This is a genomic window from Carboxylicivirga sediminis, assembly GCF_018156225.1.
GTDB classification, from domain to species: domain Bacteria; phylum Bacteroidota; class Bacteroidia; order Bacteroidales; family Marinilabiliaceae; genus Carboxylicivirga; species Carboxylicivirga sediminis.
Genome location: NZ_JAGTAR010000008.1, coordinates 57,672 through 115,342 on the forward strand (window position 1 = coordinate 57,672; position 57,671 = coordinate 115,342).

Sequence of the window (57,671 nt, forward strand, 5' to 3'; positions counted from 1 at the left end):
CAGGTAAAGCTTTGCAAGTCTTTTTAATTGTGTAATCCTCTCTGGTAGTGACGCCAAATTATTAATTCTGGCATCCAGGTATTCGAGTTTTGTCAATTTGCCGATGTCATCAGGTAACTGTTCAAGTTGGTTTTCTCTGATGTCGAGGTAATGCAGGTGTTTCAAGTCAAAAATTTCAGAAGGTACCTTACCGTTCAATCTAGCTTTGAAGATACTAAGGTGAGTTACCTGCTCATGTTCATTGAGCACATAACCTTTGGTAATCCAGCTAACTTTTTTAATTAGTTTTAACGGCCGATGGAGTTGCTGGTTAAGGCGTTCTATGATGTTGAGATCTGACATGTATTCTGATAGTTTGTGGTCTAATATACTAAAGGCACATCACGCTTTAAAGTCTACATGCCATTATTTAATGGCTGCAATTTTAATCAATTGCTTATTAAACTCCACCTGATCACCAACAATACATCCTTTCATGGCCTGGCCTATTGGCGAAGCCAATGAAAGGGCATAATAGGTGGTAGTGTCGCAAATAATTTTGCCCATAGCTACCGATATGAAGTAATTTCCGCTATTGGTGTAAACTAAGCTTCCAAATTCAACTGTTTCAGGTATTTTGTCCAGATTGATTTGTTTCAGCTCATTTTTAATGCGCAGCTGCTGGCCAAGTTGATTTTGTTGTTTAGTTAGCTCTATTTGCATCATTTCGCGGCCTGTCTCAAACTTGTCACCTGCACTACTTTTAGTGTCGTTTTTCATGGCCTCTGAAAGGTCAGCAATGGTGGCATTAAGCGTTTGTATTTTACTGTCAACTTGTTGTAGTAATTTCTCTAATATAGATAGTTTGATGGGCTTATCTTTTTTCATGGTCAATCTTTTTAAGAACTAGTGATAGTTGCTGACTATCGGCATAGAGTTCATCGGCTCCGGCTTCGAGCAGTACTTGGTCATTAAGTTTACCTGTATTGACAGCAATGGTGTATAAACCGGCAGCTTTGGCAGATTCAACACCCATAGGAGCATTTTCAACCACAATGCATTCGTTTTTATCATAACCACTGCGCTCCCAAGCTTTAAGGTATGGTTCAGGGTGTGGCTTGCCCTGTTCAACATCTGCTCCGCTTATTATGCATGCAGCATCAATTGCAAAATCTGTATTAAGCTTACTAACCAGGGCTGGTTGGCGCGAACCTGTAACGACAAATATTTTAATGCCGCAGCTTTTTAGTTGGTGTATTAATTCTTGCATGTGCGGGAAGATGGTTGCAGCAGGTCTTTTATTCATTAGTTCTGTTTTGAGCTGATAGGCTGCTTCTTCCTCTTCTTTGGATGGTTGTCTGTTAAGGTATTTCTGAAAAGCAATGCGGATGGTTGAATACCCGGTTCGACCTTCATTCATATAGGCTTCTTCAGGTTGGAAATCAATTCCAAACTCTTTCAGGCTATTAATCCAGGTGTATTCGTGGTTAGGCATTGAATCGTATAGTACCCCATCCATGTCGAAAAATATGGCTCTAATTGCAGATGCTTCCATGATTGTATTTTTAGCAGGCGCTAAAATACATATCTTCTTTCAAATGCTTCAAATTAGATAGGATGGTTCGTTTTTCTTTTATTTAAGTAAAAGAAGTGTTAAAAATACCTAAATATAGGTGTATGTACCTAGGTTGACAACTACCTATAGTATATCTTGCAAATCCAACTGTATGAATATGGAAGACTTGCGATTAAATATTCAGATTGAAAATTTAATTAAAAGCAGTGTTGAACTTAATCAGGCACTAATTAAACTACTGCGAGAAATTGATGCCATGAATAAAAAAGGTAGAGTGCCTGATGAAGAAAAATTATCTGAAATTCGGAAGGTTATTCTGTAGCCAATTATTTTCTTTATTTCTGCTAGGCAAATCTGGCTATATGGTCAGTTGAGTCATGTCACTGCTCTCTTTTAGTTTGCTGACCTACGATAAAATATGACGCTTAGTTTAGTATATTTTAGTTAATTTGCGTCATATTTTGCAGATATGACCATTAATATAGACTCGGAATTAAAAGAGAAACTACCCGCCTTAGTGCTTGGCGGTATTATTGTTGAGGTTAATGTTACCGAATCGGACGAATTGCAGAAAGTGCTTGCAGGTGAGATACTAAAGCTTGAAAAACATCACACAGCAGAGTCAATTCGTGAATTGCCTACCGTTAAAGCCAATAAAAATGCTTATCGTGCATTAGGTAAAGATCCTAACCGTTATCGGGTGGCTGCCGAAGCTCTATTGCGCAGGGTGGCCAATGGGAAAGGATTATACCATATCAATAATGTGGTTGATATACTTAATCTAATATCAGTTAAAACCGGATATTCTATCTGTGGCTATGACTATGACACCATCGTTGGTGATGTGGTGATGGGTATTGGCAGACAGGATGAGCCATATCAGGGAATCGGCAGGGGAGATGTTAATATTGAGCGTTTGCCGGTTTTCAGAGATGAGCAAGGTGCTTTCGGTAATCCTACCAGTGATTCTATGCGTACTATGGTGACCTGTAATACTAAACGCTTTCTGATGTTGATTATTGGTTTTGATGGTCAGGAACCGCTTAATAGTGCTTTGAGCGAGACAGTGCATTTACTGCAATTACATGCTCAAGGTAATGAGTTGGAACGGTTTTTTGTACAGTAGAGTAATATCAAAAATAATAAATTTAAATGTGGGGAATAATGCGATGTGGCATATTCCCAATTGATTGAAGTAGCAAGGAATGATTAAAGTTTGTGCGATTGCATCGGGGAGTAACGGCAATTGTTATTACATAGGAACAGAAAAGGAAGCAATACTGGTAGATGCAGGTATTTCGCGCCGTCAGATCATGAAGCGTATGAAAGAATTGCGCTTGGATATTTCCAGGGTGAAGAGTGTGTTTATATCACACGAGCATTCGGATCATATCAGGGGTTTAAGGGTGTTGTGCGATACGCACGGGATTGATGCCTACCTGACTCGTGACACATTGCATAGGGCACATCGTAACTATCATCCGAAAACTGCCCACGTTTTCGACGCTGGTGACATAATCAAGGTTGGAGGATTTAAGGTACATACCTTTGCTAAACAACATGATGCAATTGATCCGGTAAGTTTTCGGGTTGAAGTTGATGGATTAAGTGTAGGTGTGATGACTGATATTGGTGCAGTTTGTAATAATTTGAAGCTCCATCTGGAACAGTGTCATATTGCTTTCCTGGAAAGTAACTATGATGAGCACCTGCTTGAAGAGGGACCATATCCTTACCATCTAAAGCAGCGCGTTAAGTCTGATAAAGGGCATTTAAGTAACAGGCAAGCCGTTGAATTAGTCGAGCAGCTTGAAAAAACGGAATTAAATACCATATTTCTGTCGCATATATCTGCGGATAACAATCGCGTGGAGATTGCTTTGAAAGCCTTTGAACATTTAAGCAAAAAGTACCGTATTTTACCAACAAATCGTTATGCACCTTCGGAGTTAGTGACTGTGGGTGAAGAACAGTTGGCATTGTTTGGTTAGTATTAGCAATGTTGAGCTATCAAATTGCTTTGGGGACTTAGGATTTTGAGCTTCGAATAAAACATCTTAAAAATCATCAGATAAATAGTTAAACATACATTATGAGTTCAATCATCAACGCAGACCAGCATTTTTTAGTATTAGCAATGGTGACAGGAGCGGCAGCTTTTGGTATCTGGTCAGAGCATAAAAAGTGGTTTGGTAAGGTATCAGGTATTTTAGTGACTATGATTTCCATGTCTTTGCTCGCTATGCTTGGAGTCGTGCCGGTTGGTTCAGGTACGGGCGTGTCAGTGCCTGTATACGATATGGTGTTTGATTATTTTATTCCCATATCCATACCGTTACTATTATTGAGTTCAAATATTGTGAAAATCATCAAGGAGAGCGGTAAATTACTGTTGGCTTTTATTGTTGGAGCTATTGGAGTTGTTATTGGATGTTTCATAGCTTTCTACATTATTGATTTGGGTGATGATGCAGGCAATACCGCCGGAGTTATTGCAGCTACCTTAGTAGGTGGCAGTATCAACTTTGTTGCAACAGGCGAAACGCTTAATTTTAGCACTAATCCGTACTTTTCAGCAACCATTGCAGTGGATAATTTTGCAGCTAACTTATATGTGCTGTTTCTTTTTCTGGTGCCGGCACTGGCTTTCTTAAAGCGATTTTGGGCGCCTGTAAAAGAGGATGTTTCTGTGAAGGAATCAGTCGGTGTCAATCAATCGCCTATTACGATGGAAAGAATAGGTGTGACACTATTTTTGGCAGTTTTAATTGCAGCTGGCGGAGGTTTGTTAGCGCCATACTTGCAGCAGTTATTGGGCACCGAACTTAATCTTGGTATACTGGTTATTACCTTATTGTCGTTGTTGGTGGCTAACCTGTTTCCTAAAAAGCTACTGCACCTCGAGCATACGGCCTTTAGCATTGGTTTGTGGATGATGTATGCCTTTTTGGCTGTCATTGGAGCCTCTACCAATATTTATGAGGTGCTAAAGGTGGGGCCGTCACTGTTGCTTTTTTATCTCATAATTATGGTCTTTCATTTTCTGTTTTTAATGGTGACAGCACGTGTGTTAAAGCTCAATGTTTATGAGGTAATCGTATCTTCGGCTGCTAATATAATGGGGCCTTCGGTGGCAGCACCCATGGCAGCTTCATTGGGACAAAAAAAGATGGTAACACCTGCCATATTGGTGGGTATCCTTGGGTATGTTATTGGCACTTTTATTGGGGTGAGTATAGCTTTAACATTGGCATGACAATAGCCGAAATCTATATATAATTGTTATCGTCAAATTATATATTGTTCCTATTTTCTCGTTGAATTCAGTATATTTGGCTTGGCTCTTATTAAGGGATTTGTTACATCCCTGTAATAGCTCTGAGAACCGATAAACTTAAAATATTTTACAATGAAGAAAAATGTCATGGCTTCAATAGCAGCTATTGTGCTAATGCAATTGAGCGTTTCTTGTCAGAAGCCAATTCCGACCGATTTATCTAAAATTAATCTTATTCCTGCACCAGTTCATTTAAATGCCACTGGTAGTTCGTTTCAATTAAACGAAAGCACTAATATTTATGTAACAGAAGGGAATGAAGCTTTAAGGAGAGTGGCTCAAGTATTAGCAGGTGAAGTGGAGAGTGTGACTGGCTTAAAGTTACACGTGTCTGAAGTTCCTGAGTTACCAGTGAAGGGGATTAGCCTAACCGTTGGAAGTGCAAATAAAGAATTGGGTAGTGAGGGTTATAAGCTATCTGTTAATGAACGACTAGTTGCACTAACAGCTAATGAGGTGGAAGGTGTATTCAGAGGTGTGCAATCACTGGTGCAGATGCTTGGTGTTAATGGCAAAATGCAGGAGCATTGGTTGATTCCATCAGGTGATATTACTGACTATCCACAATATGCTTACCGCGGAATGATGCTGGATGTCGCTCGTCATTTCTTTTCGGTAGATGATGTTAAGCGGGTGATTGATCTGGCAGCTATCTACAAGTTGAATGTTTTACATCTTCACTTAACAGATGATCAGGGGTGGAGAATAGAAATTAAATCGTGGCCAAAGCTCACAACTATAGGAGGAAGTACTGAAGTAGGTGGTGGCGAAGGCGGCTTTTATACACAGGAAGACTATAAAGAGATTGTTCGCTATGCCAGTCAACGTTACATTACAATTGTGCCTGAGATAGATATGCCGGGCCATACAAATGCAGCAGTTGTGGCTTATCCTGAACTAAATGGAAATGGTATGAAGGCTGAATTATATACCGGAACTGAGGTAGGCTTTAGTACTCTGGCAACGCAGAAAGAAGTGACGTATCAGTTTGTGGATGATGTGATTCGTGAATTAGCAGCTATTACAGATGGACCTTACATTCATATTGGTGGAGATGAGTCACACGTAACCAAAGAGAAAGACTATGTATACTTCATTAACCGGGCTAAAGATATTGTGAAGAAGTACAATAAAACAATGATTGGTTGGGATGAAATTGCCCATGCCAATGTGGATGATACTGATATTGTACAATACTGGGCAAAAGATGCGAATGCTAAACTGGGTGTAAAAAAAGGAGCTAAAGTATTAATGTCTCCATCGAAGCGTACTTATCTGGATATGAAGTATGATTCAACTTCACATATTGGTTTAGATTGGGCTGCACTGATTGAAGTGGAACAGTCGTATAACTGGACCTTGGAAACGCTGGTTGATGGTATTGGTAAGGAAAATATATTGGGTATTGAATCGCCTTTGTGGACTGAGACGGTGGAGACAATGGATGACATCGAATACCTTGTTTTTCCACGTTTAATTGGCCATGCCGAGATTGGGTGGTCGCCGGTTAACCATCTTAACTGGGAGAACTACAAACAGCGTCTGGCTGAGCATGGAAATTTCCTGCATAATCTAGAAGTTAATTTTTATCAATCGTCGCAAGTTACTTGGGAGATTGAGTAAAGCATTTATTAATCTAAAAATAGTTAAAGCCTGTAGCGATTGTTACAGGCTTTTCTAATGTGGTTACATTTTAACACTTTTTATATCCTTTTATCAGTTTAAGGTATAACTTTTCATAATACCTGCCGTTAAATTTGCTTAATAGGGAATATCAAGCTGTCAGCTGAGTAAAATCCGATAAAACAAACACAATTTCAAACTCCTGGTATATTTACATCGCTAAAATCAAAGTAAAAATAGGTATTTGAATACTTTAAATTCATATAATTGTTTTTACCAAGAAGATTTTGATGTTTTCGTTTGTTACTTGTGAAAATAATGAGTTTTAAGGATTGTTAATTCAGCTAATGCTTATTGTAATCAATAAGGGGAAATTAATATGAGTGATTTAACAATTGAATTTATTAAAACAGGTATCACTATACCGGTTGCAATATTAATCCTTCGATTGATTTTTAAGAAATCGATCATGTTCAAATTCAGTATGCTAACGGTTTCATTTACCATATTTGTGGTTTTTATGAAAACGATTGAGTTCTATGAAGCATCCTTTTGGCAATATATTGTTACACCGCTTAATGTTTTAGTAGGTATTGTCCTGTTTGTGTATATCAACAAAATGCTTCGAAAGCCACTAGATAAGGCCATTGGTGAGCTTGGTAAACTATCAGATGGGCAATTGGTGTTGGATATTGAAGAGGTAGATTCAAAAAATGAGTTAGGAATGCTCAATAACTCGCTTAAGAAATTATCAGAGAAGCTTCGAGTAGTGCTGCAGGATATAGCCAGCGGAGCTGAAGTCGTTTTACAGGCGAGTCATAAACTGAACGGTACAGCTGAAGAATTGTCCTCTGGCTCGGCCGAGCAGGCGTCGTCCCTCGAAGAAGTATCGACCACCATTGAAGAGTTTGCCGGTAATGTGGCTAGCAATACCGATAATGCCACGCAAACCTCTGCGATTGCTCAACAATCATCATTGAGCGTTGCCAATGTGTCGGAAATGTCAGATAAAAGCTACTCAGCTGTTAGTGCTATTTCAGAAAAAGTGATGGTTATTAACGAGATTGCGATTCAAACAAATATACTGGCCTTAAACGCAGCTGTTGAGGCAGCACGTGCTGGTGATATGGGTAAAGGCTTTGCAGTAGTGGCTGGCGAGGTACGTAAGCTGGCAGAGAATAGTAAAAAGGCAGCAGATGAGATTGTTGTAATGGCTGAATCAACACGGGAGCAAACACAATTAGCCAATAACTTACTTACTGATATGAAACCTCAGATTGAGAAAACCTCTGGTTTGGTAGGGGAGATTGCGGCTGCCAGTTATGAGCAGAACAATGGTGTTGAACAGGTAAATGGCGCTATACAACAGCTAAATGCCACAACACAGCAGAATGCAGCAGCTGCAGAAGAATTAGCCGCTAACTCAGAGGAGCTAACGGGGCAAGCAGAAAGCCTTAAGCAGGCTATTGCTTTCTTTAAGCTTTAAGCTATTAAACAGAGCAAAGTTTAATTGCATTGGTCAACTATTTTCATTCTTTTACGCTGAAAAACGAGAAATGGACCTTTCCATATTTCTTTACCTCTGTGAAGTATGGGTGGTCTTCAAATGATTTTTTGTCTGAATGCTCCAGAATAAAAACGCCATCGTCCTTTAATAGCTTGTTTTCAAAAAAACGATCGGGTATTTCATCAAAGTTTTTCAGGTCAAAAGGCGGATCGGCAAACACTAAGTCATAAGTCATACTGTCTTTCTGTATATACTTAAAAACATCGGCTTTAATCACCTTAATGGCATCCGATAGCTCAAATTCTTTAAGCATTGACTTGATAAAGCTAAAATGCTTGTAATTAAGCTCTACAGTGGTAATGTTGCTGCAGCCTCTTGATGCAAATTCGTAGGAGATACTTCCTGTGCCACCAAATAAGTCTAATACACTTAAATCCTCAAAATCAATACGGTTATTAAGTACATTAAACAGGCTTTCACGAGCTATGTCTGTTGTTGGACGTGCCGAAAAGCTTTTAGGTGGAGAGAAACGTCTGCCTTTAAGAGTTCCACTGATTATACGCATATAGCCAGGTTAAATAGGTTGTGGAATAGTAATTTGTCACTTTCTTTGATGCGCATGCCATGACTAAATTTAAAGTGTGGTGTTGGGGCCGTCGTTTTTGCCTGTCTCAGATAATTTTTAAGCTCTTTGTACAAAGGATTTTGCTTATCGCTTAATCCATGCACTATAACGTTTGTTTTATCAGCTTCCAGCTTTAACTGCTCAAATGTAAATAGTACAAAATACAGAAAATCGTTGATGTTACTATAAGCATATGAGTTACATAAAGCCATTTTACGATCTCTGATGACCAATACATCAAAAAACTTATCATGTATACCTATATGCATGACAGTTTCCTGCTTTCTTTGCTGGCTGGCAATAAGGCAGGCCTCAATAAATGGCGAATAGTGCTGGTAAAACTCGATGCTTTCAAACTGGGTTTTAACCAGGTGATACATAAACTGTGGAATGCTGAACAGGTTCCATGCATCGGCCATTTTAATTTTTTGTGCAACTAACTCAATGGGGGCTTCTTCTTTTGAATGATTGAGTGAATAAAGCTCAGCGTGCCTACCCGAATCATACAAAGCTGTTGGAACAAGTGTTGCTTTTGCCGACTCATATAGGAAAAATACTTTTTTGTAGGGGAGTTGCAATAGCTCTTCCTTCAATAGTACTTCTTGCGTTTTGATATTGTCCTTGCTGGTGTCAACAAAAGGTATATTGGCAAAAGCAATATAAGTATTGGTTACAGGGTCAAGTACACAAAAAGAAAGTCCACCCGATGATGATCGGATGGACAAAAAATATGATGTTGTAATACTTGCGTCAAAAGACGGATCTACAACGTATGTCTTGGTCATATAATTATTCCCAGTTACCAGCGTTATTGTTAGCAGCTTCTAATGAACCCACTTTAAGACCAGGATATCTTTCCAATTTTTCTGTCTTATCGTTCAGGTTAATAACTTCCTGAGCTTCAAGGCCAGCCAGGTAAATGTTGTTGTGTACCTTCGCCTCAAATACCTGTACTTTAACACCAGAACCAGTTTCTACTACACCAGCGCCCATTTCATACATTTTTCCACCTTCAACAAATGGAATGTACTTTAATGAATCAACAGGGTATCCAGCTGGGAATAGAGAGTCTTTTACACTTACACGAATCGTATCACGGCTGATAATACCCAGCGCTAATGCTTTAATTTCTGTCATACCTGCTTCACGCATACTATCAGTTAAACTACCTTCTTTTTTAACCAATGGAAGCGAGTCGTTCAGGATGAAGTTAATCAATGTATCAAAGCTACCTGTATATTTATTATAAACAGATTTATAAGCTACTTGTGCATCTCTAGTTAAAATCAGTTTTTCAACATTAGCATTTTTTCTAATCTCATGCTGCTCTTGAAAACGGATTGGCTTATTGATACTTTCAACACAGTAGTAACCTAGCGCGATAATTGCAATAGTAAGAACAATCTGAATAACTGTTTTCATTATCTTCGGATTTTTGTTTTAGTTTGAAGTCACAAATTTAAAAAAAAAATCATATTACGGTTTTTAAATAGCTTTTATCTACATTAAAAATGCTAAATAAACATATATCAACCTTAATTACGCATCAATTTGCCTTCGAGCCCACCAGTTCACAAGAACAACTAATCAATGGATTAGGTCATTTTCTAACGGAAGAGGTGGCTTCTTCCGTCTGTTTGATTAAAGGTTATGCCGGTACGGGTAAAACTTCTTTGATGAAAGCATTTACTGATGTTTTAGTGGATTTGAAGATGCCTTTTCAATTGATGGCACCAACCGGCCGTGCTGCTAAAGTACTAAGCAGTTATACAGGCAAACCGGCTTATACGATTCATAAACTTATCTATCGGCGGCAATCATCCACTGATGACTTTTCAGCCTTTCACTTAAATTATAATAAAGCTCGTGAAGCGGTATTTATAGTTGATGAAGCATCGATGATATCAAATAATAGTCTTGAGTATACTATGTTTGGCAGTGGACGCCTTCTTGAGGATTTACTGAATTTCGTATTCAGTAATGAACGGTGTAAATTGGTAATAATTGGTGATGTGGCACAGCTTCCGCCAGTAGGCTTTGAGGAGAGTCCGGCCCTAGATAAACTTTATCTGGAAAGTTTAGGAATGCAGGTACAGGAATATTTTTTAAAAGAGGTGGTTAGGCAGCAACAGGATAGCGGCATATTATATAATGCTACCAAACTGCGCTTTATGTTGGATGAGGGTGTGTTTGAACCTACATTCCCTGCCTTGGAAGTCAAGGGGTATGATGATTTTAAACGACTAAGTGGTGAGGAGCTGATAGATGAACTAAACTGGTGCCAGGAGAATTATGGTTTGGACGAAACCCTGGTGGTCTGTCGCTCTAATAAAAGAGCTAACCTGTTTAATAAGGGAATAAGAGGCAGTATTTTGTATCGGGAAGAAGAATTGACAGTTACCGATCACCTGTTGATAATGAAGAATAACTACTTCTGGCTGAAAGACAGTAAGGAGGCTGATTTTATAGCCAATGGTGATATTGCTGAGGTGGTTCGTATCAACGGTTATGAAGAATTGTATGACCGCCGCTTTGCTAACGTTACCCTCCGATTAACCGACTACGAACACCTGGAGGTAGATGTGAAAATTATATTGGATGCTTTACATACTGATACAGCTGGTTTCTCTAAAGAAGAGCAGGAAGCTTTTTTCTATAATGTGATGGAAGATTACGAAGCAGAAAAGTCTCAGCGCAAAAAGTATGGAAAAATTAAGGAAAATCCGTATTACAACGCTTTGCAGGTTAAGTATGCCTATGCCATGACTTGCCATAAGTCGCAAGGCGGGCAATGGAAAGCTGTTTTTATCGACCAGGGATATATTCCTGAGGAGCAAATGGGCACCGGTTATTTTCGTTGGCTATACACTGCTATCACACGCGCTACTGAAAAGGTGTACCTCGTTAATTTCAAAGATGAGTTTTTTGAGGAGTAGGTAACCCTTTCCCTTCAAAAAGATGATAGGGAAAGGGCTTTGAACATTATTGGATGATAATTTTTTTAACGGCAGCTTTCTTGTTGTCAGAAACTTCCAGTAAGTAAATGCCTTCGCTTAATACAGGGAAATTAATTCGTTGTGAACTAGAATTGAAAAAGCGTTTTTCAGAGTACACAACCTGACCTGATATGTTGTATAACTGTATGTTAATGTAGCGGCTATTTAGTTGTTCGCTTGTTATTATAACGTAATCACTCACTGGGTTGGGATAGATGCTAAATTCAATTTTATCTTTTTTAAGTCCAAAAATATCGTTGCTAATAGAGCTAATGTTTAAGCGAGCGATACCACTATCACTTGAGCCAAGCTATATGTTAGACGAAGAAGTTGCTTTTAATTGGTTGCTTCCTGAAGGACTCAGAAGCTCATCGGCGTATACAGCTTTTATTTTATTGGTAGGCAGTCCCTCATTGGTCGTATAGTGGTAAAATTGGCTGTAATCGAAATAGCTCACTCCTTCGCCAATATTCCAGTCATATATAATCCATATTCCTTCTTTATCGGCGGTTAGATTTTGTATATAATCCTGTTTTAGATCAGGCGCGCAGCTCAATGCCACAGAGCTTAAATGGTAGGTGGTGAAAATCATCAAAAGCAAACTGTTGGTGTACCTGCGTGCCATGGTGCAGGTCGATGCGGCAAGGTATGGTGATTTTGACTGGCTGGTGCAGGAGATCATCAAGTCTAATAACAACACCGTAAAGTAGCGCCGGAAGAGTCACGTAAATAGAGAGGTGTAGTCTTAATGTTTCTCAGGATCGCATCCTTCTTGGAAGGTGTAAAACAAAGATGTGATCCCTTTTGTCAAGTTACAGAACTATAAACTGAAAAAAACATCTCAAGACTTATTGTTTTTTGCGATAGCAATGAAACAAATATTAATACTAATGCTGATGTTGTCACTGGTACTAACATCATGAAATAAAGACGATGAAAAAGAGACAACAGTTGATGTTAATAATATTGGTGTCTGGGATCGCTATAAAGAGTATAAGGGCGTTGATGGTAACAGGTCTGAAGTGGCAGTGTTTAATGATGGTGGCACCGGTTCTCAAGTATATGAGGAGAATTTTAATGGTGAATATACTTAATGCAAAAGAGAGTTTACCTGCGTAATAAATGTTAGAAACATTACGCTTAAATTGTCAGCTGTTGATGGTGAACCTATTTTCTCAGAGTTAATTATCGATGAGGTGTATTTTACTTTTGAGGATGAAATGGTATTCAGTCATTTGAGTGATGAGTCGGAAACTTATAAGCGCAAGTAGTCTATTAAGAAAGACGAAAGAAAAGGCTGTCTGCACAATGCGGACAGCCTTTTCTGTATTATAGTTTTTGTTTTTGCTTCGTTGGGTTAATGTTATTAATAATTGATACCCATTTATTGCCTGTTTGCAATTCATCCTCAAGTTGGAGCGCGTTTTCGGCCGCATAAAGAGGACAAGTGTAATTGGTATCACCTGCTCCGGTCGAGAAGCATAGCTCCAGCCTGTCGGTCACTGTTTCGCTTGTTTTGTCGAACTTAACAGTGTGACTGCTGCTTTGTAGCCAGCATTTTTTTACCTCATTCAAAGGTATGAAGTAGGTGATAAATGTATTGTTTTTAGCTGCTTTTTTTACAAATAACACATGCTTTTTCGATAAGGCCAGGCCAATGGCAAATTGAGGCTGGATATCGTGTTCTGATAGTTCACTCCCTGTTTGGGTGGCTAGTTGTTTTAATGTTGAAAGCAGAGCTTTGGTTTCTTTTTTATTGGATACGCTTAATATTACAACAGGTATAACAAAAGCACTAAGCATAACAATGCCAATGATGGTTGTTGATAAATCCATTTCGTTTAGTTTTATACGAATTAGTAATGTCAGGGATTGAGCCCGTTTTACGGCTATTTTGCTGTTTATTTCTCCATTACGGTAATGGTTGGAGTGTATCGAAATGCTCCGAAGACGGAAACGAATTACCAGAAGTAGTGAAACGGATAGAGTAGGATAGACGTACACACCTTAATACCAATTGCAAAATGCCTGTGTAAAAGATATACGTACTGCTTCGTTACGTTAAGGTTATTATTGGAGAGTGCAGCGCTTAAGCGCTTATTGGTTTCTTTTGCCGATGAGGAGTGACATCCGCGAACAGAAAAGGCATGACTGTATTCTGTTTTTGGTGTAATGCCATGCTGATTTAGTTTTAACTGTTCAAAAACAATGCGGTTTTCATCGGGCTGCGAATGACTGGAAGCCTGTATATTGCCAATGCTCACAAAACAAAATACCCAGCTAAAGACCATTAATATAGCCGTGTTTACTAGGTTTTTATGTGAGAAGATCCACTTCATATCATGCTTTTATTTGTAAGCGCAACGTAGTTTCTTTTTATATTCGTTAGCCTCCCTGGCTACTTTTTTTGTGCGGTTTTTCTTTTGGTTTTACGGTGCATAGCACGTCATCCCTAACGATTTTTCTAAGATTTAAGATATAAGACGCAAGATTACCCCGCTATCGCACATGTCCTCACGTGTGATGTGCTTTTAAGGATTGCAGCTTAAATACAAGATGCAATCCTTAAAATATCCACTCGAAACCCTAAACTTTCAACTCTTCAACTTTTAACTCTAAACCCTTGGATAAAAAAAGCTGCCAACCTCACGTTGGCAGCCTTTCTGGTATATTGATGGTATTGTATTAAATGCCTAAATCCTTTGCGATATTATCGATGATAGCATCGGCCTTTTCATTTGCAGCATAAAATTCATCTTTGCTATTCATTGGCACTCTTACTTCAAAGTAGAATTTTATTTTTGGTTCGGTACCCGATGGGCGAACAGACACCTTATAGCCGTTCTCAGTAAAGAATTGTAGCACATTTGATGTGGCAGGCAGATCAATGGCCTCATGTTTGTTTTCATTGATGTGGAAAGCGTCCAGCTTAGAGTAGTCCTTAATCAGGCTTACTTTATCTCCGGCCAGTGTTTGTGGTGGGGTGCTGCGGAAGTCAGCCATCAGTTGTTTAATTTCATCAGCACCTGATTTTCCTTCGCGCACAATGTATATCATCTTTTCTTTCGAAAAGCCATACTCCATGTAGATATCCTGTAATACATCGTATAGTGATTTGCCGTTATCCTTTGCCCAGGCAGCTATTTCAGCAGTGATGGTAATGGCTGCTACAGCATCCTTATCACGTACATAATCGCCAGGTAAAAATCCATAAGATTCTTCACCTCCGCAGATGTATTTTTTCTCGCCTTCCAGCTCACGAATCACTTTGGCAATCCATTTAAAGCCAGTGTATACATCAAAAAAATCAACATCGTTTTTAACGGCAATATCTTTGATTAGTTCAGATGTAACAATGGTTTTAACTATGTACTCCTTACCGGTTAACATGCCGTTTTCTTTCCATTTTTTCAGGATATACCAGGTAAGCAGCGTGGCTGTTTGGTTACCATTTACCAATACAAATTCACCCTTCTCATTTCTTACTGCAATACCTAAACGATCTGAATCAGGGTCTGAGGCCATTACAATATCAGCGTCGGTTTCAATGGCTTTGTTAAGAGCCATTTCAAGGGCCGCAGGCTCTTCGGGGTTAGGTGAAATAACTGTTGGAAATTCGCCACTTACCACATCCTGCTCAGGTACATTTATCACATTCTCAAAGCCACACTTGCGCAATGCTGCAGGTATCATCTTTACACCTGTTCCGTGTATTGGTGAGTATACAATTTTAAGGTCTTTGTTGCGATTAATTAGTTCCTGATCCAGCACCAGCCTTTTAACCTGGTCCAGGTATTGGTTATCCATTTCTTCGCCCAGTACCTCAATCAAATCTTTGTTACCTTCAAACTTAATGTCATCTACCGAGGCAATTTTGTTTACTTCATCAATTACATTGGTGTCGTGTGGAGCTGTTAATTGTGCTCCATCATTCCAGTATGCTTTATAACCGTTATATGCTTTAGGGTTATGTGAAGCTGTGATAATTACACCACTCTGGCAGCCTAACTGACGAATTGCGTAGGAAATTTCGGGTGTTGGTCGTAAATCTTCAAATAAATAGGCCTTGATACCATTGGCGCTAAAAATATCGGCTACCACTTCTGAAAACAGGCGGCTATTGTTACGGCAGTCGTAACCGATAACTACGCTAATTTGCTCAAGATCACTAAAATTCTTTAGCAGATAGTTGGCCAATCCTTGAGTGGCGGCACCTACTGTATAGATGTTCATGCGGTTAGAACCGGCGCCCATGATACCGCGCAGACCGCCCGTACCGAATTCAAGGTCTTTATAAAATGAATCGATTAATTCTGTTTTATCTTCTTTCTCCATCATGGCTGTGATGGCTGCTTTGGTGTCTGCATCGTAATTACCGCTAAGCCAGCTTTGGGCTTTCTCAACTACGGTATTTAAAACATCCTGATTTTGCATTTTTTATAAATTGTGGTGTGTTAGATAATCACTTTATGCGTTAAGTTGGTTCAAACATTTATTAAGACTGTCCTTCCAGTAGGGGATATTCAACTGGTAGATATCTTTTATTTTGGTTTTATTCAATACACTATAGTGTGGCCTTGGTGCCGGTGTTGGATAGTCTTTCGATTCTATCGGACTGATTTCGCAAGTTATACCCAATTGTTGGTGAATGGCAAGTGTAAAATCATACCAACTGGCAACACCTTCGTTGCTATAGTGGTAAATGCCAGGCTGAAAAGCGATGCTTTCTTCAAGATCGCAGCGGATAATGTGCAATATGGTATCGGCCAAATCACCGGCATAGGTAGGCGTACCAATCTGATCGAATATAACATTCAACTCATCACGTTCTTGCCCCAAGCGTATCATCGTTTTAACAAAATTGTTGCCATAGGTTGAATAAAGCCACGATGTTCTTAAAACAATTGAATCAGGATTGTATTGAATCAGGTTTTGTTCGCCATCAAGCTTGGTTTTGCCATATACAGAAGCCGGACAGGTATCGTCATCTTCGGTATATGGTTTATAATTGGTGCCGTTAAATACATAATCGGTTGATACGTGAAGCACCTTTGCTTTAATACTAGCACTTGCTTGCCCAATAATTTTAAGTGCATCGGCATTAATGGCCTGGGCTAGTTCTGTTTCAGATTCAGCCTTGTCAACAGCCGTGTATGCAGTGCAGTTAATAATGTATTTGTATGGTTGTTTTCGAATCGTATCTGTCAGCTTTGTACTATCAGTCACATCAAGCGTTTCGAGTGATGTAAACGTGAACTGGCTGTCTTTAACAGATGCACATCTGTTTTGTATTTCTTGCCCCAATTGGCCTTCGGAACCAATGACCAGAATTTGTATCATAAGGTTTAAATGCTGTAAACAAAGTTGTGTTCTGCTTCTTTAAAAGAAGGTAAAATGCTGTCTTTAGAGGAAATAATGGCTTTCTCAGCGGGTATTTTCCAATCTATCTTCAGGTTGGCATCATTGTAAGCGATGCCTCGTTCTGCTTCCTGGCTAAAGTAGTTATCACATTTATAAACAACCACTGCGCTTTCGCTTAAAACAGAAAAGCCATGTGCGAAGCCCTGAGGAATAAAGAACTGAAGTTTATTTTCATCTGATAATTCAATAGCGAAGTGCTGACCAAATGTTGGTGAATTTTTTCGCAAATCAACAGCCACATCCAGTATAGTGCCTTCTATTACAGAAACTAGTTTTGATTGGGAATAGGGAGCTAATTGGTAATGCAGACCTCTTATAACTCCGTAACTCGATTTTGAGATGTTGTCTTGTATGAATTGAGCATTAATACCGGCTTCTTTATACCTTTTTTCGGAAAAGGATTCTAAGAAATAGCCACGCGGATCACTGTATACTTCAGGCTTGATTATAATAAGGTTGGGGATTTCCGTATTAATAATTTCCATATAGAATAATTTGGATACAAATATAGGAAGATAATAAGTGTATCTAATGTAGTTTTAACAAATTAAAAGTAAAATGGTGTTAAAAATGATTGTTCATCAAATTTACTCTGCTTATTTGGCAATTTTAATAAGGTATTGTCCGTATTCATTCTTTTTCAGTGGTTCGGCCAGCTTAAGTAGTTGCTCTTTATCGATGAATCCTTTTGTATACGCTATCTCTTCGATACATGCTACCATCAGCCCCTGCCTGTTTTCGATGGTGGAAATAAAATTGGACGCTTGCAACAGGCTATCATGAGTTCCGGTATCAAGCCAGGCGGCTCCTCGTCCCAGCATCTTCAGCTTCAGGCGCTGTTCATTCAAATAAAGACTGTTTAGGTCGGTAATTTCCAACTCACCTCGTTTTGATGGTTTAAGTGACTTGGCTTTTGCTACCACATCGCTCGAATAGAAATACAGGCCAGTTACTGCATAGTTGCTTTTGGGTTCCGCAGGTTTTTCTTCCAGCGAAATAACATTACCCTGTTGATCAAACTCAGCTACACCATATCGTTCCGGGTCATTCACATAATAGCCGAAAATAACTGCTCCATCCTCTGTTTTTGATGCATCAGCCAGCGTGCTGCTAAAATCAAAAGAATAGAAAATGTTATCTCCCAAAACCAATGCAACATTATCATCGCCTATAAATTCCTCACCAATGATAAAGGCTTGAGCCAAGCCGTCTGGTGATGGTTGCTCTGCATAGGATATGTCCAGTCCAAGTGACGATCCATCTTCAAAAAGCTGCTGGTACAAAGGCAAATCCTGCGGCGTACTGATGATTAATATTTCACGTATACCTGCCAGCATCAATACCGACAAGGGATAATAAATCATTGGTTTGTTGTAGACCGGTATGATTTGTTTTGAAATACTTTTAGTAATGGGGTAGAGGCGCGTGCCTGAACCGCCTGCCAGTATAATGCCTTTCCGTTTTTTCATGGTAGTATTTGTTAAGTGGGTTATGCTTGATTTAAGTGTTATTGCTCTTTAATAGATTGTCAAAGTACTCAATGGTTTTTGTTAGTCCTTCCTTTAACTGTATGTTGGGTTCCCAGTTATTCAGCTTCTCTTTAGCCAGACTAATGTCTGGTTGTCTTTGTAATGGGTCATCGGCCGGAAGTGGCAAGTACACTATTTTCGATTGCGAATTGGTCAATTCAATCACGGCATTGGCCAATTCCAGCATGGTAAATTCATTTGGATTACCAATGTTTACCGGGCCAATAAAATCTTCGGTATTCATCATCCGAATCATGCCTTCAACCAAGTCATCTACATACTGAAAGCTGCGGGTTTGCTTGCCATCCCCAAATATTGTAATGTCTTCACCTTTAAGTGCCTGTACAATAAAGTTGGAAACCACTCGGCCGTCATTGGGATTCATACGCGGGCCATAGGTGTTAAAGATGCGGATGATGCGTATATCTACGTTGTTTTGTTCATGGTAGTTAACAAAAAGGCTTTCGGCGCAGCGCTTGCCTTCGTCGTAACACGAGCGGATACCTATTGGATTAACATTGCCCCAATAATCCTCTTTTTGCGGATGCACCAATGGATCACCATACACCTCACTTGTTGAGGCTTGCAACACCCTTGCTTTGATGCGCTTCGCCAGTCCGAGCATATTAATGGCGCCCATTACCGATGTTTTTATGGTTTTGATGGAGTTGTACTGGTAATGAACAGGGGATGCCGGACAAGCCAGGTTGTATATTTGATCTACTTCCACAAAATAGGGGTGAGTTACATCATGGCGTATTAGTTCAAAGTATGGATTGTTCATTAAATGAACAACATTGCTTTTGGCTCCTGTAAAATAGTTATCCATGCAAATAACTTCGTTGCCTTCATTTAACAGCCGCTCACATAAGTGTGAGCCAATAAAACCTGCACCACCGGTTACTAAAATTCTGTTCTTCATTGCTCGTGTCTTTGTACGCTATGCGTGTCTTACTTCTGATAAACTACAAAAGCCTGAAAGAATGCGCTTAACTTCCAGGCTTTGAATTGTTTGTTCAGTATTTTATTCTTTAATTGAAGGGCGTCCAATACTATAGTATGTGTAGCCAAATTCTTTCATTTCTTCTGGTTCGTATATGTTACGTCCATCAAAAACAACCTTGTTATTCATTAGCTTGTCCATTACCTTGTAGTTAGGCACTCTGAATTCAGGCCATTCGGTAATAAGAATGAGGGCATCAGCTTCTATGAGCACATCGTATTGGTCTTTACCATATTCAATGCTATCACCAAGCTCATGTTTAGCTTCTTCCATAGCCACCGGATCGTAAGCCTTTACTTTAGCACCCAGTTCAGTTAAAGCATTTGCAATCACTACTGACGGAGCTTCGCGCATATCATCCGTGTGCGGTTTAAATGAAAGCCCCCACATGGCAAATGTTTTTCCTTTGATGTCAGGGAAATGCTGTTTGATTTTTTTGATGAGTACTTTTTTCTGGTCATCGTTTACATTCTCAACAGCTTCTAAAATGCGAAGATTATAGTTGTTAAGCTGAGCCGTTTTAATGATGGCTTTTACGTCTTTTGGGAAGCATGAGCCTCCATATCCAGCCCCGGCATAAATAAATTTATTGCCAATACGGGTGTCTGAACCAATACCACGACGCACATTAGTTACATCTGCACCAACTATTTCACACAGATTAGCTATGTCATTCATGAAGCTGATCTTGGTGGCGAGCATGGCATTGGCTGCGTACTTCGTCATTTCAGCTGAAGGAATATCCATAAATAATATAGGATGACCATTTAATACAAACGGTTTGTATAGTCGATTCATCAGTTTCTCGGCTTTTTCCGATTCGGTGCCGATAACAATACGGTCTGGTTTAAGGAAGTCTTCAATGGCATTGCCCTCTTTTAAAAATTCAGGATTGGATGCCACGTCAAATTCCAGTTCAGCGCCTCTTTTTTCCAACTCATCCTGTATAGCCGCTTTCACTTTTTTTGCAGTACCAATGGGCACGGTACTTTTGGTAACCACCACCACATAGTGGTTCATATGTCTTCCAATTTGTCGGGCTACTTCCAATACATGGCTCAGATCGGCACTGCCATCTTCTCCCGGAGGCGTACCAACGGCAATAAAAATGGCCTCGGCATGCTCCATGCTTTCTTTAAGGCTGGTTGTGAAATGTAATCTTTCTTTTTCAACGTTTTTCAGAACCATCTGGTCCAGGCCTGGTTCGTAAATTGGAATAATACCATTTTCCAGATTCTTGATTTTTTTCTCATCAATATCAACGCAGGTAACGTTAATGCCGGTATCGGCAAAGCATGTGCCGGTTACTAATCCAACATAACCAGTTCCAACTATTGAAATTTTCATAGGCGATTGTCTAATTTTTATTTAGGGCTCATCAATATATTTCTTGCATATTTTGATGAAAGTACGATTTAATTCAGTTATTACAAAAGTCAAAAGTATAATTTTTATTGATGTTTACATTGATGTATTTTAACCAAGGGGCATGATTTTTATTAGTAACTTCAGATACTGCCGGAATACTCTTGTGGCACTGACTGATTCGTACAAGATGGCTTGACGGATGGCTGTATCTGTCTTATTTTTACAATTCGTATTTTTATTTGACTCAGAAGCTTTTATACAATGAAAAAAGTTTCTACTTTTGCACGGATTTTTTCAATATAATGTCTAACTACTAGATTTTTAACATTTAAACAAAAATGACAGAAGAAAAAGTAAATGCTGAGGAGCAGGAAAAAGCTCCTGAAGTGAATGTAAACGCGAATGTTCCAACAGAAGATTTTGATTGGGATAGTTACGAAGCAGGTGACGTTGTAGGCGCTGGTGCTTCAAAAGAAGAGTTAGCAGAAATGTACGATAAGACATTATCTACTATTTCTGAAAAAGAGGTAATTGAAGGTGAAGTTATTGCTCTTACAAAGCGTGAGGTTGTAATTAACATTGGCTTCAAGTCTGACGGTATCGTTAGCCGTAACGAATTCCGTTATAATCCTGAATTAGCTGTAGGCGATAAAGTTGAAGTTTACGTTGAAAGCCAGGAAGATAAAAAAGGCCAGTTAGTTCTTTCTCACAAAAAGGCACGTGCATTACGTTCTTGGGATAGAGTTAATGAAGCGTTGGATAACGACGAAGTTATCAAGGGTTACATCAAGTGTCGTACTAAAGGTGGTATGATTGTGGATGTATTTGGTATTGAAGCTTTCTTGCCAGGTTCACAAATTGATGTTAAGCCAATTCGCGACTATGATATGTATGTTGGTAAAACAATGGAATTCAAAGTGGTTAAGATTAATCCAGAGTTCAAAAACGTTGTTGTATCACACAAAGCGCTTATTGAGGCTGAGCTTGAGCAGCAGAAGAAAGATATTATTTCTAAGCTGGAAAAAGGTCAGGTATTGGAAGGAACTGTTAAGAACATCACTTCTTACGGTGTATTCATCGACCTTGGTGGCGTAGACGGATTGATTCACATCACAGACCTTTCTTGGGGTCGCGTAAATCATCCGGAAGAAATCGTTCAGTTAGATCAGAAGTTGAACGTTGTAATCCTTGATTTTGATGATGAGAAGAAACGTATTGCGCTTGGATTGAAGCAGCTGACTTCTCACCCATGGGATTCATTGGATGCAGAAATGAAAGTTGGTGACATTGTTAAAGGTAAAGTGGTTGTAATGGCTGACTATGGTGCTTTCGTTGAGATTGCAGCTGGTGTTGAAGGTCTGATTCACGTATCTGAAATGTCATGGTCACAGCACCTGAGAAGCGCACAAGACTTCTTAAAAGTGGGTGACGAAGTAGAAGCTATGGTATTGACATTGGATCGTGACGAGCGTAAAATGTCACTTGGTATCAAGCAGCTGAAAGCTGATCCATGGGAGAAAATTGAAGAGAAATATGCTGTTGGCAGCAAGCATTCTGCTACTGTTCGCAACTTCACTAACTTCGGTGTATTTGTAGAAATCGAAGAAGGAATTGACGGCTTGATTCATATCTCTGACCTTTCTTGGACTAAGAAAATCAAGCACCCTGCAGAATTCACTGCTATTGGTGATTCTATCGAGGTGGTTGTTCTTGAAATCGACAAAGAAAACCGTCGTTTAAGCTTAGGTCACAAGCAACTTGAAGAGAACCCTTGGGATGTGTTCGAAGGTATCTTTACTGTAGATTCAGTGCATGAAGGAACTATTATTGACATTTTCGATAAAGGTGCCGTAATTGCATTGCAGTATGGAGTAGAAGGATTCGCAACTCCTCGTCACTTGGTGAAAGAAGACGGTTCGCAGGCTAAAGTTGATGAAAAACTTGATTTCAAAGTAATTGAGTTCAATAAAGCTGCTAAACGTATTATTCTGTCCCACTCTCGTATCTTCGAAGATGAGAACAAGTCGGAAGAAGTTGCCGCTAAGAAAGCTGCTGCAAAAGCAACTAAAAAAGGCGTGAAGAAGTTGAATGATAACTTAGAAAAGACTACTTTAGGAGATATTTCTGAGTTGGCTGCACTGAAAAATCAGTTGGAAGCTAACGAAGGCAAGTCTGAAGGAGACAAAGAATAAGTTTAAAAACAACGATTTATGGACTTCAAAATTGATAAATTAGACGATTTTACGCTGGTTCAGGTTCTGAAAGAGAAGATGGATACGCATGTAGCGCCCACCTTAAAATCAGAACTGGTGCTACTTTCTGGTAATGGTGAGAAAAACATTTTACTGGATTTAGGTAAGTGTAATTACTGTGATTCGTCCGGTTTAAGTGCAATTTTGGTGGCCAACCGTTTGTGTAAAAATGCTGATGGTGTATTTGTATTGGCAGGTCTGCAGCCGGCTGTTGAGCGTTTAATCTCTGTGTCGCAGTTAGATTCTGTATTAAATATAGCACCGTCTTTAGAGGATGGTATTCAAATGATACGTAAAGCCATTGAAACAATTTAATGGCCTTAACATTAACTATTCTCGGAAGTAATTCTGCATTACCAACATCGGATAGATATCCTACCGCTCAGATACTACGTGTATCTGAGCGTTTTTTTTTGATTGATTGTGGCGAAGGAACTCAAATGCAGTTGCGTCGCAATAAGGTTAATTTTTCAAAGATTAATCACATCTTTCTGTCTCATTTGCATGGCGACCATGTATTTGGGCTCATAGGACTTATTTCAACGTTTGGATTGCTTGGTCGTAGAAAAGCTCTGACCATTCATGCACATGAAGATTTAAAATGCTTGCTTCAGCCTCATCTGGACTATTTTTGCGCTGATTTACCTTATCAGATTCATTTTAATGATTTGCGTTATGATGAGCCTGCTATAATTTATGAGGATAAGAAAGTAACTGTCGAATCATTTCCATTATCGCATAGGGTGCCAACGTGTGGTTTTCTTTTTAAGGAAAAGGCAAAGGAGCCAAATATAAGAAAAGAGGCTATTCTGAAATATCAGTTAACTGTGCCTGAAATTGTAGCGATTAAAGATGGGCATCCATTTATTGGAGAGGACGGTAATGTAGTGCCGGAAGAGAATTTAATAACTCCAGCGCCCGCACCATTGTCTTACGCTTTTTGTTCAGATACCAGGTATTCTAGACGAATTATTCCAGTGATACAAGGGGTCAGTTTGTTATATCACGAAGCTACGTTTTTGCATGAGCTAAAAGACCTGGCTAAACGAACAGGTCATACAACAGCGAAACAAGCGGCTGTTATTGCCCGAGATGCTGATGTAGGGCAACTCATATTAGGGCATTTTTCCAGTCGTTATAAGGATGTTAGCCTCTTTGAAAATGAGGCGAAAGAAGTATTTCTGAATACAGCCCTTGTTTCAGATAATACTGTCATAGAATTATAAGAATCCTCGCGTACTATTCTTTCCGCATTAGTCTACTTCAGGTTAAATTGTAAAAAAATGTAAATTTTATATGCGGCTGTAAACCTTACTGTAGCTGCTTTCGCTTGATATTTTTCACTTCAATGAGTATTGCATGAAAGTAAAATAAAATGCAAACGCTTGCATTATAAAAAATGTCAGTGCATATTTGTGTCAGTTTTTGATAATAATTATCGTTTAACCAAAATTAGATCAAATGAATGAAAATCCAATTAATGGCATAAGTATACGTCTTTGTGTCATGCAAATTGGCAGGCGCTTATTTTTTTTATTGCTGTTTGCTTTGATTTTTTCAACAGTGCAAGTGTTTGCGCAAAATGAGGTGAATATCGCCGGAAATGTGACTGATATTAGTGGAGAAACCTTGCCTGGCGTGAATGTTTCGGTAAAGGGTACTACCAATGGGACTATTACTGATATTGATGGAAACTTTACACTGACAGTATTGGAAAATGATGTCCTTGTTGTAAGTTTTGTCGGGTATAAAACCCAGGAAGTTTCTGTTAATGGACAGGTTAAGTTTGAAATTGTTTTAGAGGAAGATGTAACTGACTTGGATGAGGTTGTGGTAGTTGGTTATGGTGTGCAAAAAAAATCAGATGTTACAGGTGCTATCTCAACGGTTAAGCCCGAAGAGTTAGTCAAGCGTGATGTGGCAACAGTAGATCAGGCACTGCAAGGGCAAATGGCTGGTGTTACTGTTACGCAAGGTTCGGGTACGCCTGGCGAATCACCAAACATTTCTATTAGAGGCTTAGGTTCGCTTAATAATACATCCCCGTTGTATGTGGTTGATGGTATGATGCTTGATGATATCTCACACATCAACGCTAAAGATATTGAATCATTGCAGGTGCTGAAAGATGCTTCAGCATCAGCTATATATGGTTCGAGAGGTGCAAATGGCGTTATTATTTTAACGACAAAAAAAGGTAAGGCCGGACAAGGGAAAGTAAGTTTTAGTGGTTACTATGGTGTTCAGAATTTTGCACATACACCCGAGTTGACAACTGCTAGTGAATGGGGCATGCTCAATAATGAAGCGTTACTTGCATCTGGTCAGGCACCGTTATATAATAACCCAGAGGCTTTAGGTAGGGGAACAGACTGGCTTGATGCCATCTCGAAAAAAAATGCTGCGATTCAGAGTTATGATCTTTCATTTTCCGGTGGTACTGACAAGAGTACCTATTTCATTAGTGGGCAGTATTTTAACCAGGATGGTGTAATCAACAAAACTAATTACGAGAGACTGTCTTTAAGGGTTAATACTGAGCATCAAATTAAAGACTGGTTAAAAGTTGGTGAAAATCTGACTGTTACAAACTCTAGTCAATCTACTGTTTTAGAAGGTGACGAATGGAATAACTTACTGATTACACCTTTGAATATGGAACCTGTAACACCTGTTTATAACGAAGATGGTTCCTATGCTGCTTCTAAAAACCAGGTAAACAATCCTGTTGCTGCTATTGATAATACTTTTAATAAAGACAAGTCATTCCGGGTTCTGGGTAATGTGTATGCAGATGTTACACTGTTAAAAGGTTTAACATTTAAAACCAACTTTGGTGCGAACTTTGCTTTTGATGAGGGTAATGATTATAACCCTGTTTATTACGTATCTAACACGGATAAGAATGATGTAAATACCCTTTTTAAGGGGCATGATAAGGAGACATCTATTTCATGGACAAATACAATGAATTACCATACTACTTTCGGCGAGAATCATGATTTTTCAGCCACTGCCGGTACTGATTATTATGAGCAAAAATTTGAGTGGGATGGTACAACTGTATCTAATCTGCCTACTGACGATGAAAAGTACAGAGTAATTGACAACTCAAGGAATAAAAAAGTAGCTAATTCTTATGGTTCGTTTTTTGAAAACCGTCAAATATCTTATTTAGCCCGTGTTAATTATGCGTATAACGGACGTTACTTATTGACTGCAAATTTCAGAGCTGATGGTTCGTCTAAATTCGGATCCAATGAAAAGTGGGGATATTTCCCTTCGTTCTCTGCAGGTTGGCGCATTGTAGAGGAAGATTTTATGGATGGTGTTGATTGGGTTAGTAACTTGAAATTACGCGCTGGTTGGGGGCAGATAGGTAACCAGGGAGCAATACCCGCATATACACAGTCTACCCTCGCGTCAACCGGGCTAAACTATGTATTCGGAATACCTAAATCAATTATTAGTGGTTCTGCTTTTCAAAGTTTAGGTAACGATGAAGTAAAGTGGGAAACTGTAGAAACCACAAACTTAGGATTGGACTTTGGCTTTTTCAGGGGACGTCTTTCTGGTAGTGTTGAGTATTATATCAAGAATACACGCGATATGTTATTGACGCCTCCGGTACCTGGGCAAACCGGTATTGAAACACCTCCATGGCTCAATGCAGGTGAGATGAAAAATACGGGTGTTGAGCTAGGTCTTAACTGGCAGGATAGGATTGGACAAGTAAGGTATTCGATAGGTGGAAATATTACTACCATTAACAATGAAGTGGTGAGCCTGGGAGATGCCTCGCAAATTGATGATGGTGACTTCAGAAGTTCAGGGAATGTAAATCGTACCGTGGTAGGCCGCCCAGTTTCTAATTTTTATGGCTTAGTAGCTGAAGGACTATTCCAGAATTGGGAGGAGATTAATGTCTATTACCAGAATGCAGCTGACGGCGTGCCTGATAATGTAGCTCCGGGTGATATACGTTATCGTGATGCAGACGGCGATGGTGAATATGATTATGATTTTATCGGAAGTCCTATTCCGGAGCTAACGTATGCATTCAATGGTAGTATCTCTTACCGTGGTTTTGATTTTAACTTTTTATTAAATGGTGTTTACAGCATTGATGTTTATAACGGACCAGGTTACTATCAGTTAAGTTCAAGAGCTTATTGGAATACAGCTAAAGAACGCCTGAACCGCTGGACCGGAGAAGGAAGTACCAATGATCCTCGTAATGCACGCATGGTCAATGATGACTCACACAATACGCGTATCTCCAGTCGTTATATTGAGGATGGTTCCTATCTGAGAATTCAGAATGTGCAGCTGGGATATACATTGCCCGAAAGTGTTGTAGCAAAGTTAAAGCTGGAATCATTGAGGGTATATGTTAGTGGACAAAACCTTTACACATTTACCGAATATACTGGCTATGACCCAGAGGTTGGCGGCTATGGTACGTCTATCGGACTTGATCGGGCTACTTATCCGGTTCCTCGCACAATTACTTTTGGTATGAACCTAAGCTTCTAATTAGGTAGTTAATTAAAACATTAAAGAAATGAAGAAATTAAATATACTTACAATAGCAATAGCACTTATCACATTGCTGGGCTCTTGTTCGCAGGACTTATTAGATACCCCTGCGCCAAATATTTCAGATGCATCATTTTTTACATCTGATGAGGCTGCGTATGATGTACTGGTTGGTGTTTATGATCCTTTATCGCGTTACAACTATTCGCAAATACATGAGTGGATGATTGGTGACGTTGTGTCTGATGATGCCGAAAAAGGTGGTGAAGGACACGGTGACTGGGCTGAGTGTCAGGATCTGAAAAATTTTAGAGCTAACACCGAAAATTCCATTTTACTGGCTCGCTGGCGCGAACCGTATGTAGGAATTAATCGTGCCAATAAGTTGATTGAAGGTATAGATGGAAATGAGAACATTTCGATGGATGTGCAGAAGCGTTATATTGCAGAAGCTAAGTTCTTGAGAGCCTGGTATTATTTTCATTTAGTTAAAGTGTTTGGTGGTGTACCGATTGTTACTAGTGTGTTGCAGCCTTCGGAGTTTACATTACCTCGTAATACTGAAGCTGAGGTGTATGCACAAATCGAAAAGGATCTTAAAGAGGCTGCGCCAGAACTGCCTTTCAAGACTGAGTTTAAAGATCCGGTAACATTAATTGACCAGGAAGCCGGTCGTGCTACACGTGGGGCAGCTGAAGCTATGCTGATAAAGATGTACGTTTTCCAGGAGAAGTGGAGTGAAGCAGCAACTTTGGCTCAAAGCTTTATCGATAATTATGATTGGTATGATCTGGAAGAAAATTATGCAGATGTTTTTACAAAGAAGGGAGAGAATGGTGTTGAGTCAATTTTTGAGATACAACATCTTGGAGTAGAGGGTGATGATGAATGGGGTGACTCTAACGATGGTAATGTAACAGCTATCTATCAAGGCAGTCGCGAGCTGTATAATGGCGATGGAGAAATAGTAAGTGGCTGGGGCTGGGGCTTTAATTTGCCCACTCAAGATTTGTATGATGAGTATGAGGATGGTGATTTGCGTCGCGAAGCTACTATCATAGACGATAAAGATGTGTTGTGGGAAGGATCAGATGATGAAGAAATCATTTGCACCAAGCACATCAATAGTATTGGGTATGACGCGAAAGTGTATCATTCAAAGAAATATTACATTCCGGCAAGTGAGCGCTTGAATATGTCCAATTCATCGAATAACTGGCGTGCAATCCGTTTCGCAGATGTGCTGTTATGGCATGCCGAGGCTAATGCGCACACAGGCGGTGACTGGGAGTATGGTGTTAATCGGGTTAGGGCCAGAGTTGGGCTTGATCCAACAAGCTCTGCCGACGCATTGGAAGCAGTTTATCATGAGCGTCGTGTTGAATTAGCGATGGAAGGGCATCGTTACTGGGATTTAGTGCGTACCGGAAGAGGCAATCTGATGAATGGGTATTCAGACAATAAACGTTTAATGCCGATACCGCAGGCTGAAATTGGATTGAATCCAAATCTTGAGCAGAATCCTTATTAATGAATTTAAAAAGTTATCCGATGAAATATATAAAATACATAGCTACTTTTCTGGTGGCAGCTTTAATGGTCTCATGTTCGCCTGAGGTTGAATTAAGAGATCTTGGTCCCGATCCTAGCGGTGAAATCAAGGTTGATAAAATTGATGGTAATAATTTTAATTACTCTTTTGAAGGTAAAGATGCCTTTTTATTAAACTGGTTCTTTGATAATGGGATTCATTCACAGGAGCAAAAATTAGATGTTTATTTTCCTTTTAAAGGTGAATATGATAACAAATTATTGATTTCAGGTGGTCCTTCCACAGTAGAATTAAATCATAAGTTAGTGGTTGAGAATACCGATCCTGCAATATGTGAAGTTCCTGAATTAAAAATGTTAACAGGGGGTTGTGAAGGTGAAGGAAAAACCTGGGTATTTGCAACCGATCGTCCGGATAGTAATCCTTTTGCGGGTAGTGGTGTTGGTCTGCATTTTTTCATGGTTGATCCGGCTGATTGGACAGTTTTCTGGTGGAATGCCGGAGACCCGGGTTCTGGAGGTTCTGTTGTGTCAGATATTAATGCTGAAATGACGTTTGACTTAAATGGTGGATTCAATTATACCTACATGCATGATGGTGAGGTGAAAACGGGTAGTTTTACTCTTGACCTGGACAAGCAGACACTGTCAATTAATGGCGCTGATTTGGTTGGTGCCTATGGTACGTACCTTGACAATACTAAAGGAGGTAAATATGAATTGAAGAAGCTCTCGGATGATGAGTTGATACTATTTCAGACTCATGGAGAAGGTTTCTGCTGGATTTTTAAGCCTAAGGGGCACGATTATAATTAAGTGTTTATCAGATGGGAGCTGCCTAACCCAGCTCCCACTGCTTTACTTCGCTTAATTTTTGTTACTTTGCACTTTTAATCAATAAAAGCAAAATGTCCCCTAAAGAGAAGAAAGGCGAAATAACCATTAATGATATAGCCAAAGAGCTTAATATTTCACCATCAACAGTTTCGAGAGCCTTAAATGATAATGCTAAAATCAGTGAGGCAACTAAAAACAAAGTTAAAGCGGTAGCAAGAGATTTAGGTTATGAGCTGAATTTGGTGGCGTCAAGTCTTTCAAAGAATAAAACGAATGTAATTGGGGTTATTATTCCACATCTTGGTTCGCAGTTTTTTGCCAAAGCATTGAGTGGTATACAAGAGGTGGCCAGAGATAATGGATATAATGTTATTATTAGTCAAACCAATGAAAGTGTGCAGCAAGAGGTTGAAATGACGCGCGTGATGAATTCGGCCCGAGTGGATGGGTTGGTGTGTTGTTTAACTATGGAAACAGACAATGTTGATCACTTTAATGTTTTCGTCAAAAAAAGTATCCCGGTTGCTATGTTCGATAGGGTTAGTTATGCTGTCCCCGGACCAAAAATTGTTGTTGATAATTATGAAGCTGGATATGTCGCTACTGAGCATTTAATTAATTTAGGATGTAAACGTATTGCTCACCTGGCAGGAGTGGTTTCTTCAAAGGTGTTTGAGGAGAGGTCGGAAGGTTTTAAAGATGCTTTAAAGAAGCATAGTTTACCGTTATTGTCTCAATTTTTGTTGTCAAGCGATTTGACTGAGCAAGATGCACGTGATGCTGTGCGCTTGTGGATGAATTTGCCCCAGAGACCTGATGGTATTGTTGCGGCAAGTGCCTCCTCTGGCTTAATTATAGCCTCGGCAGTTAAGGCTTTGGGAATTAAACTTCCTGAGGAGCTATCCATAATTTCGCTTGGGAATGAGCGTTGTAATGAATTTGTAACACCTTCCTTATCGGCAGTTGATATGCCTGGTTATGAAATGGGTAAGGCCGCAGTAACTCAGTTAATAAAATGTATTAACGATGGTGTATCTGATAGTTCAATCACATTAAAGCCTATTCAGCTGTTAATACGAAATTCATCATTTAAGCATTAGTCAATAAATCTAATGATTAAGAATTTAAATCAGGCTCAATGTTTTTGTGTAAAAAAATGCAAGCGCTTGCATGGATGATAATATTTGTGCATATTTGCTGCAAACCAAAAAACATTATTAAATGAAACTATCTGTATTAAGTAATTGGATGTTATGTCTTTCAGTCATTGTTTTGACAGGATGTACATCAAGTGAAAAAGCGGAATATATGACAGAGTTGAATAGTAACTGGTTCATTCAGTCAGCAGATCAAGTGCCGGTAACTGGTGCAGAGTTAAGTAAAACTGCCTATAATTCCGATAGCTGGGTGAAAGGTGATATACCGGCAACCGTAATGACTATTTTACGTGAGAATGGAGAATACGATGATTTATTCATGGGCGATAATATTGATAGGATTGATGATTCGCGTTTTAAACAGCCATGGTGGTATCGTAAAACATTCGAAGTAAAAAACTTTGATAAGCAGGCAACTTATCAACTTCGTTTTGAAGGATTGAACTATAAAGCAAATATCTGGCTTAATGGGCATCAATTAGGTAAAGCTACTGTTATTGAAGGACCATTTAGCCGATGGACATTTGATGCCAGTGATTATTTAGTGCCTGGTAACAATGTTATGGCTGTTGAAATCATTCCTCCTGTTAAAGGCGATTTAACCATTGGTTTTGTAGACTGGAATCCTGCAGCGCCCGATCAGAATATGGGTTTATGGCGTGGCGTTGAGTTAATAAAAAGTGGTGCAGTATCTATCGAATCACCTTTTGTTAGTACTAAGTTGGACGAAAATCACGTCAATCATGCTGAATTAACGGTGACAGCCCTGGTAACAAATCATTCCGAAAGTCCGCAGAAAGTAACTGTTGAAGCTTTTATTGAAGAGATTGGAAAGGTTGCAAAGCAAATAGAACTGAAGGCAGGAGAGTCAAAAGACATTGCTATTACATCTAAAGATGCATCACTGCTTAAAGTTGAGAATGCAAAGTTGTGGTGGCCCAATAACCTTGGTGAGCCGAACATGTATGCTATGACCGTTAGTGCTAAAATTAATGGTCAGGTATCGCAGGAGATTAGCACGCGTTTTGGAATTCGCCAAATAGAAGAGTACTGGAATGAACAAGGCCATAAAGGTTGGAAAGTGAATGGTAAGCCCTTAACCATTAAAGGTGCCGGATGGGTAGATGACATGTTCTTGGCCGATAGTGAAGCTAAAGTTCGGGCTCAGGTCGAATACGTAAAGCATATGAACCTGAACTGTATTCGTTTAGAAGGTTTTTGGGGACGTGATAAAACGATATATGATGCAGCTGATGAGAATGGTTTGCTGATTATGGTTGGTTGGAGTTGTCATTGGGAATGGGAACCTTATTGCGGTCGTCCCGAAACTGACTTTATGGCCATTACAGGCAAAGAAGAGATTGAGCGTCATGCCTTATCATATCGAGATCAGGTTTTGTACTTACGAAATCATCCCAGTGTATTTCTATGGGTATTTGGAAGTGATAAATTACCAGTACCCGAGCTGGAAGAAAAGTTGAATGATTACATTACCAATGTAGATGATTCGCGACCTATATTGGCAGCATGTAAATACCAGGATTTTGGAACAGACCATTATAATCATAGCGTAGTGAGTGGTTCAACGGGTGTTAAAATGTTAGGCCCATATGGCTATGTTCCGCCTGTTTACTGGTATATAGATACTATTGCCGGAGGTGCTTATGGCTTTAATACCGAAACAGGACCTGGACCACAAGTGCCACCAGTTGAAAGTATTAAGAAGATGATTCCCGCTGACAAGTTATGGCCAATCAACGATACCTGGAATTTTCATTGTGGCAGACACCAGTTCGGTTCATTGGATCGTTACTTAAATTCATTCAACAAGCGCTATGGCGGAGCCACTTCGCTTGAAGAATTTGCTTTCAAGTCGCAGGTGTCCAATTATGAAGCGATTCGACCAATGTTCGAGGCTTTTCAGTCTAATAAATTTGAGGCAACAGGTGTTATTCAGTGGATGCTTAATTCTGCCTGGCCTGAAATGTTCTGGCAGTTATATGACTACTATTTGCTGCCTAATGGAGCGTTTTATGGCACAAAAAAGGCATGTGCTCCGTTAAATGCTGTTTACAATTATAAAGACAAGAATATTTATTGGGTAAATGATTACAATACGACGCTTAGTAATCACAGTATAAGCATCGAAGTGTATGATATAAATTCCAAACTTTTATTTGCTGAGAAGGTAATGGTTGATATGGATGCGCATAACTCAGGGCTGGCTTTTGAAATGCCAGAAATAGAGGGCTTGTCAACAGCCTACTTCATCAATTTGGAGTTGCACAATGAGGCAGGTAAACTAATGACAGATAACTTTTATTGGTTATCCACAAAGGCGGATGAGATGTTGTTTGAAGAAACAACATGGGTTTATACCCCTCCAAAGGATTATGCTAATCTTCAGTTGCTTAATTCGCTTCCTGAGGTTAACGTGAACGCTCAATGGACACAACATAAAGATGCAAACTATACCTACTTTGAATGTCAGCTTGAGAATAGATCAAATCAAATAGCATTCTTTGTCGAAACAGCGGTGCTTGATAAGGCTACCAATGAAGTAATTGTTCCTGTATTTTGGGATGACAACTATATTAGTATCATGCCCAATGAGACGAAGATAGTTACAGCCCGTATTGCCAATGAACTCATGCCCGAGTCAGTGGAGTATAGGATAGATGGCTGGAATATAAAATAATCTGAGTAATTGCTAAGAAACCGGCTGATTTTAACTCAACTAAGCCGACCTGAAAATGAGGCCGGTTTCTTCTTTTGCTTCTAATGAATAACTGAGAGATAAACCTTTTTTGCATGAGTTATTTTGAGAGGTAACTGATGTACACTGAAGATGCCCGTCAATGGGTGTGCAAAAACAAAATGTAAAATTAATGGAACAAACAAGAACAATTATAGGGGTTGATTTGGGAGGAACGAACATGAGAGCAGGCCTCGTTGTAGGTGATAAAATACTTGAGGTGTCTTCTTGTTTAGTACCCAAAACTGATAATGCTCCTGATGTAACTCAGGCACTCATAAAAACGATTAGAGATGTAATCACGCCCGAAGTGGAAGGAATAGGTATTGGTGTGCCAAGTCTGGTTAAATCAAGCAACGGTGTTGTTTATGACGTGCAGAATATACCTTCATGGAAAAAAATACCGTTAAAAGACATATTGGAGAAGGAATTCGAACTGCCTGTATGCATCAACAACGATGCTAACTGCTTCGCTGTAGGTGAGCGTGTCTATGGTGCTGGTCAGGAATATGATGACTTCGTTGGTTTAATCACCGGAACTGGTGTAGGAGGAGGTATTATCAAAAATGGGCATTTGCTGCCGGATCAAAACTGTGGAGCTGGTGAATTTGGGATGATCCCTTACCTGGAACACGATTATGAATACTACTGCAGTGGACAGTTTTTTGAGAATAAATACAATGTAAGTGGCAATGAATTGGCGCAGAAGGCTTCAGAAGGTGATGAAAAAGCACTGTCTGTTTTTGCCGAGTATGGTACTCATTTGGGCAAGGTGATTAAAACTATTTTATTTAGTGTCGATCCAAAGGCCATAGTTTTGGGAGGTTCTGTTTCCAGGTCATTTGAGTATTATAAAATAGCCATGTGGAAAGAGATAGCTACCTTTCCATACCAGTTTGTTCTTGAAAATTTCGTAATTGTACCGTCTGTAGTGAAGGAAATTGCTATTTTAGGTGCTGCAGCTCTTTATATTGATGCTGTTGGTGAAGATTAAACTACTAACTATCCATACCGAAAGATATGATACAAGATATGACAGTTCAAAATCAGTGTGCTGTAGGTGTTTACCTTGGAGGAAAACACTTACGTGTGGGACGGGTTCGAAATAATATTGTGGAGGCATCACTGGCGCTTGAAATAGATAACCATAATTCAGAGGAAGTCATCCTGAAAGATATTATGGATGCCATTGATCAGGTGTTTAATGAGGATGTGGGTGGCATTGGGATTGGGGTGCCTAGTCTTGTTGATGTATCAAAAGGAATAGTGTATAATGTGGAGCATATGCCATCGTGGCGCGAAGTTCACCTGGGCGATTTACTATCTGACCGTTATAAGGTAGGTGTTTATGTAAATAATGATGCTAACTGCTTTGCTATCGGAGAAAAGTACTTCGGGAAAGCAAAGAAATATGCCAATGTAGTAGGCATTGTTGTTGGTGTTGGACTAGGGGCAGGTGTCATCACAGATAACCATTTATACTCAGGCACAAATTGTGGGGCCGGTGAGTTTGGTTGTATTCCTTATCGCGATCATAATTACGAATATTACTGTACAACACAATATTTTGAAACCAAGTATGGCCTGAAGCCAGATGTGCTTTACCGAAGAGCTAAAAAACAGGATAAAATTGCTTTGGCTATTCTGGAGCAGTTTGGTTTTGATTTTGGGCAAGCTGTTAAAACCATATTATATGCCTATGATCCGGAGTGTATAGTGATTGGTGGTAATGTAAGCCGTTTCTTTCCATATTTCGAAGAGTACATGTGGAAAGCAGTTCGGAAGTTTCAATATGAAAAAACCATTGAAAAACTGAAGATAGAGGTAAGTGAGCAGCCTGATATAGCCGTGCTTGGTGCTGCTGCATTATACTATGATGCCATCTCTAAATAGCTAGTCAATAATTAAATAGGTAGATAGGGCATGCTTCGTTATGAGGCTGAATGGGAGAGTTATATCCAATTGACAAATAAAATGATGTTGTTAGCAGAAGTGATTTGTCAGGAATCTTGTATTATCAAAAACATTAGATCAGCAAATGAAGCTTTTGAATAGATGATAGCTACATAATTAAGCCAAATACTTAAACCATTATAAACTTAAACACATGAAGAAACTTTTGTACTTAACTATTTTAATAACTTCATTATTATCGTGTAAGAAGCAAACAACCGATGATGGGATTTTCCTGATTAACCATGTAGGTTATGAGACCGAGGCTTATAAGTCTGCTGTATTTCAAATTAAGTCAGATGTTATTCCTTCAAAGTTCGAGATTATCAATCAACAGGATGAGCTGGTGTTTGAAGGAAAGTTCGAATTGGGTGGCGCAATTGATAACTGGCATACTGGTAATGCTTATAAAGCGCTGTTTTCTGAATTTAAACAGCTTGGTACATTTCGAATAAAAGCTATTGTTAATGATGGCTTTGTGCTTTCAGAACCATTCATTATTTCCAATACGTCACAGGCAGCCGACTTATTGCCATTGCTAATTAAAGCTTTTCAGCAGCAGCGGTGTGTATCGCCTTACGACGACAAGGATAAGGTAATGACTTTTTTTGGGGAGCGTAAAGACACGGTTGATGTAAGTGGTGGGTGGTACGATGCCTCCGGTGAAAAGGGCAAGTACCTGAGCCATTTGAGTTTTTCCAATTACATGACACCTCAGCAGCTCCCTATGATGGTCTGGAATATGTTAGAAGCGCATGATGTAATTCAAGGCTCTGATATTGCTAATCACCAGTTGTTGCATGAGTTGACAAAGGAAGCAGCTCATGGTGCCGACTATCTGGTTAAGGTACAGGATGATGCCGGTTACTTTTATACCACTGTTTTTGCTGGTTGGACCAAAGATCCGGAGCAACGTCAGATTTGTGCGTATGAGGGGCAGGATGGTAAGCGCAATGAACGTTACCAGGCTGCTTTAAGAGAAGGTGGGGGTATGGCCATTGCTGCCTTGGCGCGTTCATACTCAGCTGATCTTAATGGGGAGTTTAATGCGGGTCAATACCTGAATGCCGCTATCAAAGGTTATGAGCATTTAAAGCAAAATAACCTGATGTATTGTGATGACGGGAAGGAAAATATTATTGATGACTATTGTGCCTTGCTAGCTGCCACTGAGTTATTCAAGGCCACACGAAATGATATATATATGACCGATGCCCGTATCAGGGCGAGTTCACTTAAAGCACGCCTTATGAGTGATGTAAACGGGAAATATTGGTTGCGGGCCGATGAGCATGGTGAGCGTCCGTTTTTTCATGGTGCTGAAGCAGGACTGCCTGTTATTGCAATGACACATTATCTTGCCATTGAAAACGATGTGCATCTGCAAGAAGAAGCGAAGGTATTTATTGCTAAAGCTTTGAGTTTTGAGTTATGGGTGACAAAAGAAGTAACTAATCCTTTTGGCTATGCACGTCAACTGATAAAATCAACTAATGAGCCAAAAGCACGAACGGCTTTCTTTCTGCCACATCATAACGAAACAGGTTATTGGTGGCAAGGTGAAAACGCTCGTCTGGCATCATTGGCTACGGCAATGCTGAAGTCGAAAAACTTATTAAACAATGAAATGCAGGAGGCTGCCGCTAACTATGCATTTGATCAAATAAATTGGGTGCTTGGCCTCAATCCTTACAATGTATGTATGCTGCATGGAGCAGGACGAAATAATCCTGATTATAAAGAAGATGGTAAATCGATGAATTACATGGGTGGTATTTGCAATGGTATTACGGGTGGATTTGATAATGAGCAGGATATTGCGTTCAGGCCTATGCCATATGATGATGATCCTGCGCAGAGGTGGCGTTGGTCGGAGCAATGGTTACAGCACGGAGGGTGGATGATTCCGGCGATTGCCTATACTACAAAATAAATCAAGTTATACCGGCGGAACGCTATTGGCAGAGTGGTAGCAAATCCTTTGTAGCTAGTTGAAAATCTTTTCCTGGTAGCAAGTATTTCTTCAATTGGCATTGCCTTCAGCTCCTTTAATAAATAGTGTTCCGCTTTAACCCTGAAATCATGAAATTGAGAGGTCTTTTTATATTGTTTACCAGTTTGTCATTAAGTGCATGTAATTCTGATGAGGTTCCTGTAAGACCGAATGGGCGCTCATTAATTATACATGAACCGTCAGAAGCAATAAAACCATTTCCGCAGGCTCAAACATTTGTAAATAGTATCAAGCCCAATAACCTGAGCCAGGAGGAATTAAATAACGATGTGGTAACGTACTATCAGTATTGGTTAAAGAAGTATATGAGGGAGTCAAATGGTCAGACACCGGGTGGCGGTTATTATGTGCGCATGAAAGGTACCGGTGGTGATGGTTCAGAAATAACAACTTCTGAAGCTCATGGTTACGGAATGATTGTGTTGGCCTTAATGGCGGGTTACGATGTTAACGCCAAAAAGTACTTCGATGGAATGCTTAATATGTGTTATCAGCATTACAGCAGTGGTAATTCAAAATGTATGTCGTGGGTAATTCATGAAAGTGAAGAAAGCCAATACTGACAAGCTAGTGCCACCGATGGAGATATGGATATTGCATATGCCTTGTTATTGGCCGATAAACAATGGGGATCTGATGGAGCTATTAATTATTTACAAATGGCAAAAGATGTTATAGCAGGGCTCAGAGAAAGTTGCCTTTCGTCATCTTCCAAACGGATGATGCTTGGCGATTGGGATAGCGATCCCTATACAACGCGTTCTTCAGATTGGATGACCGGACATATGCGTTGCTTCTATGCGGTAACAGGTGATGCCTTATGGCTCGAAGCCATTGAGGAGGTCTATTCAATGATTGATGAAATGACTAAAAATTATAGTCCGGAAAAAGGCCTGATGCCCGATTTTGTAGTCGGAAAAACACCACAGCCTGCACCTGAATATTTTCTGGATGAGTATAAGCAAACAAATCACTACAGCTGGAATGCCTGTCGTTACCCATGGCGGATTTCGGCTGACTATTTGCACTTTGGGGGCAGTGATGCGAAAAGTGCGATGGCCACCTTAACGGATTTCTTTGTGGATGCGTCAGGCGGTCATCCGGCTAACATTAAAATGGGATATTATCTTAATGGGAAGCCCATGGACAACTATTCGAGTGCGGCATTTATAGCACCTGTCATCACAGCATCAACCACCGATGTTAAATACCAGGCTTATCTTAACGAAGGGTGGGATTGGCTAAACCGGTTTGTTAATGAAACGTATTACAGCGATACAATAACATTACTTAATATGTTGCTGATATCTGGTAATTGGTGGAATCCGGCTGAATAAGCTCATTAATACACAAACACTATATGAATTCCGGCAAAGCAAGGTTAATTATCTGGCTTTGCCGGAATTATTTTATAATATCCAGTTAAAGAGATAGCCTAACAGGATAATAAACAGAGTGATGGTTGCGAAGAATATGCCTATCAGCTTCCATTGCATAACCTTTTTAAGCAGTGTGGCTTCAGGCAATGAAAGCCCTATAACGGCCATCATAAAAGCAATGGCTGTGCCCAGGGGAACGCCTTTGGCCACAAATACCTGTATAATTGGCACAATTCCTGATGCACTGGCATATAGCGGAACAGCCATAATAACTGCCAATGGGATGGCATACCATTTGTCCTCAGACAGATACTCTGAAAAGAAATTCTCAGGAACAAAACCATGCATGAGTGCACCAATTCCAATACCCAGAATAATGTATGGCAGTACTTTTCGGACGATGCCCCATCCATCTGCAATAATGGCAGGCAGTCGTTCAGTAAAGCTCTGGTTTTCTAACTCAAAATCAGCTATGTTAGCCGGATCTGCATTGCGCTGTATTTGCTGAACCCAATCGGCCAGGTAGCGATCAAGCTTTAGCTTGCCAAGTAGGAAACCGCCAATGACTCCAAGGAAAATGCCGCTTGTAGCATAGATAAGTGTGGTTTTCCAGCCAAAGAAGCCCAGGAACATAGCTACAGCCACTTCGTTTACTAAAGGCGAGGTAATGAGGTAGGCAAAGGTGACTCCTAATGGGATACCTCCTTGCACAAAGCCAATAAACAATGGGATAGAGGAGCATGAGCAAAATGGAGTCACAGCACCAAATAATGAAGCAAATAAATATTGCAGCCCATACAGCTTTTTTGTAGTCAGGTAATTTCTTAGTCTTTCTACCGGAAAATAGGTATTAACAAGGCCCATCAATGAGCTGATTAAGAAAACCAGTATAATAATTTTAATACTATCATAGAAAAAGAAGTTTATTACTTGCCCCCAATGGGAATCAGCCTTAAGTGTAAATAGTTCATATGTCATATAGTCGACAAGTGGCTGCAAATAATAGAACAATACGATAATAGCAGGTAGAGCTAATGCTATTTGTGTTGAAATGCTTAAGCGCTTTTGTAATCTCATTACTAAAATATTAAGGTTATCACAAAATAGATACCGACGCCGATAAATAAAATGGCGATAGCACGTCGGAACCAGATTTCAAAATTCTTTAACCTATTATAGAAGCTGCCTATTGAGCCAATACTGTAGGCAATTAACCAGGCAAAGATCATGACAGGTATGCCTGTTGCCAGTGCAAAAACAATGGGTAAATAAAGCCCCTCGGCACTTGCTATGGTCATGGGTATCAGCATGCCAAAGTAGAGTACGCCGCTATATGGACAAAATGCTAAGGCAAATGCGAAACCTAATAATAGTGCTCCCCAGTAACTATTGCCGGCTTTCTTTTCCAGCTTATCGTTTAAGAAGCCAAGGCCTGGAATAGTTAGTTTAATAATTCCGAGCATAAACAGACCTATGATTATTAACAAAGGACCTAATAGTTTTTCGCCCCATTCCTGAAAAAAGCCTGAAAGTTGAAACTGGCTTAAGCCGAAAAAGAAGATAAAACCCAAACCAGTATAGGAAATGGCCCGTCCTAATGTGTAAACAAGACCATTGATAAATACTCGCTTTTGACTTTTGATATCTTTACTGATAAAACCGATGGCTGTGATGTTAGTTGCCAATGGGCAGGGGCTTACAGCTGTCATCAGTCCCAGTATAAATGCTGATAAAATTGGAAGCTGAGAGTTTTCCAACAAATTCTGTAATACTTCCATACTATGACATTGATTCGATTGTTGATTTAATCAACGCTTCCAGCTTTTCTGGTTTGGTACGGGCATTTAAAAAGGCTTCGTTGGTCAGGTTCTTAATCTGATCACCTTTCATGATTAAAAGGGTTTGCCACTCTACCTCATATTTCTTTGCCAATTCTTTTTCTACTTCGCGGTTAATAGAATGGAACGGGACAGTAGTATCGAAATATTTAGCCAAAGTTTCTTTCGTAACTTTTTCAACAGCTTCGCAAGTGGCACAACGCCTGGTAGCATGAAAATAAACTACATTGACTTTGCTGGTGTCAATGGTTGTAGTACTTGTTTTTGAACTACAGCAGCTTTGAGATTCACACGAACTGCAATCTGTTTCGGTCTTAGTTTTTTGCTTATTAGAATTGCAGCCAGCAGTTAGTAATATTGTGACCCCAACCACAAAAGTGTAGAATATTTTAGTCATAATAAGAATAAATGAAAAGGTTAGTTGTATTAGTGCTTATAATAAATCCTTGATTTCTTCAACAGAAGGAACACGTCCTTTAACAGCGACTTTGCCATCGATTACTAATGCGGGTGTGGTCATTACACCATAAGTCATAATCTGAATCAAATCTTCTACCTTCTCAACATTTGCATCAATGCCTTTTTCTTCAACCGCTTTACGTGTTACTTCCTCTAATGATTTACATTTAGCACATCCGGTGCCTAGTACTTTAATATCCATAATATTGTGTTTAAATTATTCGTCATTCGTAAAACAACGAACAGGATTGATAAATTTTTTAGTCTTCAAAAAATGCTTTAAGTAAGTCCTGCGCCTCAGCCCAGTTGGCTTTATTTATGCAGTATTTTATCCTAGGCGCTTCAATTTCTCCTTGAATCAAACCAGCCTCTTTCAACTCCTTTAGATGTTGCGACAGAGTTGATTTGGCAATCGGTAATACCTCACTTAAGTCGCCACTGTAACAGCAGGTTTGTTTGGCCAGGGTTTGCAACACATATATCCGAACGGGGTGTCCGAGTGCTTTGGCGTATCTGGCCAGTTTTGTTTGTTGTTCGTTAAACATCTGTAATGATTGTTCGTAAATTTACGAACAAAAGTAATGCTTGTTTTTGAAATACCAAATTTAATAGCTTTAAAAACCGAAGTAATCAGAATGCGGAGGGCATGAGCTGAAAAGCTGCCTTGGTGTCAGACCTGCCAATTTAATAAAGTCATTATTCATATGTGCTTGATCGTAGTAACCACTTTGAAAGGCAACATCAAACAATGACAGATGAGGCTGCTTTGATTTTAGATGAAGTGCGTACTGAAAGCGGATGATATTAGTAAACTGTTTCGGACTACATCCCACCAATGATTTAAATGAACGGTCAAAATTTTTTCGACTCCAGCAGCTTTGTTCAGCCATGGATTGAATAGACATCTTTTTAGCCGGATCAATGTGTGGAATGATGTGTCTGACTCTTTCTGTTTTGTAGCAAGGCTTTTGTTCAGCCATTTGCTTTATTAAAAAATGTTCTATTAATAAGATTTGTTGTTGTAAGTTGTTTGATTCATACAATTGTTCACAAACTTCAGAAATGGATTGCCCCCAAATTTGTCGGGCACAGATTGTTTGGTTAAATAGTTCACTGGCAGGGTGTTTGCAGATCTGAGCAAAGCCAGAAGGAAATAATGTGACTGCCAACAGCTTTAGTTTGCCTGAAGCTTGTATGTCGTAAAACGAATTTTGCTGGCCTGATATAAGTGTATGTGAATTAAAATAGCCGGAAACGCTTTGGGAAGTGATTTTGTTACCCAAGATAAAAGTTAACTCCGGCAAACCGGTTGGAACAATTCGTTGGTTGTGTACTGTTTTGGCCTCATAACTGAACTCCATAAGCCAGTAGTGCTTTACAATGCCTGCTAATTGACGGGACGGGTGTATGATTTTGAAATTCACTATGTAAAGATAAGCAGGGACTTGACTCCCTGCAAATTTGTACTTGGCTTAATTTTGGCTGTAAAGTCCAATTTTATTCCCTTCACTGTCAATAAAGATGGCAAAGTAACCTCTCCCTTCCGCCTCAATTTTTGTTTTGGGGAATACAATGGTTCCATTTCTTTCAATTATATGCTCAATGGTGGATTCCATCGAATCTGCAACATTAAAACTTGCCAATACCCCATCTTTCGAAGGATTGAAGTTTTTTGCTTGTGATAAAGCTCCTTCGTCATTGGGAAAGAAGGCCATCTTCTCATTTCCAAAATCCATAGCCTTTAGGGATAGCTTAAAAACTGCGTTGTAAAAGTCGACAGCCCGGTGCATATCCAATACCGGTATCTCAACCCATGCGATTAATTTGTTCATAAAGCTTTGTTTTATTTTGTTTGACCATACAAAACTAGCTATGAGCTAACTATATTAATTGGAAAAAAAGGACATTCAGTGCCAATTGCAAGGGTAGTGCCGAAAGTATCTGTTTAATGGGAGTCAATACCATGCAACATTCTCAATGAATGTTCAATAGTTGGTATTATCTCTGTCAGGTATTCCTTTACCGCTTTAACACTGCCCGGCAGCACATAAACAAGGGTTTGTCTCATTACTCCGGCTACACTGCGACTAAGTAGAGCATTAGGTTTATCAATACCGTATTTCATTCTGATGGCTTCCATAATGCCGGTAATTTCTTTTTCCAGCAGTGGTTTGATGACATCGGGAGTAATATCGCGCGGGCCAATACCAGTTCCGCCAGTTGTAACGATGATGTCCACTCCGCTAGCCACCAATTGGAGAATGGTGTTTTTCAGTTGTTGTTCATCATCGGGAAGAATAGTGCGATTAAAACTGTATTGCCTGTTCTGCTCATCAAAATATGTGCTGAGCAGTTTTTCAGTAAACGGACCGCTCTTATCATCATAGATGCCTTCAAAAGCACGATCACTTAATGTGACGATATGCACGTTGATGATACGTGGCACATATTTTAAAACATCACCTGGCTTTAGAGCACCACCTTTCAGTACTCGGCAGAAAATCCCTTCCTTGGGCATAACGCAGTCGCCGGTCAGTTCCTTGATTTCGCAACCATTGTGGCACTTTTTACCTATTTGCGTTACTTCCAGTTCAATGGTATCATTAACAAAGCGGTCGAATATTTTGGTGTGATGCAGCGCTAATCCTTCAGTTGTGATGTTTTCGGCAAAATCACCAAAGTTTAGTTTTGTGCCCGAAGCATCCTCCGTTTTCTGGTAGCTTTCGGTACCAAGCAAGCTCACCTGCCGATGCCAATGCCCTGAATGAGCGTCGCCATCAACTCCCAGGTGGTTAAGAGTAATACTTTTAAAAGGCGTTTTTTTTGTGCCTTTCTTTTCCGATATATTAACTGATTTTATTTGAATCTTCATCTCTGTAGTTTTTACTGATGCAATAAATAAACGGTCAGACTTTTGTTTTCTCAACTAAACGAATATCAAGCATTTCCATATCTTTATCAACGGCCTTACACATATCGTAAATTGTTAGTAACGCCACGTTAACGGCGGTTAGTGCTTCCATTTCCACACCTGTTTGACCCAGGCAGCGCGATAAGGAATTGACCATTATGCCATCTTCTTTAATATCAAAGCTGACATCAACCTTGGTTAGTTGTAAGGCATGACACAGCGGAATGAGTATGTGTGTTTGTTTGGCTGCCTGAATGCCGGCAATGCGCGCAACGGATAATACATCGCCTTTTTTCATCATGTTATTACTTATCAAACTTACAGTATTGGCCTTTAGTTTGATAAAGCCAGTTGCTCGGGCTGTACGCTTTTGAATAGGTTTATCGCCTACATCAACCATGTTGGCTTCCCCGTTTTTGTTTATGTGAGTTAATTTATCAGACATAGTTTAACCTCCAATATTGTAAAACTTATGATTTTGATTAATGGTACCTTCCAGAGGTTTGGCCCCCAGGGCCAATTGAAAGGCTTCTGTAATGCCATGCTTCTTAACATTAAAGCCACTGTTGCTGAAAAGGCAGGGTTTAATGTCGCCATTGGCCATTAGGCGAAGGCGGTTGCAAAGCTGGCAATTGCCACCCTCTCCACCTTCAACAACCGAGAAATCACCGGTTTCCAAATCCATCTGATGAATAAAACGAATGTTCAGGCCTTCATCAAGGCAGAATTGCTTAATGGCATCAATGTTTTGTTTGTTTGAAAACTTTGTTTTGACCACATTGATTTTAATAGGCGTGAGGCCTGCCTCCTGAGCTGCCTTAATGCCCTTTTTTACATCATTAATATTGCCCAGCCTGGTAATACTTCTGAACTCTTCTGCATCAAGTGTGTCCAGGCTGATATTGACTCGATTGAGGCCAGCCTTTTTAAGGTCTTTGGCGTATTTACTCAACAAAACGCCATTGGTGGTCATGGCAATTTCCTCAATGCCTTCCACCTGCTTAATCATATCCACTAACTGCACAATCCCTTTTCTTACCAGAGGTTCACCACCTGTTAGTCGTATCTTTTTAAGGCCCATTTTAGCGCCTTCACGAATCACCTCTGCTATTTCTTCCAAAGACAGTACATCATCGTGCTTTAGCAACTGAATACCTTCTTCTGGCATGCAGTAGCGGCATCTTAAATTGCACCGGTCAGTTACCGAAACACGTAAATAAGTAATTTTTCTGTTATAGGCATCTAACATTGATTAAATCTCCTTTTTTAAGTTCTTTAACTCCTATAGGTATTTCAAATAGCACCTGCGCATTGCTTAAACCGTTAATGTGCGCCGAACCATGAAATTCAAGGGGCACCACTTCACTTCGTTCATTGATGATAGCTGGTGCAAAGAGCAAACGAGCGTCTTTCTTCCTGCCAAAATCAGTGTTTAGAGGAAGTATCAGCTCTTTTGGTTTATATGGATGGCCCATTAAGGCTGATAGGAATGGACGTGTGTACAATTCAAACTGTATAAACGACGATACCGGGTTGCCGGAAAGCCCAAAACAGTAGCTTTTTCCTTTTCTGGCAAATACCATGGGCTTACCTGGTTGAATGGCCGTTTTATATACTATTATTTCATAACCAAGGTTTTGAAGTGTATCTGGTATTAAATCGTATTCACCAACCGAAACCCCACCTGTTAATATCAGCACATCGTTTTCTTGTAGGGCAATGTTGATTTGTTCTGCCAGCAGAGGGCCTTCATCTTTGGTAATTCCTCTATAATGTCCTTTTATATTGAGCTGCTGCAGCTGTGCTAGTAATTGCGATGAATTGGAATTTCGAATTTGAAATGGTTGAGGCGTTTCATGGGGTTCAACAAGCTCTGTTCCACTTGCAATTATAGTTACCTGGGGCTGCCTGTATACTTGAACAGTGCTTTTACCTGCCATAGCCAATAGTGGCATATGGCGCGCTTCTAACAAGGTAGATGCAGGGAGTAGTAAATCGCCAGATTGCGCATCTTCACCCCGAAGGCTTATGTTACTCTTGGTATTGATATTGGTACAACGGACATGTTTTTCATCAATCACTTCTGCATCTTCAATCATAAACACACAGTTGGCCCCTTCGGGAACGACGGCACCAGTCATGATTTTGGCGCATTGATTTTCGCCGATTATATGTTCGGGATTTTTTCCAGCGAAGATGGTTTCAACTACTGTAAGCGTATTAGTAAGATCTTTTTTGCGGCAGGCATAACCGTCCATGGCCGATTTGTTAAATGGCGGCATATCCATGTCAATGCAAACATCTTCAGCTAAAACCCTTTGATAAGCATGCATAAGTGAAACGCTTTCTGATGGTAGCGTTTCAGCTTGATCAACGATTATTTTTAACGCGTCTTTATACTCTCTCATAGTCCTGGATTTTTAACAGAGACTCATCTGAAAAAACGCTCTCCACATTGAATACTAAAGCTTCATCAGGCGATAGCACAATTATATTATTTCCGTCTCTCATTGGCTTTTGCTTTGATGAGTCTTCTCCTTTGATGTAATACAAAGCGTGGGGATTAATAAAGTTATACAAGCCACCTGTCTCAATAATAACAGGTTTATCTTTTGGCAGATAGTTCGTTAATGATGCAAACATTAGGGGAAGATGAGGATTCTTGCATTGTACATAGAATACTTCAGAAGCGCCTGCTCTCAACATGCGCGAACTATCTTTGCGGGTATCAAGGGTTTCTTTCACAATGGTGAAATCATCAGTGCAGGTTATTATGTGCGCCTCATTATCCAGACTATGAAAGTGCGATGATATTTTTACAGCGTACACATCGGTTGATTCAGCCAGGTGCTTTATTATGCGGCACGACAGGAGTGTTTTTCCAACATTTCGCCCGTTGCCGGCAACCATTAGTATGTTAGGGTATTGTTTCAAATTAAATCCTCCGGTGAGTTAAAGTTTAAAAGACTTTTATCATCCTCAATCAAAATAGTTTGAGCCTTTAGCTCTTTCATCAATAGTTGTAATTTATATTGTCTTTGTTCGATGAATTGAAGAATAACCGGCAAGCAGCTTTTATGGTAATAGCCTAATGTCGGATATATTTTGTTGGCAGCAGATACGGCAATAGCGGCTTTATTTTTACCTTTTTCATTCAATAGCTTATCGAATAATTCGGTGGTGATAAAGGGCATATCGCAAGGGCATACAATAACATCTTCTGTGCCAGTTTCAGCCAGAGCGGAGTAAAGGCCGCCAATAGGACCAACTTTCTGATACACGTCTGCAATCACCCGAAAGCCAAACTGCTCATATTCTGCATTGTTAGAGCTGATGATAATTTCTGAGCACATAGGTTTAAGAGCATCAATACTATACTCTACTAAAGCACGCCCTTTGTATTGGAGCAATCCTTTTTCTTGTCCCATGCGTGAGCTGAGTCCGCCGGCTAATATGATTCCTGTAATTGACTTCATCAGGCAAAGTAAAAGAGTTTAAAACTGGCAAACAACAGCACAAATGATAGCATATACATCAGATAGCGCGGTGTCAGCCTTTTTTGTCCCAGTTGCGAACCAATAATACTACCAATAATTCCAAGTACAATTAAAATGTATATGCTGCTGATAGGCTCAAATCCCTTGGCGATAACCCCTAGAATGCCACTGGCCGAATTCAGAAAGATAAAGATGGCTGAGATGGCTGCTGTTTCCTTGATTGTGGCCCAACCCATAAGCAGGAGCAAAGGGCTCAGGATGATGCCTCCTCCGATGCCAATCATGCCTGAGAAAAAACCTAGCACAGCACCAAAAACAAGTGCTAATGGCAAATAAATAGGCTTCGCTTCTTTCTCTGACTTGGTGAAGAAAAGCATCCTTATTACAGCTATCAATAAGAAAATGCCGAGGATAATTTTATAGGTGTAGGGGTTGACATCAAGTCTGGCACCAATAAATGACATAGGGATAGACAAGGCAATAAACGGCAATAGCAGCTTTAGCCTGAAATGACCGCCTCGGTAAAAATGGAAGAAAGAGATGCCGGCTACAAACATGTTAAGCGTTAAGGCGGATGCCCGCATATAAATTGGGTCAATGGCAAATAAAGCCATTATAGCCAGGTAGCCGCTTGCACCTCCATGCCCTACTGAGGAGTAGAGGATAGATGTGAAAAATATAGCCAGGTAAAAAAGAAATTCTGTTTCCATTCTATTAATAATTGATACTAAATAAATGAAAGCAGAAAGGGAACGCTATTAAGCCTATTGTGCGTTAGTTGCTAAATGCTAATGAAGCATTATAAGCATGCACTCTCTCAGCATCAAGCTTTGCAATTAGTCTTTTTCCTTTCTCCTTTCCAAGTCATTCTGAGCCATTTCAGAAATCGGGAGGATTGATTGTTTCCGACCAATCCCATCGGTAAGCACCCCATGTCCTTTGATTTAGGAGTAATTACTCGAAGAAACTTCTCATATTAAAAAGCGGATGCCTGCCCGGTTATTTTCTATTGAACAGGCATCCGGTGTATTTCATGTTTAACTTTCTGTAAATAAAGATACAAAAAGAATTATTGGATATGTAGTTTAGCAGCCACCTGCCACACGCTTCTTCTTCGCTCTCTTTTTGATGGTTGGCTTTGGTGCTGATGGTGCATCTTCAGCAGCTGCGTTTAGGTTGCCGCCACCGAGTGCTGCACTGGCACCTTTCCTGAAATCATATCTTGCAAACTCATCATCAGGACTGGTTGATGCTGGTGCTGATGGGTTCATAATGGTTTCGGCATAATGATTTAATCCGCCTTGCATCACGTAGTTATTAATATATCCAAGCTGGCGGGTAATCATCCAGGCTTCGTTAGATGAAGTTGTTCCATTGGAGTAGAATACATTCATTTTCACATCCTGGTTAAGGTAATCTTCGTTTTCAACTGAAAGAAGATCGGCTAATGGAATATTAATAGCACCCGGCAAATGGAATTTATCGTAGCTGTCTTTATCGCGTACATCGATTAACTGCAACGATGGATCTTTCTGAATGAGCATGTCTGCCACTTCATCGGTCGATACAAACTGTATTCCTTCTTTTACTTCGTCCAATAGTTGTGGTGCAGTTAATTTATATGGTCTGGTTGTATTTTCAGGCACTGCGGCAATTATAATTCCCAAAGGAATGATTGCCATGGCCAGTTTTAATCGCATATTCATCTCTCTAAATTTTAAATGATTAGCATTTAATCAAATTTGTTACAGTACAATTAGTACTCTTCCCTTGGAAACTTTCGCTCAGCCCATTCGCCAATAAAGAACATCCCAAAGGCAGCCAAAATAAGAATGAGGCCAAAAGCACCACGTGATAATCCAAGCAGGTTATTAATGGTAGGTGTTCCCATGTTTTCGGCGTAGAATAGTTCTTCCCATAAGGGGAATCCTTCGGTGAAGATAACCACACCAATCACCAAACCCCCAATAAATGTTAAGGCATCCAGTTTACCGATTGATAAGGCACAGAAGGCTGTTCCCGGACAGAAGCCACCCAAAATAAATCCGGCGCCCATAATGGCACCACCTACAATGGCAGACCATAGGAAGGTAGGATTGATGTATATTAAGCTTAAGTCAATCCAGCCAAACAGGCTGAAGAATAATAAACCAAGCATTGCTACAATGGCAGCAGTGAAAAATACCTTGAGTACGGTAGTGTCATAACCATAAAACATGCCAGCTAACTTACGTGATGATGAAAAGCCGCTGCGCTCAAGTACAAATCCAAACGCAATGCCAATGATGAAGGCCATCAGCAAATTGGTATTCTCTGAAATATATTCGTATACAATTAAAGGTCCCATATCTGTATTTTTATTAAATCCATAATTTACGTGCGAAATAAGCTAATGCAAAGGCAGTTCCGAAAATAAATGCCATGGTAATAAATCCGCCCAGGGATAATACCGCCATACCACTTAAAGCCGAGCCACTGGTGCAACCGCGGCCCAACTGAGAACCGAACCCAAACAGTATACCTCCAAGAGCAGCAAATATTAAACGTGTTTTGCTGGTAATTTTGGGGCTATGTTCCACTTTAAACTTCAAACGGCCAGCAATGGCACCCGAAACAAATCCGCCTACTAAAACTCCTAACATCTCCCAAACCAACCAATCTTTTAGAGGACCTCCGCTATGTGACTCTTTGTAATTGGTATAAAAATCGCTTGCCTCTGCGTGTGCGGGTGCAACTGTTTCAACACCAGCAACCACTGCACTTTTTACAGCACCACTCGCTCCTAATCCTCTGCCCGAGAAATAAAAGGCAGTCAGTAACACAAGTCCTAATAGTACACCTCCCATATATGGGTTCATGTACTTTTTGCTTTGTTCTTTATTCATTTATATGCGTTTATATTATTGATCACTATAATGTTTTAATACAACCATCGGCTCATTTGACCTGCATAGGCCATGATGAAACGAAATAACAGACCGCCGAAGAGTACCAGGACAGGAGCCACCATATAGGGTATCTTTTTATGGCGCATCTCCAGTATCTCTAATGCGGCTGGTATAACTAAGCCCATTCCAACCACAAGTACCCAGAATGGTGCAGTAAACTGACCGCCGAGGAACATGGCTGATGCATCAATTTGCACCTGCGAGCTGGCCCTGAATCCCATAAACATGTGAATGATAAGAAATAATTCAATGGCAATGAGCAATAAGTCAATCTTAGCAAAAGTGTGACGTTCCACTTTTGATTTGGACAGAATGATAATGGCTGCCGCACCAGTTGACATACCCGACACCAAAAACAGTGGGCCTAATATGGAGGTGTTCCATAGTGGACGGGCATTAAAAGCAGATAGTAGAATTCCCGTATAGATACCAAGTATAACTGAAAGAATCATTATTGCCCATGCTATTGGGGTTTTGTATTCTTCAAGCACTTTTATGGCATCTTTAACTATATCAAATTTCCAGTCCCATTTCGGGAATAATGATTTAATATTAAAAGCAGCCCATATTGCTGATAAAGGCATGATGGCCATTAATGTCCAGGCACCCCAACTCATAGGTGATTCTATTTTAAAAGCTGTATAAAGTCGCCAGAAATAGAGTTTGTGCTTTAAATCCAGCAGCAGAAATAATAAGCCTAAACCAATAAGTAATGGGGTGAATATTGGAGCCAGCTTAACTGCTGTAGGGTATTCCTCGCTTTTTCCTTTAATATAAAAGTAACTCGCAAAAAATAGTATTCCGGCTGCTAAACCACCTAAAAATAAGTAGGCAGGTATGTGCCATTCCCATATTTGTAATTGCGGATCGATATGTGGATTCATGCGTCCGCTAACTATTAATTCTTCTCTCATTTTGTTCTTTTGAATGATTTATATCAAAAAGTATAATTGAGGATTCGTTCCTGCTTCGGGTATAAGCGTTTTATACTTACGCTTTTTAATTACCCGGCTCACATCTGAATTCGGATCGTCTAAATCTCCGAAATACATGCATTTTGTTGGACATACCGCCACACATGCGGGTTGCTGTCCTTTTTTAACCCTATGCAGACAGAAGGTGCATTTATCAACGTATCCCTCGGGGTGGGTGTAACGTGCATCATAGGGGCATGAAGCAATACAAGCTCCACAGCCAATGCATTTGTTTTTGGTAACCATTACAGTTCCGCCATCACTATAGTGGCTGGCACCTGTTGGGCAACACCTTACGCAGGGCGAATTTTCGCAGTGGTTGCATCGTTCTGAGCGATGTTCCAGTTCCAGTTGTGGATAAGTTCCGTCTGTTACTTCCACAATCCAGTCGCGGCAGTATCCGATAGGAACATTATTTTCTGTCTGACAAGCTACCACACAGTCACTGCAGCCCACACATTTTTTCGTATCTACGGCCATTGCATATCTCATAGCTGTCTCTCCTTATGCTTTATTAAATCTAAATGTGATAAAATTACCTCTCATACCTGTGCCACCCATAATAGGGTCCATCATAACATTAGTGATTAACTCTGAGTCACTTGCGCCACGACCAAAAGCACGACTCAGTTTTTTGTTGGCATGTCCAAATCCATGCACCATATATACCGAGTCCCAACGAATACGCTCTGTAACTCTCACTTTAATCGGGAATGTAGAAACCACGTTGTCCTGGTTTTGAAGGTAAACTTCTTGGCCATTTTTAAGTCCCCATTCTTTCGCAACTTTAGGATTTACCCATACTGTGTTTTCATCCATCAAATCCGTCAGATTAGGGTTGTTGGCTGTACGCGAGAATGTGTGCATCGGTGCTCTTCCGTAAATTAATCGGTAGTAGCCTGCAGGAGGTTCAGGGTGAGCTGTGTATTTGGGCATAGGATCAAAGCCATACTCTTCAAGTGATGTGGAGTACAATTCAATTTTTCCGGTATTGGTATTGAACTCAATCTCTTCACCATCTTTATAATACAAGTCATCGTAGGCACGTGGCAGTTTTTTTACACCTATTCGCTGCATTTCTTCCAGCGATGAATCGACTTTTTTCAATTGGTAGTCCAATTCTTCTTCGATTGAATCAAACGGGAAGTATTCGCCTTTCCCCAGTCGTTCAGCCAGATTCTTGGCCATCCACCAGGCTGGTTTCGAATCGTATTTTGGCTTCATAGCCGGCATACGCAATGATATGGTTGGTTCGCGATGTTGCGTAACCCTCAGTGAATCATAACGCTCAAGATATGTACATTCAGGTAAAACCACATCAGCATATCCAGTGATTTCCATTGGCATAGTATCTACCACTACCATTAGGTCCAATGCATTAATGGCTTCCATAGTTTTGGGGCGATTGGGTAGTGTCTCAATCAGATTAGTTCCGTTAACAATCCAGGCCTTAATGCTGCAATCCATTGTTGCAGAAGGAATGGTGGCATCACATACACCGTTCGCCAATGCCAAATCAGCCAATTCATATTTACCACCCATGGCATCACGCCATGTTCTGCGTGGTTTTGGATAAGGCGGGTGAGGCACTCCTGGTACTTTGGCTTTATCAGGAATGTAGAAGCCACCTCGGCGCCCCCAAGAACCTAATAATGCATTTAGAATAGCTACAGCTCTTAAACGTTGCGTGTCATCACCATACCAGGTGACGTGACGTCCCGGGTGAACAATCGTAGCTGGTGAAGCATAAGACATTTCACGGGCTGTTTCACGAATCACTTGCGGTTTAATAGTGGTTATTCCATAGGCCCATTCAGGTGTCATGTGTTTCACATGTTCTTTCAACTGCTCAAAGCCAAATGTATATTGTTCAACGTATTTCTTGTCGTATCGTTCTTCATAAATCAAAACGTGAATCCAGGCCATCAACAATGCCAAATCGGTACTGGGTTTAATAGGTAACCAGTATTTGGATTTACTTGCAGCTGTAGAAAAGCGAGGATCAACCGTGATAATTGTAGCACCTTTATCAATCGCATCTGACATCTCCTGAACGTGCCCATTGTGCATGTTTTCACCAATGTGCGAGCCAATTAATACCATGCATTTACTATCACGAATGTCAGTTGGTTCTGGCGAGCTTAAACCTTCACCAAAGGTGGCAATAAAACCAACTTCACGTGGACCACGGCATTGTGCATATGATGGTGCGGTAATATTTTGAGAACCGAGTGATTTTAATAAATTACCGAAATAGGTTCCTCCGGAGCCGTGAGTGAATAAGGCAAGACATTCCGGGCCATGCTCTTCAATCACTTTTTCAATCTTTTTTTGAATAAAGTCAAATGCTTCGTCCCAGCTTGCTTCTTTAAAAGTTTGTTTACCATCGGCACCTTTCACCCTTATTAATGGCGTTTTAAGTCGATCTTCGTCATAGTACATGCCAACTCCGCCAGTTCCTCTTGGACAGAAGCGACCATTGCTATTTGGATCATCATCGTTACCAATTATTTTCTGAATCTGACCTGCGTCATTCTTGTAGGTCCACCCAGCGCATTTCCAAAAGCACACTTCGCAATAAGTTGGTGTTCTAACCAAATCATGCGGCATCCGCCAGGGGCCTTTTGGATTTTCCGGGATGACTATTTGATTTTGAGCCATTAAATATCTTGTGCCAGCAACGAGTCCTGCAGCTCCAAGTGCCGAAATCTTAATGAAATCTCTTCTGTTCTTACCCATTGGCTTGTTGAATTAGAATGTTGTATGGGCAAAACTAATAAAATATATAGATAACTAGATGTGTGGATTGATGAATAATTACATGTATGGATTAATCAATATTTAGACTTAATATACATAAGGAATGTAGAGCACAAGTCCACAGGAGTTATGGAAAGTAAGCAGATATAAGGATGTAATAGTATTTAAAATTCGTAAGTTAAAGAAGTGCGTAGAATAAGTAATATTCATTTCAATACTAATACTAAGTTTGTATTCTGTATGTGTGCGGAAGGGTATCTTACATTAACAAGAATATAAGAGGTCTTCTAAAAAACATTGGGAGGTTTAATTAAAAATGAATAGTAAGCTACTTACCAATAGCTTATCAATGGATTAAATAGATGTAACTAATCATTATACTTGAAAATTCAACAGTCATTCGGTCAAAGCATACTAGTTGTGTTTTGATTCCTGCTTTTCCAGAAATGCCTCAATGGAGTTAATGCACCTACCGCAATTAGTGCCTGCTCCGGTTTTATTTTGAATGATTTCAAGCGTGGCCATATCGACATTATTTATTGTATCGATAAGCTCTTTCTCTCTTACCCCATTGCAAAGACATATTAATTTGCTCATAGTATTTAATTTTAGCACGCGAAAATATAGCTTTTTGGTGTTTTTTTTAATGATTACACCTAAATTAAAGGGGTTAAAAGGGGATTAATAAAAATTAACAAAAATTCATAAAAATTTTGCTTTTAAAAATCTAAAAAGTATATTTGACTAGCTCTTTGATTTAGAGGAATTAATGAAAAGTGATTAAAAACATTAGTGAAATTACAAATAGAAATAAAAAGAAATGAATTTGTGATAAATTAATATTTTTGTACTTTTGTAGCGTCAATTTCGCCAGTTGACACTTTTTAAAAGAATACAACACAATTAAATAAAAGTTTAACCTTTATCGCCATTATTAACTTTTAAACCTTTAGTCATGAACACTAGAAACCGTATTTTTAAAAAGAACATTCCTATTTATTTTTATTAAAACTGCACTTTGTTGTTTGTCTATGAATATTCGCCAGTATTCATATGTAAACGGATTTATTGTGTGGTTAAGTCTATGAATGAATTAGCGTATGTCGCGCTATAATTTTATCACTATTATTAACTTAAACCTTTTGTTTTATGCGCAGATTAGCATTAATCGCGTCCCTGATATTATTCGTGGGACTGAACGCAATGTTTGCTCAAACAACAACCATTACCGGTCTTGTAACCGATAGTGAATCTGGTGAGCCAATGCCAGGCGTGTCAGTTGTTGTTAGAGGAACAACTATTGGTACTGTCACAAATGTTGATGGTAACTATACTTTAAGTGTACCTGATGATGCAACAAATTTGTTGTTCTCATTTGTTGGTATGAAAACACAAGACGTTGTTATTGGAGGAAGAACCACCATTAATGTGGTACTGGAATCTGAAGCAATTGGTGTAGATGAGGTGGTTGTAACTGCCTTGGGGGTTTCCCGCGAAAAGAAGTCCTTAGGTTATGCTTCGCAAAGTGTAAAAGCTGATGATTTGACTGCAGCTAATAATACAAATGCAGTATCTGCTTTGGCAGGTAAAGTTGCTGGTGTTCAAATCTCTGGTTCGAATTTTGCTGGTTCGCAAAATGTATTAATACGTGGAGCAAGTTCTTTAACAGGTAATAACCAACCGTTATACGTTGTTGATGGAGTACCTTTAGATGCATCGAACTTTAACAGTACTGGTGCACAAACTGGAGGTGGTGGTATCGACTATGGTTCAATGAGTAATGACTTGAACCCTGCGGATATTGAAAGTATCAATATTCTTAAAGGTAGTGCTGCAACGGCTCAGTATGGTAGTCGTGGCCAGAATGGTGTTATCATGATAACAACTAAGACAGGTAAAGCAGGCAAGAAGACTTTTGCAGTTGATGTTAATTCTGGTATTTCATGGGAAAAAGTTAATGTTATTCCACAACAACAAAAGAAATATGGTGGTGGTCTTGGAGACTTTAGAACTGAAACTATTGATGGAAATGATTATGAAGTAGTACTTTATCGTATGGATGAAAGTTGGGGTCCAAAATATGATCCTAATCGTGAGGTAATACATTGGTGGGGTGCAGCTGATTATGAAAAAGGGATTACAACCACTCCTGAGACAGCACCTTGGGTTTATCCAGAAGAGAATTACGAAGATTATTATGAAACAGGAGTTGCCTACACAAATTCTGTTTCAATCCGCGCTACTACTGAGAAGTCAGCTTTGAGATTTGGTTATACTAATGTGAACATGACAGGAACTATGCCAAATTCAAGTCAAGATAAGCATACGTTCAATATTAACGGAAGTACTGAGTTATGGGATGGTTTTGCTGAGGTAAATGCTAACATGACTTATGTATACACTTATACAAAAGGACGTCCGGAAGGTGGATATGGTGATAAATCAGTATCTCAGAAATTTTTCCAGTGGGGACAAACTCAATTAGATATGTCTCGCCTGAGAAATTATAAAAACCCTGATGGCACGCAAAGAACCTGGAACAGGAGATCATTCTCTAATGGTACACCTGTATATTCAGACAACCCATATTGGATTGCTTACGAAAGTTATTCAGATGATGATCGTGAGCGTGTTTTCGGAACAACTGGTATGAAGTTTCATTTGACTGATTATTTGACTGCTGAAGGTAATGTTTTCCTTGATACTTATGCTTTCAATATTAGAGATAGGATGGCTGTTGGTTCACAAGCTCAATCATATTTTTACAAAGCAGATCGCCAGCGTACCGAGTTAAACTTAGAAGGTAGACTTAACTTTACAAAGAAGATAAATGATTTCAATATTCTTTCATATGTAGGAGTTAACCGTCGTAAAGAGCATTAT

58 protein-coding genes, 1 pseudogene and 1 riboswitch (2 of these 60 cut by a window edge) are annotated in these 57,671 nt (G+C 39.7%); of the genes and pseudogenes, 22 read left to right on the plus strand and 37 right to left on the minus strand.

The annotated features are described in order from the left end of the window. The 3 genes from KDU71_RS06855 to KDU71_RS06865 all read right to left on the minus strand — a co-directional run. Positions 1–342 carry the 5' portion of a leucine-rich repeat domain-containing protein gene (locus tag KDU71_RS06855; RefSeq protein ID WP_212189177.1) on the minus strand. 273 nt of this gene lie to the left of the window's left edge, so the window shows 342 of its 615 coding nt (coding positions 1–342); it begins with the start codon at positions 340–342; the stop codon falls past the left edge of the window. A 63-nt stretch (positions 343–405) separates the two neighbouring features. Continuing rightward, positions 406–867, minus strand: coding sequence for a hypothetical protein (locus KDU71_RS06860; protein ID WP_212189178.1), 462 nt, complete (start codon positions 865–867; stop codon positions 406–408). After that, positions 854–1,534, minus strand: coding sequence for an HAD family hydrolase (locus tag KDU71_RS06865; RefSeq protein ID WP_212189179.1), 681 nt, complete (start codon positions 1,532–1,534; stop codon positions 854–856). Before KDU71_RS06865 ends, KDU71_RS06860 begins: the two co-directional genes overlap by 14 nt. A 172-nt stretch (positions 1,535–1,706) precedes the next feature. Between KDU71_RS06865 and KDU71_RS06870 the strand changes: the two genes are divergently transcribed. The 6 genes from KDU71_RS06870 to KDU71_RS06895 all read left to right on the plus strand — a co-directional run bounded on the left by KDU71_RS06870 (position 1,707) and on the right by KDU71_RS06895 (position 8,001). Beyond that, positions 1,707–1,877, plus strand: a complete 171-nt coding sequence (locus KDU71_RS06870; protein ID WP_212189180.1) for a hypothetical protein — start codon at positions 1,707–1,709, stop codon at positions 1,875–1,877. 147 nt (positions 1,878–2,024) lie between these two features. After that, the gene (locus KDU71_RS06875) at positions 2,025–2,681 is read left to right on the plus strand and encodes a B3/B4 domain-containing protein (RefSeq protein ID WP_212189181.1); all 657 of its coding nucleotides are present in this window, start codon (positions 2,025–2,027) and stop codon (positions 2,679–2,681) included. A gap of 79 nt (positions 2,682–2,760) precedes the next feature. Beyond that, positions 2,761–3,546, plus strand: a complete 786-nt coding sequence (locus KDU71_RS06880) for an MBL fold metallo-hydrolase (protein ID WP_212189182.1) — start codon at positions 2,761–2,763, stop codon at positions 3,544–3,546. Between the two features lie 101 nt (positions 3,547–3,647). After that, the gene (locus KDU71_RS06885) at positions 3,648–4,811 is read left to right on the plus strand and encodes a DUF819 family protein (RefSeq protein WP_212189183.1); all 1,164 of its coding nucleotides are present in this window, start codon (positions 3,648–3,650) and stop codon (positions 4,809–4,811) included. 153 nt (positions 4,812–4,964) lie between these two features. Beyond that, positions 4,965–6,515: a beta-N-acetylhexosaminidase gene (locus tag KDU71_RS06890; RefSeq protein ID WP_212189184.1), complete on the plus strand. Its 1,551-nt coding sequence runs from the start codon at positions 4,965–4,967 to the stop codon at positions 6,513–6,515. 379 nt (positions 6,516–6,894) lie between these two features. Beyond that, complete coding sequence (locus KDU71_RS06895; protein WP_212189185.1) at positions 6,895–8,001, plus strand: methyl-accepting chemotaxis protein; 1,107 nt, start codon at positions 6,895–6,897, stop codon at positions 7,999–8,001. Between the two features lie 43 nt (positions 8,002–8,044). On the opposite strand, the gene rsmD is transcribed toward KDU71_RS06895, so the two are convergent. The 3 genes from rsmD to KDU71_RS06910 are packed head-to-tail and all read right to left on the minus strand — an operon-like array spanning position 8,045 to position 10,069. After that, a complete protein-coding gene (rsmD, locus tag KDU71_RS06900) occupies positions 8,045–8,587 on the minus strand; it encodes a 16S rRNA (guanine(966)-N(2))-methyltransferase RsmD (RefSeq protein ID WP_212189186.1) in 543 nt (180 codons plus the stop codon). After that, positions 8,578–9,432, minus strand: a complete 855-nt coding sequence (locus KDU71_RS06905; protein WP_212189187.1) for a DUF3822 family protein — start codon at positions 9,430–9,432, stop codon at positions 8,578–8,580. The genes rsmD and KDU71_RS06905 overlap by 10 nt, the downstream gene beginning before the upstream one ends. A 4-nt stretch (positions 9,433–9,436) precedes the next feature. After that, a complete protein-coding gene (locus KDU71_RS06910; protein WP_212189188.1) occupies positions 9,437–10,069 on the minus strand; it encodes a hypothetical protein in 633 nt (210 codons plus the stop codon). A gap of 89 nt (positions 10,070–10,158) precedes the next feature. Here KDU71_RS06910 and KDU71_RS06915 point away from each other — a divergent pair, with 89 nt between their 5' ends. Then, complete coding sequence (locus KDU71_RS06915) at positions 10,159–11,583, plus strand: ATP-dependent DNA helicase (RefSeq protein WP_212189189.1); 1,425 nt, start codon at positions 10,159–10,161, stop codon at positions 11,581–11,583. Between the two features lie 46 nt (positions 11,584–11,629). On the opposite strand, the gene KDU71_RS23405 is transcribed toward KDU71_RS06915, so the two are convergent. Next, complete coding sequence (locus KDU71_RS23405) at positions 11,630–11,932, minus strand: T9SS type A sorting domain-containing protein (RefSeq protein ID WP_394369679.1); 303 nt, start codon at positions 11,930–11,932, stop codon at positions 11,630–11,632. A gap of 21 nt (positions 11,933–11,953) precedes the next feature. Next, a complete protein-coding gene (locus tag KDU71_RS06925; RefSeq protein WP_212189191.1) occupies positions 11,954–12,205 on the minus strand; it encodes a hypothetical protein in 252 nt (83 codons plus the stop codon). A 16-nt stretch (positions 12,206–12,221) separates the two neighbouring features. On the opposite strand from KDU71_RS06925, the gene KDU71_RS23185 reads away from it, so the two are divergent. After that, positions 12,222–12,353 carry a hypothetical protein gene (locus KDU71_RS23185; protein WP_262898257.1) on the plus strand — a complete coding sequence of 44 codons (132 nt, stop codon included), beginning with the start codon at positions 12,222–12,224 and terminating at the stop codon, positions 12,351–12,353. Positions 12,354–12,972: 619 nt separating this feature from the next. Here the strand turns inward: KDU71_RS23185 and KDU71_RS06930 are convergent. The 8 genes from KDU71_RS06930 to KDU71_RS06965 form a co-directional block, all read right to left on the minus strand. Then, positions 12,973–13,479: a hypothetical protein gene (locus KDU71_RS06930; RefSeq protein ID WP_212189192.1), complete on the minus strand. Its 507-nt coding sequence runs from the start codon at positions 13,477–13,479 to the stop codon at positions 12,973–12,975. A 125-nt stretch (positions 13,480–13,604) separates the two neighbouring features. Continuing rightward, positions 13,605–13,982 carry a hypothetical protein gene (locus KDU71_RS06935; RefSeq protein WP_212189193.1) on the minus strand — a complete coding sequence of 126 codons (378 nt, stop codon included), beginning with the start codon at positions 13,980–13,982 and terminating at the stop codon, positions 13,605–13,607. 346 nt (positions 13,983–14,328) lie between these two features. After that, a complete protein-coding gene (locus tag KDU71_RS06940; protein ID WP_212189194.1) occupies positions 14,329–16,077 on the minus strand; it encodes a phospho-sugar mutase in 1,749 nt (582 codons plus the stop codon). Positions 16,078–16,110: 33 nt separating this feature from the next. Next, on the minus strand, positions 16,111–16,983 hold the full coding sequence (rfbD, locus tag KDU71_RS06945; RefSeq protein ID WP_212189195.1) for a dTDP-4-dehydrorhamnose reductase: 873 nt from the start codon (positions 16,981–16,983) through the stop codon (positions 16,111–16,113). A 5-nt stretch (positions 16,984–16,988) separates the two neighbouring features. Next, positions 16,989–17,549: a dTDP-4-dehydrorhamnose 3,5-epimerase gene (rfbC, locus tag KDU71_RS06950; protein WP_212189196.1), complete on the minus strand. Its 561-nt coding sequence runs from the start codon at positions 17,547–17,549 to the stop codon at positions 16,989–16,991. Positions 17,550–17,660: 111 nt separating this feature from the next. After that, a complete protein-coding gene (gene rfbA / locus KDU71_RS06955; protein ID WP_212189197.1) occupies positions 17,661–18,533 on the minus strand; it encodes a glucose-1-phosphate thymidylyltransferase RfbA in 873 nt (290 codons plus the stop codon). Positions 18,534–18,564: 31 nt separating this feature from the next. Then, positions 18,565–19,515 (minus strand): UDP-glucuronic acid decarboxylase family protein, encoded by a 951-nt coding sequence (locus KDU71_RS06960; protein ID WP_212189198.1) that lies wholly within the window; start codon positions 19,513–19,515, stop codon positions 18,565–18,567. Between the two features lie 102 nt (positions 19,516–19,617). Continuing rightward, positions 19,618–20,943, minus strand: coding sequence for a UDP-glucose dehydrogenase family protein (locus tag KDU71_RS06965; protein ID WP_212189199.1), 1,326 nt, complete (start codon positions 20,941–20,943; stop codon positions 19,618–19,620). Positions 20,944–21,350: 407 nt separating this feature from the next. Here KDU71_RS06965 and rpsA point away from each other — a divergent pair, with 407 nt between their 5' ends. The 13 genes and pseudogenes from rpsA to KDU71_RS23415 all read left to right on the plus strand — a co-directional run. Continuing rightward, positions 21,351–23,156 (plus strand): 30S ribosomal protein S1, encoded by a 1,806-nt coding sequence (rpsA, locus tag KDU71_RS06970; protein WP_317195161.1) that lies wholly within the window; start codon positions 21,351–21,353, stop codon positions 23,154–23,156. An 18-nt stretch (positions 23,157–23,174) separates the two neighbouring features. Continuing rightward, positions 23,175–23,531 (plus strand): STAS domain-containing protein, encoded by a 357-nt coding sequence (locus KDU71_RS06975; protein ID WP_212189201.1) that lies wholly within the window; start codon positions 23,175–23,177, stop codon positions 23,529–23,531. Beyond that, positions 23,531–24,442: a ribonuclease Z gene (locus KDU71_RS06980; protein ID WP_212189202.1), complete on the plus strand. Its 912-nt coding sequence runs from the start codon at positions 23,531–23,533 to the stop codon at positions 24,440–24,442. The genes KDU71_RS06975 and KDU71_RS06980 overlap by 1 nt, the downstream gene beginning before the upstream one ends. Before the next feature lie 235 nt (positions 24,443–24,677). Continuing rightward, positions 24,678–27,752 carry a SusC/RagA family TonB-linked outer membrane protein gene (locus KDU71_RS06985; RefSeq protein WP_212189203.1) on the plus strand — a complete coding sequence of 1,025 codons (3,075 nt, stop codon included), beginning with the start codon at positions 24,678–24,680 and terminating at the stop codon, positions 27,750–27,752. Between the two features lie 28 nt (positions 27,753–27,780). After that, the gene (locus KDU71_RS06990; protein ID WP_212189204.1) at positions 27,781–29,286 is read left to right on the plus strand and encodes a RagB/SusD family nutrient uptake outer membrane protein; all 1,506 of its coding nucleotides are present in this window, start codon (positions 27,781–27,783) and stop codon (positions 29,284–29,286) included. Positions 29,287–29,306: 20 nt separating this feature from the next. Next, the gene (locus KDU71_RS06995; protein ID WP_212189205.1) at positions 29,307–30,122 is read left to right on the plus strand and encodes a hypothetical protein; all 816 of its coding nucleotides are present in this window, start codon (positions 29,307–29,309) and stop codon (positions 30,120–30,122) included. Positions 30,123–30,214: 92 nt separating this feature from the next. Then, the gene (locus KDU71_RS07000; RefSeq protein WP_212189206.1) at positions 30,215–31,243 is read left to right on the plus strand and encodes a LacI family DNA-binding transcriptional regulator; all 1,029 of its coding nucleotides are present in this window, start codon (positions 30,215–30,217) and stop codon (positions 31,241–31,243) included. Positions 31,244–31,364: 121 nt separating this feature from the next. Further along, positions 31,365–33,998: a glycoside hydrolase family 2 protein gene (locus KDU71_RS07005; protein ID WP_212189207.1), complete on the plus strand. Its 2,634-nt coding sequence runs from the start codon at positions 31,365–31,367 to the stop codon at positions 33,996–33,998. Positions 33,999–34,188: 190 nt separating this feature from the next. After that, positions 34,189–35,049: an ROK family protein gene (locus tag KDU71_RS07010; protein WP_212189208.1), complete on the plus strand. Its 861-nt coding sequence runs from the start codon at positions 34,189–34,191 to the stop codon at positions 35,047–35,049. A gap of 26 nt (positions 35,050–35,075) precedes the next feature. Then, entirely contained in the window at positions 35,076–35,948 is an 873-nt protein-coding gene (locus tag KDU71_RS07015) for an ROK family protein (protein ID WP_212189209.1), read from the plus strand. A gap of 214 nt (positions 35,949–36,162) precedes the next feature. Further along, positions 36,163–37,941, plus strand: a complete 1,779-nt coding sequence (locus KDU71_RS07020) for a glycoside hydrolase family 9 protein (RefSeq protein ID WP_212189210.1) — start codon at positions 36,163–36,165, stop codon at positions 37,939–37,941. Between the two features lie 149 nt (positions 37,942–38,090). Next, complete coding sequence (locus tag KDU71_RS23410; protein WP_212189211.1) at positions 38,091–38,585, plus strand: glycosyl hydrolase family 8; 495 nt, start codon at positions 38,091–38,093, stop codon at positions 38,583–38,585. Between the two features lie 15 nt (positions 38,586–38,600). After that, positions 38,601–39,359: pseudogene (locus KDU71_RS23415) on the plus strand (glycosyl hydrolase family 8); the annotation flags it as partial. Between the two features lie 72 nt (positions 39,360–39,431). On the opposite strand, the gene KDU71_RS07035 reads toward KDU71_RS23415, so the two are convergent. The 21 genes from KDU71_RS07035 to KDU71_RS07135 form a co-directional block, all read right to left on the minus strand. Next, the gene (locus tag KDU71_RS07035; RefSeq protein ID WP_212189213.1) at positions 39,432–40,478 is read right to left on the minus strand and encodes a permease; all 1,047 of its coding nucleotides are present in this window, start codon (positions 40,476–40,478) and stop codon (positions 39,432–39,434) included. 2 nt (positions 40,479–40,480) lie between these two features. Next, on the minus strand, positions 40,481–41,179 hold the full coding sequence (locus tag KDU71_RS07040) for an aromatic aminobenezylarsenical efflux permease ArsG family transporter (protein WP_212189214.1): 699 nt from the start codon (positions 41,177–41,179) through the stop codon (positions 40,481–40,483). A 1-nt stretch (position 41,180) separates the two neighbouring features. Then, a complete protein-coding gene (locus KDU71_RS07045; RefSeq protein WP_212189215.1) occupies positions 41,181–41,636 on the minus strand; it encodes a nitrophenyl compound nitroreductase subunit ArsF family protein in 456 nt (151 codons plus the stop codon). A gap of 36 nt (positions 41,637–41,672) precedes the next feature. Continuing rightward, on the minus strand, positions 41,673–41,900 hold the full coding sequence (locus KDU71_RS07050; RefSeq protein WP_212189216.1) for a thioredoxin family protein: 228 nt from the start codon (positions 41,898–41,900) through the stop codon (positions 41,673–41,675). A gap of 58 nt (positions 41,901–41,958) precedes the next feature. Beyond that, on the minus strand, positions 41,959–42,243 hold the full coding sequence (locus KDU71_RS07055) for an ArsR/SmtB family transcription factor (RefSeq protein WP_212189217.1): 285 nt from the start codon (positions 42,241–42,243) through the stop codon (positions 41,959–41,961). A gap of 69 nt (positions 42,244–42,312) precedes the next feature. Further along, positions 42,313–43,122: a helix-turn-helix domain-containing protein gene (locus tag KDU71_RS07060; RefSeq protein WP_317195162.1), complete on the minus strand. Its 810-nt coding sequence runs from the start codon at positions 43,120–43,122 to the stop codon at positions 42,313–42,315. 48 nt (positions 43,123–43,170) lie between these two features. After that, entirely contained in the window at positions 43,171–43,530 is a 360-nt protein-coding gene (locus KDU71_RS07065; RefSeq protein WP_212189219.1) for a VOC family protein, read from the minus strand. 113 nt (positions 43,531–43,643) lie between these two features. Next, positions 43,644–44,570, minus strand: a complete 927-nt coding sequence (locus tag KDU71_RS07070; protein WP_212189220.1) for an MOSC domain-containing protein — start codon at positions 44,568–44,570, stop codon at positions 43,644–43,646. A 34-nt stretch (positions 44,571–44,604) separates the two neighbouring features. Then, positions 44,605–45,054 (minus strand): cyclic pyranopterin monophosphate synthase MoaC, encoded by a 450-nt coding sequence (gene moaC, locus KDU71_RS07075; protein WP_212189221.1) that lies wholly within the window; start codon positions 45,052–45,054, stop codon positions 44,605–44,607. Between the two features lie 3 nt (positions 45,055–45,057). After that, complete coding sequence (locus KDU71_RS07080; RefSeq protein WP_212189222.1) at positions 45,058–45,858, minus strand: GTP 3',8-cyclase MoaA; 801 nt, start codon at positions 45,856–45,858, stop codon at positions 45,058–45,060. Beyond that, positions 45,842–47,017, minus strand: a complete 1,176-nt coding sequence (locus tag KDU71_RS07085; protein WP_212189223.1) for a molybdopterin molybdotransferase MoeA — start codon at positions 47,015–47,017, stop codon at positions 45,842–45,844. The genes KDU71_RS07080 and KDU71_RS07085 overlap by 17 nt, the downstream gene beginning before the upstream one ends. Continuing rightward, complete coding sequence (locus tag KDU71_RS07090) at positions 47,004–47,543, minus strand: P-loop NTPase family protein (RefSeq protein WP_212189224.1); 540 nt, start codon at positions 47,541–47,543, stop codon at positions 47,004–47,006. The genes KDU71_RS07085 and KDU71_RS07090 overlap by 14 nt, the downstream gene beginning before the upstream one ends. Beyond that, the gene (gene mobA, locus KDU71_RS07095; RefSeq protein WP_212189225.1) at positions 47,540–48,085 is read right to left on the minus strand and encodes a molybdenum cofactor guanylyltransferase; all 546 of its coding nucleotides are present in this window, start codon (positions 48,083–48,085) and stop codon (positions 47,540–47,542) included. Before mobA ends, KDU71_RS07090 begins: the two co-directional genes overlap by 4 nt. Then, positions 48,085–48,816: a sulfite exporter TauE/SafE family protein gene (locus tag KDU71_RS07100; RefSeq protein ID WP_212189226.1), complete on the minus strand. Its 732-nt coding sequence runs from the start codon at positions 48,814–48,816 to the stop codon at positions 48,085–48,087. The genes mobA and KDU71_RS07100 overlap by 1 nt, the downstream gene beginning before the upstream one ends. 126 nt (positions 48,817–48,942) lie before the next feature. Then, positions 48,943–49,082, minus strand: a riboswitch (molybdenum cofactor riboswitch). A gap of 109 nt (positions 49,083–49,191) precedes the next feature. Then, entirely contained in the window at positions 49,192–49,812 is a 621-nt protein-coding gene (locus KDU71_RS07105) for a rhodanese-like domain-containing protein (protein WP_212189227.1), read from the minus strand. Positions 49,813–49,862: 50 nt separating this feature from the next. Continuing rightward, positions 49,863–50,453 carry a YeeE/YedE thiosulfate transporter family protein gene (locus tag KDU71_RS07110; RefSeq protein WP_212189228.1) on the minus strand — a complete coding sequence of 197 codons (591 nt, stop codon included), beginning with the start codon at positions 50,451–50,453 and terminating at the stop codon, positions 49,863–49,865. A 13-nt stretch (positions 50,454–50,466) separates the two neighbouring features. Continuing rightward, on the minus strand, positions 50,467–50,991 hold the full coding sequence (locus KDU71_RS07115; RefSeq protein ID WP_212189229.1) for a YeeE/YedE thiosulfate transporter family protein: 525 nt from the start codon (positions 50,989–50,991) through the stop codon (positions 50,467–50,469). Positions 50,992–51,026: 35 nt separating this feature from the next. Continuing rightward, the gene (gene nrfD, locus KDU71_RS07120) at positions 51,027–51,968 is read right to left on the minus strand and encodes an NrfD/PsrC family molybdoenzyme membrane anchor subunit (RefSeq protein WP_212189230.1); all 942 of its coding nucleotides are present in this window, start codon (positions 51,966–51,968) and stop codon (positions 51,027–51,029) included. An 18-nt stretch (positions 51,969–51,986) separates the two neighbouring features. Continuing rightward, positions 51,987–52,520 (minus strand): 4Fe-4S dicluster domain-containing protein, encoded by a 534-nt coding sequence (locus tag KDU71_RS07125; protein WP_212189231.1) that lies wholly within the window; start codon positions 52,518–52,520, stop codon positions 51,987–51,989. Between the two features lie 12 nt (positions 52,521–52,532). Beyond that, on the minus strand, positions 52,533–54,767 hold the full coding sequence (locus tag KDU71_RS07130) for a molybdopterin-containing oxidoreductase family protein (RefSeq protein WP_212189232.1): 2,235 nt from the start codon (positions 54,765–54,767) through the stop codon (positions 52,533–52,535). Between the two features lie 435 nt (positions 54,768–55,202). Continuing rightward, the gene (locus KDU71_RS07135; RefSeq protein ID WP_212189233.1) at positions 55,203–55,385 is read right to left on the minus strand and encodes a (2Fe-2S)-binding protein; all 183 of its coding nucleotides are present in this window, start codon (positions 55,383–55,385) and stop codon (positions 55,203–55,205) included. A 552-nt stretch (positions 55,386–55,937) separates the two neighbouring features. Here KDU71_RS07135 and KDU71_RS07140 point away from each other — a divergent pair. Then, positions 55,938–57,671, plus strand: the 5' portion of a protein-coding gene (locus tag KDU71_RS07140; RefSeq protein WP_212189234.1) for a SusC/RagA family TonB-linked outer membrane protein. Its footprint extends 1,467 nt past the window's final position; only the first 1,734 of its 3,201 coding nucleotides appear in the window; its start codon is at positions 55,938–55,940; its stop codon lies off the right edge, out of view.

Coding starts and splice junctions, on each gene's coding strand:
- moaC (WP_212189221.1), bottom strand. CDS start 45,054: ATGTCTGATAAATTAACTCACATAAACAAAAACGGGGAAGCCAACATG.
- rfbD (WP_212189195.1), bottom strand. CDS start 16,983: ATGATACAAATTCTGGTCATTGGTTCCGAAGGCCAATTGGGGCAAGAA.
- KDU71_RS07055 (WP_212189217.1), bottom strand. CDS start 42,243: ATGTTTAACGAACAACAAACAAAACTGGCCAGATACGCCAAAGCACTC.
- KDU71_RS06895 (WP_212189185.1), top strand. CDS start 6,895: ATGAGTGATTTAACAATTGAATTTATTAAAACAGGTATCACTATACCG.
- KDU71_RS06980 (WP_212189202.1), top strand. CDS start 23,531: ATGGCCTTAACATTAACTATTCTCGGAAGTAATTCTGCATTACCAACA.
- KDU71_RS06990 (WP_212189204.1), top strand. CDS start 27,781: ATGAAGAAATTAAATATACTTACAATAGCAATAGCACTTATCACATTG.
- KDU71_RS07105 (WP_212189227.1), bottom strand. CDS start 49,812: ATGAATATGCGATTAAAACTGGCCATGGCAATCATTCCTTTGGGAATT.
- KDU71_RS06935 (WP_212189193.1), bottom strand. CDS start 13,982: ATGAAGTGGATCTTCTCACATAAAAACCTAGTAAACACGGCTATATTA.
- KDU71_RS06975 (WP_212189201.1), top strand. CDS start 23,175: ATGGACTTCAAAATTGATAAATTAGACGATTTTACGCTGGTTCAGGTT.
- KDU71_RS06885 (WP_212189183.1), top strand. CDS start 3,648: ATGAGTTCAATCATCAACGCAGACCAGCATTTTTTAGTATTAGCAATG.
- KDU71_RS06915 (WP_212189189.1), top strand. CDS start 10,159: ATGCTAAATAAACATATATCAACCTTAATTACGCATCAATTTGCCTTC.
- KDU71_RS06930 (WP_212189192.1), bottom strand. CDS start 13,479: ATGGATTTATCAACAACCATCATTGGCATTGTTATGCTTAGTGCTTTT.
- KDU71_RS06910 (WP_212189188.1), bottom strand. CDS start 10,069: ATGAAAACAGTTATTCAGATTGTTCTTACTATTGCAATTATCGCGCTA.
- KDU71_RS07020 (WP_212189210.1), top strand. CDS start 36,163: ATGAAGAAACTTTTGTACTTAACTATTTTAATAACTTCATTATTATCG.
- KDU71_RS07100 (WP_212189226.1), bottom strand. CDS start 48,816: ATGGAAACAGAATTTCTTTTTTACCTGGCTATATTTTTCACATCTATC.
- rfbC (WP_212189196.1), bottom strand. CDS start 17,549: ATGGAAATTATTAATACGGAAATCCCCAACCTTATTATAATCAAGCCT.
- KDU71_RS07000 (WP_212189206.1), top strand. CDS start 30,215: ATGTCCCCTAAAGAGAAGAAAGGCGAAATAACCATTAATGATATAGCC.
- KDU71_RS07125 (WP_212189231.1), bottom strand. CDS start 52,520: ATGAGATATGCAATGGCCGTAGATACGAAAAAATGTGTGGGCTGCAGT.
- KDU71_RS07050 (WP_212189216.1), bottom strand. CDS start 41,900: ATGGATATTAAAGTACTAGGCACCGGATGTGCTAAATGTAAATCATTA.
- KDU71_RS07045 (WP_212189215.1), bottom strand. CDS start 41,636: ATGACTAAAATATTCTACACTTTTGTGGTTGGGGTCACAATATTACTA.
- KDU71_RS06865 (WP_212189179.1), bottom strand. CDS start 1,534: ATGGAAGCATCTGCAATTAGAGCCATATTTTTCGACATGGATGGGGTA.
- KDU71_RS07040 (WP_212189214.1), bottom strand. CDS start 41,179: ATGGAAGTATTACAGAATTTGTTGGAAAACTCTCAGCTTCCAATTTTA.
- nrfD (WP_212189230.1), bottom strand. CDS start 51,968: ATGAGAGAAGAATTAATAGTTAGCGGACGCATGAATCCACATATCGAT.
- KDU71_RS06960 (WP_212189198.1), bottom strand. CDS start 19,515: ATGAAGAACAGAATTTTAGTAACCGGTGGTGCAGGTTTTATTGGCTCA.
- KDU71_RS06880 (WP_212189182.1), top strand. CDS start 2,761: ATGATTAAAGTTTGTGCGATTGCATCGGGGAGTAACGGCAATTGTTAT.
- KDU71_RS07070 (WP_212189220.1), bottom strand. CDS start 44,570: ATGAAGATTCAAATAAAATCAGTTAATATATCGGAAAAGAAAGGCACA.
- KDU71_RS07005 (WP_212189207.1), top strand. CDS start 31,365: ATGAAACTATCTGTATTAAGTAATTGGATGTTATGTCTTTCAGTCATT.
- mobA (WP_212189225.1), bottom strand. CDS start 48,085: ATGAAGTCAATTACAGGAATCATATTAGCCGGCGGACTCAGCTCACGC.
- KDU71_RS07110 (WP_212189228.1), bottom strand. CDS start 50,453: ATGGGACCTTTAATTGTATACGAATATATTTCAGAGAATACCAATTTG.
- rfbA (WP_212189197.1), bottom strand. CDS start 18,533: ATGAAAAAACGGAAAGGCATTATACTGGCAGGCGGTTCAGGCACGCGC.
- KDU71_RS07130 (WP_212189232.1), bottom strand. CDS start 54,767: ATGGGTAAGAACAGAAGAGATTTCATTAAGATTTCGGCACTTGGAGCT.
- KDU71_RS06965 (WP_212189199.1), bottom strand. CDS start 20,943: ATGAAAATTTCAATAGTTGGAACTGGTTATGTTGGATTAGTAACCGGC.
- KDU71_RS06995 (WP_212189205.1), top strand. CDS start 29,307: ATGAAATATATAAAATACATAGCTACTTTTCTGGTGGCAGCTTTAATG.
- KDU71_RS07080 (WP_212189222.1), bottom strand. CDS start 45,858: ATGTTAGATGCCTATAACAGAAAAATTACTTATTTACGTGTTTCGGTA.
- KDU71_RS06870 (WP_212189180.1), top strand. CDS start 1,707: ATGAATATGGAAGACTTGCGATTAAATATTCAGATTGAAAATTTAATT.
- KDU71_RS06890 (WP_212189184.1), top strand. CDS start 4,965: ATGAAGAAAAATGTCATGGCTTCAATAGCAGCTATTGTGCTAATGCAA.
- KDU71_RS07135 (WP_212189233.1), bottom strand. CDS start 55,385: ATGAGCAAATTAATATGTCTTTGCAATGGGGTAAGAGAGAAAGAGCTT.
- KDU71_RS06905 (WP_212189187.1), bottom strand. CDS start 9,432: ATGACCAAGACATACGTTGTAGATCCGTCTTTTGACGCAAGTATTACA.
- KDU71_RS23410 (WP_212189211.1), top strand. CDS start 38,091: ATGAAATTGAGAGGTCTTTTTATATTGTTTACCAGTTTGTCATTAAGT.
- KDU71_RS07085 (WP_212189223.1), bottom strand. CDS start 47,017: ATGAGAGAGTATAAAGACGCGTTAAAAATAATCGTTGATCAAGCTGAA.
- KDU71_RS06875 (WP_212189181.1), top strand. CDS start 2,025: ATGACCATTAATATAGACTCGGAATTAAAAGAGAAACTACCCGCCTTA.
- rsmD (WP_212189186.1), bottom strand. CDS start 8,587: ATGCGTATAATCAGTGGAACTCTTAAAGGCAGACGTTTCTCTCCACCT.
- KDU71_RS07015 (WP_212189209.1), top strand. CDS start 35,076: ATGATACAAGATATGACAGTTCAAAATCAGTGTGCTGTAGGTGTTTAC.
- KDU71_RS06985 (WP_212189203.1), top strand. CDS start 24,678: ATGAATGAAAATCCAATTAATGGCATAAGTATACGTCTTTGTGTCATG.
- KDU71_RS07065 (WP_212189219.1), bottom strand. CDS start 43,530: ATGAACAAATTAATCGCATGGGTTGAGATACCGGTATTGGATATGCAC.
- KDU71_RS06860 (WP_212189178.1), bottom strand. CDS start 867: ATGAAAAAAGATAAGCCCATCAAACTATCTATATTAGAGAAATTACTA.
- KDU71_RS06940 (WP_212189194.1), bottom strand. CDS start 16,077: ATGCAAAATCAGGATGTTTTAAATACCGTAGTTGAGAAAGCCCAAAGC.
- KDU71_RS07035 (WP_212189213.1), bottom strand. CDS start 40,478: ATGAGATTACAAAAGCGCTTAAGCATTTCAACACAAATAGCATTAGCT.
- KDU71_RS07010 (WP_212189208.1), top strand. CDS start 34,189: ATGGAACAAACAAGAACAATTATAGGGGTTGATTTGGGAGGAACGAAC.
- KDU71_RS07115 (WP_212189229.1), bottom strand. CDS start 50,991: ATGAATAAAGAACAAAGCAAAAAGTACATGAACCCATATATGGGAGGT.